Source organism: Marinomonas aquiplantarum (assembly GCF_003314975.1).
Taxonomy (GTDB): Bacteria; Pseudomonadota; Gammaproteobacteria; order Pseudomonadales; family Marinomonadaceae; genus Marinomonas; species Marinomonas aquiplantarum.
This window is the reverse complement of record NZ_QNRF01000009.1, coordinates 54,595-112,265: the sequence shown is the minus strand read 5'-3', so window position 1 is coordinate 112,265 and position 57,671 is coordinate 54,595. Positions and strand designations below refer to the sequence as shown.

General features: G+C 44.3%; 45 protein-coding genes and 8 tRNA genes (1 of these 53 running past the window's edge). 32 read left to right on the top strand and 21 right to left on the bottom strand.

Translation table 11 applies throughout. The features are described 5' to 3' along the window. The 4 genes from radA to glnK form a co-directional block, all read right to left on the bottom strand. Positions 1–940, bottom strand: partial view of a DNA repair protein RadA gene (radA, locus tag DFP76_RS15210; protein WP_113875458.1) — the 5' portion only. The gene continues 446 nt to the left of window position 1, outside the view; 940 of the gene's 1,386 nt are visible here — the first part of the coding sequence; it begins with the start codon at positions 938–940; its stop codon lies off the left edge, out of view. A gap of 80 nt (positions 941–1,020) precedes the next feature. After that, on the bottom strand, positions 1,021–2,553 hold the full coding sequence (locus DFP76_RS15205) for a GNAT family N-acetyltransferase (RefSeq protein WP_113875457.1): 1,533 nt from the start codon (positions 2,551–2,553) through the stop codon (positions 1,021–1,023). Between the two features lie 173 nt (positions 2,554–2,726). Beyond that, positions 2,727–3,989: an ammonium transporter gene (locus DFP76_RS15200; RefSeq protein ID WP_113875456.1), complete on the bottom strand. Its 1,263-nt coding sequence runs from the start codon at positions 3,987–3,989 to the stop codon at positions 2,727–2,729. Positions 3,990–4,026: 37 nt separating this feature from the next. Then, positions 4,027–4,365, bottom strand: a complete 339-nt coding sequence (glnK, locus tag DFP76_RS15195; RefSeq protein WP_013795072.1) for a P-II family nitrogen regulator — start codon at positions 4,363–4,365, stop codon at positions 4,027–4,029. A 476-nt stretch (positions 4,366–4,841) separates the two neighbouring features. On the opposite strand from glnK, the gene DFP76_RS15190 reads away from it, so the two are divergent. Next, entirely contained in the window at positions 4,842–5,081 is a 240-nt protein-coding gene (locus tag DFP76_RS15190) for an accessory factor UbiK family protein (protein ID WP_113875455.1), read from the top strand. A 2-nt stretch (positions 5,082–5,083) separates the two neighbouring features. Here DFP76_RS15190 and DFP76_RS15185 read toward each other — a convergent pair whose 3' ends face one another. Continuing rightward, complete coding sequence (locus DFP76_RS15185) at positions 5,084–5,305, bottom strand: TIGR02450 family Trp-rich protein (protein WP_113875454.1); 222 nt, start codon at positions 5,303–5,305, stop codon at positions 5,084–5,086. Positions 5,306–5,433: 128 nt separating this feature from the next. On the opposite strand from DFP76_RS15185, the gene DFP76_RS15180 reads away from it, so the two are divergent. The 3 genes from DFP76_RS15180 (at position 5,434) to DFP76_RS15170 (ending at position 8,926) form a co-directional block, all read left to right on the top strand. After that, a complete protein-coding gene (locus DFP76_RS15180) occupies positions 5,434–6,951 on the top strand; it encodes a YifB family Mg chelatase-like AAA ATPase (RefSeq protein WP_113875453.1) in 1,518 nt (505 codons plus the stop codon). Between the two features lie 73 nt (positions 6,952–7,024). Beyond that, complete coding sequence (locus DFP76_RS15175; RefSeq protein WP_113875452.1) at positions 7,025–7,795, top strand: hypothetical protein; 771 nt, start codon at positions 7,025–7,027, stop codon at positions 7,793–7,795. A gap of 216 nt (positions 7,796–8,011) precedes the next feature. Then, positions 8,012–8,926: a bile acid:sodium symporter family protein gene (locus DFP76_RS15170; RefSeq protein ID WP_113875485.1), complete on the top strand. Its 915-nt coding sequence runs from the start codon at positions 8,012–8,014 to the stop codon at positions 8,924–8,926. A gap of 56 nt (positions 8,927–8,982) precedes the next feature. On the opposite strand, the gene DFP76_RS15165 is transcribed toward DFP76_RS15170, so the two are convergent. Then, on the bottom strand, positions 8,983–10,176 hold the full coding sequence (locus DFP76_RS15165) for a TsoY family (seleno)protein (RefSeq protein WP_113875451.1): 1,194 nt from the start codon (positions 10,174–10,176) through the stop codon (positions 8,983–8,985). 201 nt (positions 10,177–10,377) lie between these two features. Here DFP76_RS15165 and rep point away from each other — a divergent pair, with 201 nt between their 5' ends. Next, on the top strand, positions 10,378–12,426 hold the full coding sequence (rep, locus tag DFP76_RS15160; RefSeq protein ID WP_113875450.1) for a DNA helicase Rep: 2,049 nt from the start codon (positions 10,378–10,380) through the stop codon (positions 12,424–12,426). Here the strand turns inward: rep and DFP76_RS15155 are convergent. Beyond that, positions 12,423–12,698: a c-type cytochrome gene (locus tag DFP76_RS15155; protein ID WP_245931953.1), complete on the bottom strand. Its 276-nt coding sequence runs from the start codon at positions 12,696–12,698 to the stop codon at positions 12,423–12,425. The two genes, rep and DFP76_RS15155, sit on opposite strands and share 4 nt — an antisense overlap. 278 nt (positions 12,699–12,976) lie before the next feature. Here DFP76_RS15155 and DFP76_RS15150 point away from each other — a divergent pair. Then, positions 12,977–13,053 (top strand) — tRNA-Arg (locus DFP76_RS15150). Positions 13,054–13,548: 495 nt separating this feature from the next. Here DFP76_RS15150 and DFP76_RS15145 read toward each other — a convergent pair. From DFP76_RS15145 to DFP76_RS15120, 6 genes are all read right to left on the bottom strand, one after another. Beyond that, a complete protein-coding gene (locus DFP76_RS15145; protein ID WP_113875448.1) occupies positions 13,549–14,322 on the bottom strand; it encodes a 3-hydroxybutyrate dehydrogenase in 774 nt (257 codons plus the stop codon). 30 nt (positions 14,323–14,352) lie between these two features. Beyond that, on the bottom strand, positions 14,353–15,714 hold the full coding sequence (locus DFP76_RS15140; RefSeq protein WP_113875447.1) for a TRAP transporter large permease: 1,362 nt from the start codon (positions 15,712–15,714) through the stop codon (positions 14,353–14,355). 15 nt (positions 15,715–15,729) lie between these two features. Continuing rightward, entirely contained in the window at positions 15,730–16,332 is a 603-nt protein-coding gene (locus tag DFP76_RS15135) for a TRAP transporter small permease subunit (RefSeq protein WP_113875446.1), read from the bottom strand. A 90-nt stretch (positions 16,333–16,422) separates the two neighbouring features. Continuing rightward, on the bottom strand, positions 16,423–17,481 hold the full coding sequence (locus tag DFP76_RS15130; protein WP_113875445.1) for a TRAP transporter substrate-binding protein: 1,059 nt from the start codon (positions 17,479–17,481) through the stop codon (positions 16,423–16,425). 280 nt (positions 17,482–17,761) lie between these two features. After that, positions 17,762–19,177, bottom strand: a complete 1,416-nt coding sequence (locus tag DFP76_RS15125; RefSeq protein WP_113875444.1) for a sigma-54 interaction domain-containing protein — start codon at positions 19,175–19,177, stop codon at positions 17,762–17,764. A gap of 483 nt (positions 19,178–19,660) precedes the next feature. Beyond that, the gene (locus DFP76_RS15120) at positions 19,661–20,548 is read right to left on the bottom strand and encodes a helix-turn-helix domain-containing protein (protein ID WP_181799862.1); all 888 of its coding nucleotides are present in this window, start codon (positions 20,546–20,548) and stop codon (positions 19,661–19,663) included. A 152-nt stretch (positions 20,549–20,700) separates the two neighbouring features. Between DFP76_RS15120 and DFP76_RS15115 the strand changes: the two genes are divergently transcribed. From DFP76_RS15115 to DFP76_RS15080, 8 genes are read left to right on the top strand one after another with little or no spacing between them, the layout of a single operon-like run. Beyond that, entirely contained in the window at positions 20,701–22,155 is a 1,455-nt protein-coding gene (locus DFP76_RS15115) for an aldehyde dehydrogenase (protein ID WP_113875442.1), read from the top strand. Positions 22,156–22,202: 47 nt separating this feature from the next. Continuing rightward, positions 22,203–23,501, top strand: a complete 1,299-nt coding sequence (locus tag DFP76_RS15110; protein WP_113875441.1) for an ABC transporter substrate-binding protein — start codon at positions 22,203–22,205, stop codon at positions 23,499–23,501. A 9-nt stretch (positions 23,502–23,510) separates the two neighbouring features. Further along, positions 23,511–24,260, top strand: a complete 750-nt coding sequence (locus DFP76_RS15105) for an ABC transporter ATP-binding protein (RefSeq protein WP_113875440.1) — start codon at positions 23,511–23,513, stop codon at positions 24,258–24,260. Continuing rightward, complete coding sequence (locus DFP76_RS15100; protein ID WP_113875439.1) at positions 24,244–24,963, top strand: ABC transporter ATP-binding protein; 720 nt, start codon at positions 24,244–24,246, stop codon at positions 24,961–24,963. The genes DFP76_RS15105 and DFP76_RS15100 overlap by 17 nt, the downstream gene beginning before the upstream one ends. Beyond that, positions 24,963–25,868 (top strand): branched-chain amino acid ABC transporter permease, encoded by a 906-nt coding sequence (locus tag DFP76_RS15095; RefSeq protein ID WP_113875438.1) that lies wholly within the window; start codon positions 24,963–24,965, stop codon positions 25,866–25,868. Before DFP76_RS15100 ends, DFP76_RS15095 begins: the two co-directional genes overlap by 1 nt. Beyond that, positions 25,865–26,869: a branched-chain amino acid ABC transporter permease gene (locus tag DFP76_RS15090; protein ID WP_113875437.1), complete on the top strand. Its 1,005-nt coding sequence runs from the start codon at positions 25,865–25,867 to the stop codon at positions 26,867–26,869. Before DFP76_RS15095 ends, DFP76_RS15090 begins: the two co-directional genes overlap by 4 nt. A 10-nt stretch (positions 26,870–26,879) precedes the next feature. Next, positions 26,880–27,665 (top strand): coniferyl-alcohol dehydrogenase, encoded by a 786-nt coding sequence (locus DFP76_RS15085; protein WP_113875436.1) that lies wholly within the window; start codon positions 26,880–26,882, stop codon positions 27,663–27,665. A 13-nt stretch (positions 27,666–27,678) separates the two neighbouring features. Beyond that, positions 27,679–29,124 carry an aldehyde dehydrogenase gene (locus tag DFP76_RS15080; protein ID WP_113875435.1) on the top strand — a complete coding sequence of 482 codons (1,446 nt, stop codon included), beginning with the start codon at positions 27,679–27,681 and terminating at the stop codon, positions 29,122–29,124. Positions 29,125–29,342: 218 nt separating this feature from the next. On the opposite strand, the gene DFP76_RS15075 is transcribed toward DFP76_RS15080, so the two are convergent. The 4 genes from DFP76_RS15075 to DFP76_RS15060 form a co-directional block, all read right to left on the bottom strand. Next, entirely contained in the window at positions 29,343–31,409 is a 2,067-nt protein-coding gene (locus tag DFP76_RS15075; protein ID WP_113875434.1) for a TonB-dependent siderophore receptor, read from the bottom strand. A 208-nt stretch (positions 31,410–31,617) separates the two neighbouring features. Then, entirely contained in the window at positions 31,618–32,361 is a 744-nt protein-coding gene (locus DFP76_RS15070; RefSeq protein ID WP_113875433.1) for a helix-turn-helix domain-containing protein, read from the bottom strand. 138 nt (positions 32,362–32,499) lie between these two features. Further along, a complete protein-coding gene (locus DFP76_RS15065; RefSeq protein WP_113875432.1) occupies positions 32,500–33,987 on the bottom strand; it encodes a mannitol dehydrogenase family protein in 1,488 nt (495 codons plus the stop codon). A 20-nt stretch (positions 33,988–34,007) separates the two neighbouring features. Then, on the bottom strand, positions 34,008–35,711 hold the full coding sequence (locus DFP76_RS15060) for a purine-cytosine permease family protein (RefSeq protein ID WP_113875431.1): 1,704 nt from the start codon (positions 35,709–35,711) through the stop codon (positions 34,008–34,010). A 779-nt stretch (positions 35,712–36,490) separates the two neighbouring features. On the opposite strand from DFP76_RS15060, the gene DFP76_RS15055 reads away from it, so the two are divergent. From DFP76_RS15055 to ppnN, 10 genes are all read left to right on the top strand, one after another. Then, on the top strand, positions 36,491–38,281 hold the full coding sequence (locus tag DFP76_RS15055; protein ID WP_113875430.1) for a CHASE domain-containing protein: 1,791 nt from the start codon (positions 36,491–36,493) through the stop codon (positions 38,279–38,281). After that, positions 38,282–38,698 (top strand): response regulator, encoded by a 417-nt coding sequence (locus DFP76_RS15050; RefSeq protein WP_113875429.1) that lies wholly within the window; start codon positions 38,282–38,284, stop codon positions 38,696–38,698. An 18-nt stretch (positions 38,699–38,716) separates the two neighbouring features. Next, positions 38,717–40,432 carry a two-component system response regulator gene (locus DFP76_RS15045; protein ID WP_113875428.1) on the top strand — a complete coding sequence of 572 codons (1,716 nt, stop codon included), beginning with the start codon at positions 38,717–38,719 and terminating at the stop codon, positions 40,430–40,432. 123 nt (positions 40,433–40,555) lie between these two features. Continuing rightward, positions 40,556–41,221, top strand: coding sequence for a glutathione S-transferase (locus DFP76_RS15040; RefSeq protein ID WP_113875427.1), 666 nt, complete (start codon positions 40,556–40,558; stop codon positions 41,219–41,221). A 78-nt stretch (positions 41,222–41,299) separates the two neighbouring features. After that, positions 41,300–41,818: a sigma-70 family RNA polymerase sigma factor gene (locus DFP76_RS15035; protein ID WP_113875426.1), complete on the top strand. Its 519-nt coding sequence runs from the start codon at positions 41,300–41,302 to the stop codon at positions 41,816–41,818. Further along, complete coding sequence (locus DFP76_RS15030) at positions 41,785–42,807, top strand: FecR family protein (RefSeq protein WP_113875425.1); 1,023 nt, start codon at positions 41,785–41,787, stop codon at positions 42,805–42,807. Before DFP76_RS15035 ends, DFP76_RS15030 begins: the two co-directional genes overlap by 34 nt. A 102-nt stretch (positions 42,808–42,909) precedes the next feature. Continuing rightward, on the top strand, positions 42,910–45,669 hold the full coding sequence (locus DFP76_RS15025) for a TonB-dependent receptor (protein ID WP_113875424.1): 2,760 nt from the start codon (positions 42,910–42,912) through the stop codon (positions 45,667–45,669). A gap of 83 nt (positions 45,670–45,752) precedes the next feature. Then, positions 45,753–48,587: a M16 family metallopeptidase gene (locus DFP76_RS15020; RefSeq protein WP_113875423.1), complete on the top strand. Its 2,835-nt coding sequence runs from the start codon at positions 45,753–45,755 to the stop codon at positions 48,585–48,587. Positions 48,588–48,734: 147 nt separating this feature from the next. Continuing rightward, positions 48,735–49,961, top strand: a complete 1,227-nt coding sequence (locus DFP76_RS15015) for an MFS transporter (protein WP_113875422.1) — start codon at positions 48,735–48,737, stop codon at positions 49,959–49,961. 125 nt (positions 49,962–50,086) lie between these two features. Next, positions 50,087–51,460, top strand: a complete 1,374-nt coding sequence (ppnN, locus tag DFP76_RS15010; RefSeq protein WP_113875421.1) for a nucleotide 5'-monophosphate nucleosidase PpnN — start codon at positions 50,087–50,089, stop codon at positions 51,458–51,460. An 84-nt stretch (positions 51,461–51,544) separates the two neighbouring features. Here ppnN and glsB read toward each other — a convergent pair whose 3' ends face one another. From glsB to DFP76_RS14990, 4 genes are all read right to left on the bottom strand, one after another. Beyond that, positions 51,545–52,456, bottom strand: coding sequence for a glutaminase B (gene glsB, locus DFP76_RS15005; RefSeq protein ID WP_113875420.1), 912 nt, complete (start codon positions 52,454–52,456; stop codon positions 51,545–51,547). A gap of 99 nt (positions 52,457–52,555) precedes the next feature. Then, a complete protein-coding gene (gene nudC / locus DFP76_RS15000) occupies positions 52,556–53,422 on the bottom strand; it encodes an NAD(+) diphosphatase (RefSeq protein ID WP_245931952.1) in 867 nt (288 codons plus the stop codon). 11 nt (positions 53,423–53,433) lie between these two features. After that, positions 53,434–54,459 carry an L-threonine 3-dehydrogenase gene (tdh, locus tag DFP76_RS14995; RefSeq protein ID WP_113875419.1) on the bottom strand — a complete coding sequence of 342 codons (1,026 nt, stop codon included), beginning with the start codon at positions 54,457–54,459 and terminating at the stop codon, positions 53,434–53,436. Then, positions 54,456–55,667, bottom strand: a complete 1,212-nt coding sequence (locus tag DFP76_RS14990; protein WP_113875418.1) for a glycine C-acetyltransferase — start codon at positions 55,665–55,667, stop codon at positions 54,456–54,458. Before DFP76_RS14990 ends, tdh begins: the two co-directional genes overlap by 4 nt. 195 nt (positions 55,668–55,862) lie before the next feature. Here DFP76_RS14990 and DFP76_RS14985 point away from each other — a divergent pair, with 195 nt between their 5' ends. From DFP76_RS14985 to DFP76_RS14950, 8 genes are all read left to right on the top strand, one after another. Next, complete coding sequence (locus tag DFP76_RS14985) at positions 55,863–56,942, top strand: polysaccharide deacetylase family protein (protein ID WP_113875417.1); 1,080 nt, start codon at positions 55,863–55,865, stop codon at positions 56,940–56,942. Between the two features lie 62 nt (positions 56,943–57,004). Then, positions 57,005–57,095: transfer RNA gene (locus DFP76_RS14980), tRNA-Ser, on the top strand. A 39-nt stretch (positions 57,096–57,134) separates the two neighbouring features. Next, positions 57,135–57,210 (top strand) — tRNA-Asn (locus tag DFP76_RS14975). A gap of 1 nt (position 57,211) precedes the next feature. Further along, positions 57,212–57,288, top strand: a tRNA-Pro gene (locus DFP76_RS14970). A gap of 22 nt (positions 57,289–57,310) precedes the next feature. Then, a tRNA-His gene (locus tag DFP76_RS14965) sits at positions 57,311–57,386 on the top strand. A 14-nt stretch (positions 57,387–57,400) separates the two neighbouring features. Then, a tRNA-Lys gene (locus tag DFP76_RS14960) sits at positions 57,401–57,476 on the top strand. A 39-nt stretch (positions 57,477–57,515) separates the two neighbouring features. Then, positions 57,516–57,591 (top strand) — tRNA-Asn (locus tag DFP76_RS14955). Between the two features lies 1 nt (position 57,592). Then, positions 57,593–57,669, top strand: a tRNA-Pro gene (locus tag DFP76_RS14950). The last annotated feature ends 2 nt before the right edge of the window (positions 57,670–57,671 follow it).

Genomic DNA, 57,671 nt, shown 5'->3' with positions numbered 1-57,671 from the left:
CTAGCAAAGGACGTGTGCCTTCCCACACCACCATCACTAAACTGCCAGCGGCAGGTTGATTGCTGCGGTTTAAAAAGATGGAGCTGGGGTTTTTGACTTCCTTTAAACCGTTTTCCATCATCGCAAACACGCCTAGTTCATTGATCGCGCCAAAACGGTTCTTCATACCACGTAGAGTACGAAAGCGTGAATCCTCTGAGCCTTCCAGTAGCACGGAGCAATCCACCATGTGCTCTAAGACTTTAGGGCCAGCTAGAGTGCCGTCTTTGGTAACGTGCCCAACTAACAGGACAGCAGTTTGAGTTTGTTTGGCAAAACGCGTTAATACCGCAGCACTTTCGCGAACTTGTGACACACTGCCAGGTGCAGACTCAATGCCATCAAGGTGCATGACTTGGATCGAGTCAATGACAATGACTTTTGGGTTAACCTGCTGCGCTACGGTCATAATGGCTTCTACATTGGTTTCCGATAGCATCTTTAGGTTTTGCGTTGGTAAACCAAGACGATTGGCCCGCATGGCGACTTGTTGTAAGGATTCTTCCCCCGTGACATACAGCGCCGTTTGTTGTTGCGCTAGCCAACACATGGTTTGCAGCAATAAGGTACTTTTCCCTGCGCCTGGATGGCCGCCAATCAAGACCACACCGCCAGGGACTAAACCGCCACCTAAAACGCGATCAAATTCACTGGCACCGGAACTAAAGCGAGGCACGTCACCGAGATCCACATCAGATAAATTTTGAATGCCAGTTGTAGCACCAGCATAACCTAATGTTCGTGCGTCTTGGCTTGCGGCCACTCGAGCGGAGGTTTTACCAGAGGTTAGGCGAATTTCAGAGAGCGAATTCCACGCGCCACACGCTTGGCACTGCCCTTGCCATTTCGCGTAATCTGCGCCGCATTCATTACACACAAAGGCGGTTTTTGCTTTAGCCATTAGATTCTCTTTGTCATAATTCCGCTGGGTTTATTCCCCAGCTTATTGAAAATAACGTCCATGTTATCACAGCTGAAACCTTACTTAGTATGCTTCCAATTCAGCGAATACAAGTCTGTTCGGCGGTCTTTCAAATTGTTCACAGAGCCTTCGCTGCGTGTCAGTTTGAGTTTATCTAGGTCCAAATCCGAGAACATGATCATCTCTGTATTGGGAGTGGTTTCCGCCATCACAGCATCGTGTGGATAGGAGAAGTCAGACGGTGAAAACACTGAACTTTGGGCATACTGGATGTCTAGGTTTTCTACCTGAGGCAGGTTGCCACAGCTACCACAAATGACCACATAACATTCGTTTTCAATGGCACGTGCTTGCGCACAGCGGCGAACACGAAGGTAACCATTCTTGGTGTCCGTCCAGAAAGGAACGAATAGAATGTCCATGTCTTGTGATGCCAGTAAGCGGCCTAATTCAGGGAATTCCACGTCATAACAAATCAAAATACCCACTCGACCTGCGTCAGTATCAAAGACTTTGAGGTCGTTACCCCCTTCAATAATCCAGTCACGACGTTCATGGGGGGTGATGTGGATTTTCTTTTGTTCTTCGACAGTACCATCTCGACGGCATAGATAACTGACGTTGTAGAGAATGTCATCTTCCATCAAGGGCATGGAGCCAGTAATCACGTTAATGTTGTAACTCACCGCCAGTTGTGACATTTCATTTTTAAAACGTTCTGTGAAGCTGGCAAGAAAACGGATCGCTTCCGTTTGGTTACTTTGATCTGGACTCAAGCCAATTAAAGGGGCGTTGAAAAATTCCGGAAACAGGACAAAGTCACTCTTATAGTCGGATACAGCATCGACAAAATATTCTACTTGTGTGAGCAGTTCATCGACACTTTCTACTTCACGCATTTGCCATTGAATCGCACCGATTCGAACCTGTGTCTTTCTGGATTTTATGACGGTGGTTTCCGGTGCAAAAAAGATGTTTTTCCATTCTAGAAGAGTGGCGTAACCTTGGGACTTTTCATCTTCTGGCAAATAACGCTTCATTAAGCGAGTTACTTGGAAATCGTTGGAAAGCTGGAAGGTGAGAATGGGGTCATAAATCTTACGTTCACGCACCGCTTCTAGGTATTCGGCCGGTGTCATTTCATGGGCATGTTCATGGTAACTTGGAATGCGGCCACCAGCTAGAATGGCACGTAAGTTGTGCTGACGGCACAGTTCTTTTCGTGCTTCGTATAAACGACGACCGAGACGATAACCTCGGTATTCTGGTGCGATTAAAACATCTAGGCCGTACATGGCATCACCAAGACGATCGTTAAGAATGTTTTCTTTTTGGTCCACTAAATCATCGTATGTATGTGGGTTACTGAAACGCTGATAGTTGACTTGCACTGAGAGGGCAATGCCGACAATTTCACCGTGATCTTCTAAACAGATCTGGCCTTCGGGAAAGTCTTTAATCAGTTTGTGAATAGTGTGCTCAGGCCAAGCGCCACCAATGTCGTGGTAGACCTTATCCATTAGGGTTTTGACTTGGGTGTAATCTTGATTGGTGATGTTGCGAATTTTTAAATGTAAATCTTCACGCATGATAGCTAAGCCCCTTTGAGCTTTGTCCTCGATAAAATCTGATAATAACGTGTATTAAGTGATAAGGCGTTAAAATTTCTTTTCAATCCCTCGGTTTTAATTTCCCAAAATAGAAAACCCCCGCCGAAGCGAGGGTTTTGATCTTACTGAGTTAAGTAAGAGATAGTTTAAAGGTCTTATTTCTTGAATTCTGGGTACGCTTCCATACCACATTCAGATAGATCAACACCTTCGTATTCTTCTTCTTCGCTGACACGAACACCCATGATAGCTTTGATGATTAACCAAACTACCAAGCTTGTTACGAATACCCAGACGAAGATAGTTAATGCACCGATGATTTGACCGCTGAAGCTTGCACCGTCATTGGTTAGTGGCACAGCTAGTAGACCCCAAATACCCACAACACCGTGAACAGAGATAGCACCAACTGGATCATCAATTTTTAGCTTATCAAGTGTTAGGATAGACATCACAACGATCAGACCACCAACAACACCGATTAACGTCGCACCTAGAGCAGAAGGCGTAGAAGGCTCTGCCGTGATCGCAACCAAACCTGCTAGTGCACCGTTAAGTAGCATTGTAAGGTCCGCTTTACCGAATAGGATGCGAGCTAGAAGAAGAGCACCAATCGCACCACCAGCTGCAGCGGCGTTTGTGTTTAGGAAGACCATTGCAACAGAGTTAGCGTTAGCGATGTCGCCTAGTTTCAGTACAGAACCACCGTTGAAACCGAACCAACCCATCCAAAGGATGAAAGTACCTAGTGTTGCTAGTGGTAGGTTAGCACCAGGAATGGCACGTACTTCACCGTTAGGACCGTATTTGCCTTTACGAGCACCAAGTACAAGCACACCAGCAAGCGCTGCTGCAGCACCGGCCATGTGAACGATACCAGAACCTGCAAAGTCAGAGAAACCTAAGTCGCCTAGGTTGAACATACCGAATACATCGTTGCCACCCCAAGTCCAAGAACCTTCCATTGGGTAGATGAACGCTGTCATAACCACGGCGAAGATTAGGAAAGACCACAGTTTCATACGCTCAGCAACAGCACCAGAAACGATAGACATAGCGGTTGCTACGAATACCACTTGGAAGAAGAAGTCAGAAGCGCCAGAGTAAATAGAACCGCCTTCAAAACCGCCATCACGGCCAGCAAAGTCAGTTAAAGTAGAAGCAACGTCTACATCTTGAATACCTGTTAGGAACCAAGTACCGCCGTACATGATTGAGTAACCGCAAACTAGGTACATAATACAAGAGATCGCAAATAGCGCGACGTTCTTTGTTAGGATTTCAGTGGTGTTTTTAGCACGTACTAAACCTGCTTCCAACATGGCAAATCCCGCTGCCATCCACATAACCAGTGCACCACACACCAAGAAGTAGAAGGTGTCCATGGCATATTGTAAGTGAAAAATTTGATCTTGCATGTTTCGCCCCCCTAAAGGCTAAAATATTCGAACCGTATTAAACGGCTTCTACGCCAGTTTCGCCGGTACGAATACGAACCGCTTGCTCAAGGTTAACGATAAAGATTTTACCGTCGCCGATTTTGCCAGTATTTGCAGCACCACTAATGGCTTCAACCACTTGGTCAGTCATATCGTCTGCAATGGCTAGCTCGATTTTTACCTTAGGTAGAAAGTCCACAACGTATTCCGCACCGCGGTATAGTTCTGTGTGGCCTTTTTGACGTCCGAACCCTTTCACTTCTGTTACCGTGATGCCTTGAACACCGATTTCAGAAAGCGCTTCTCGAACATCATCGAGTTTAAATGGCTTGATGATGGCAGTAATAAGCTTCATACCCACTGTCTCCTTTAAAAGTCAGTTTTATTGTCGTATCGCAGGTAGATGTCTTTATTCAATATGCGTGCCATCTCTTGAACAGCCCAAGGGATAAGGGCTTTGTAAGGATTTTGTCGGCTTATTGAAATTAAAAAGGGCAGGAAATGATTGCAAATAGTGCGGCATATTGGGGTGCGTTAAACGAGAGGTGCTTTAAGTTGGTGCAAAATCGCATCTATAAAATAGCCTTATCTCACCTTTTTGCTCTATCTGCTTGCTCCTAATACAAAAATAGGCATGGCAGTGGACGATCTAAAAATGACGGGAAATGCCATATGATGATAACTAAATGGTCAAGCTGCATTTTTTATTGCACAAAAAGAAGGCGTGAATGAGTTTGTTACTGAGCTTGTTTGTACCTTTGCTCGACCACTATACTAGACAAAGGATTCGTATTATTTAAATAAGCCCTATCAGGAAGCATTGAGAGTAAAATGATTGATCAATTTATTAAACAGTTAGGCACTGGTTTGGAGCAGGCAGCGGAAACCTTAGGGAAGCTGCCAAAAGAAGAGATTCAAGCTCAGTTGCATCAAGTGGCGCAGACCACGTTAAGCAAAATGGACCTAGTGACTCGCGAAGAGTTTGAAGTGCAGGCGGCGATGTTGGCTAAATACCGAGAGAAACTGGCCGCTTTGGAAGCGCGTCTGGCAGAGTTGGAAACCGATCAATAAGCTCATTTCCAGCCTTGCTGCCACAGGGCCTTTGAGCTGAGGGATTGCCAAGGTAATCTATATTGTTGGTGATTGATGACAGCCTCCAATACACACTCGATTACCTTGTCGTCCTCATCACGGATGAGTTCAGTCACAATAAAATGTTTTTCCTTTTGTTGTGGTGAATGGGATGTCCATTTAGAGAGTAATAATTTATTCGGGTTAATTTGATGCTTTGACATGGTTCATCCTGTTATCCGGCGTTGTTAACTTGTTGTTCCAAAAGTAAGACGTAAGTCGTTATGAATACGTGACAAACGCTAAGTTAGATGACCTAGCGAGAATATTACCAAACGATCAAGGAGTGATCATGAGTTTAGCTACTATCTACAGTCGTGCCCGTGTGGGTGTGGCGTCCCCTCTTGTTACTGTCGAAACTCACATTTCCAATGGTTTGCCTTCTCTTAATATTGTGGGTTTACCTGAAGCAGCCGTTCGAGAATCCAAAGATAGAGTACGCAGTGCCATTATCAACAGTCATTTTGAGTTCCCTACTCGCCGAGTCACGATTAACCTCGCGCCAGCTGACTTGCCTAAAGAAGGTGGACGCTATGATTTAGCGATTGCTATTAGTGTGCTGGTAGCATCTGGACAGCTCGGAGAGTTAAATCTAGGTGATACGGAGTTCATTGGTGAGTTGGCGTTATCTGGTGATATTCGGGGAGTTTCCGGTTTATTACCATCAGCGATCGCTTGTCACCAATCGAATCGACAACTGATTCTTCCGGCAGATAATCAAGCGGAAGCTGCACTGGTAGAAGGTCACTCCGTGTTTGCTAAACATTTAACGCAAGTGACGGCACATTTACTTCAGCAAACGGCCTTGCCTCTTTGTCAGGGGCGTCCTGAAACGGATCTTTCTGTACGCCAAGTGTTTAAAGATATGCGCGATGTGAAAGGACAATATCAAGCAAGACGAGCGTTAGAAGTGGCAGCTGCTGGTGGTCATAATCTGTTGTTTATCGGTCCTGCAGGCACTGGGAAAACCATGTTGGCCTCTCGGTTGCCGAGTATCATGCCACAAATGACCGAAGCGGAAGCCTTGTCTGTAGCGTCGGTGCAATCTGTGGCGGGTCGTAAAATGGGACAAGATTGGCATTGGTCTGAGCGACCGTTCCGTTCGCCTCATCATTCCTGTTCGGCGGCGGCTTTGGTGGGCGGTGGCTCAATCCCCAAACCTGGCGAAGCGTCGCTCGCACATTGTGGCGTATTATTTTTAGATGAACTACCTGAGTTTGATCGTAAAGTGTTGGAAGTGTTACGTGAGCCTTTAGAGAATGGCGAAGTGCATATTTCTCGGGCTCGTGGGCAGGTGACTTTTCCTGCTAGATTCCAATTGGTCGCCGCGATGAATGCCAGTAACGAGGCGTATCGTGGAGAGCAAGATTATTATCAATCCAGTGCCAGTCAAAAGTATTTAAAGAAGCTTTCAGCGCCTTTTTTGGACCGTATTGATTTGCATGTGGAAGTGCCGCCATTGCCGTCTGATGTGTTGGTGAATGCGCAGGAAGAGGGCGAGTCAAGCGACAGTATTCGCTTGAGGGTAGAGCAGGCGGTGGCGCGACAAAGGGCTCGACAAGGAGTCCAAAATGCCTTGTTAAGTGGTCGTCAACTAGAAGCCATTTGCGCCCTAAGTGAAGAGGATAAACGCTTCATGCAACAAGCCTTAGACACACTAAAACTGTCTGCACGAGCGTATCATCGAGTATTAAAAGTCGCCTTAACCTTGGCGGACTTAAATGACACCTCTGTGACGAGAGCGCATTTAATGGAATCCCTCAGTTACCGTAAAATGGAGAAGACATTGACTTCTGCTTTATCGAGCTGATGGTTTTATGAGCCATTTAATAATGGTATATAGTGACACGGTATAAGAGGAATTAAACAAGCGAGATCTCATTATGGTGAAGCTCAGTTTCACATTGCTAAGTCTTTTCGCCTGCTCATCCGTTGTCGCGAATGATCGAGGCTTTGATCTTGAGATGGGGCCTTATATGTCCTACATGGACTATAGCGAGCACGGTGATGTCAGCCAATATGGGGTGTTGACGGGTGTGTTGGCTCGCTATTCTTCTTATTATAATTTTTCTGTTTTATTCCTTGATGTGTCTTATGCCAGTGATGATATTAATCAAAAAGGTGCGGGCAAAATTAAGTCAGTGAAGAATGAAGTATATGACTTAAGAAGTATGATTGGCCGGGCTTTGTATGTGAATAACCGCTATCGAATTACACCCTATTTGGGGTTGGGTTACCGGCGCTCTCTTGTGGATTCTCGAGGCAAGCTATCCAGTTCTTCTATTGAAGGTTATAAGAGCCAACAAACCTATCTTTACAACCCTATTGGTATTGAATTTCAAGAACTGGTGGACGAAGCCGGTTGGGCGTTAGGTGCGCGTATTGAATACGATACCGTGTTGTTGGCGAGAAATGAAACGCGACTCTCTGCCGCTGAGGGGTATCGAGCCATAGAAACGGATTTAACCAAAGCGCGTGGCTACCATTTTTATCTTCAGTTACAACGTTTATTGAACCCAGATGGTGGAGGGATTGTGATTGAACCCTTCTACAAATACTGGCAAGCAAACGATGCCGAGAAAACAGGTTTAGCAGCGAATACGGCGAATCATTCTTCTAATGAGTGGGGTGTCTCTCTTTTATTGTCTTTTTAATCTTCGCTATTTTTGAGTTCTCTATTCTTCAACATCTCATTTGGTTACAATTCCGCTCCCAGTTCTGTTTTCTCCTTTGTAGAACAATTACTTTCGTCTTTGGAAAGCGCTTTTTTCCGATACAAATAATGGGTTGGAAGGAGTGTATTGGGCATCAATAATAATGAATGGCAGCCATGTGGTGGACATGATGTTGTCAAAATGGAGTATAAAAATATGGTAATTCAGTTATTCCCTCTTTGGGCTATTTTGCTTTCAGTATTGGCTTTTTTCCAACCTGATATGTTTGTTGGTTTGAAGTCTCAAATTGTCCCTCTATTGACTGTGATCATGTTGGCAATGGGATTAACCCTGAGCCCTAGTGATTTTAAACAGGTGCTAAAAAACGGTAAAGCTGTGGGTGTGGGCGTATTGCTGCAGTTTTTAGTCATGCCCATTGCGGCTTTCGGTGTGGCATTTGCGTTTGGTTTCGATAGTGAGCTGACCGTTGGTATGTTGCTGGTTGGTAGTGTGGCTGGCGGCACCTCGTCCAATGTCATGTGTTACTTAGCAAAAGGCGATACAGCACTGTCAATTTCTATGACTGCGATTTCGACTTTGTTAGGCGTCGTTTTAACGCCTTTACTGGTCTCTTTGATGATAGGTCAAAGTGTCGATGTCCCCGTTGCTTCCATGTTGTGGAGCTTGTTTAAGATCGTTTTGTTGCCGGTTGCCGCTGGGGTTTTGATTAACACTTTCTTCGCTCAATATGTGCGTAAAGCTGAAGTTGTGTTTCCTTATATTTCCATGTTCGCCATTGTGTTAATCATTGCAATTGTGGTGGCATTGAGCGCATCGAAAATAGTTCAGGTCGGATTAATTGTCGCAGCAGCCGTGATTATTCATAACAGCATAGGTTTGCTATTAGGTTATTGGGTCACCAAAGCTTTGGGATTTGATGCTCGCGTGTGTCGTACCATTGCGTTTGAGGTTGGCCTACAAAACTCAGGTTTGGCCGCAGCGTTGGCTGTGAAATTCTTTACGCCGATGGCGGCATTGCCAGGTACTATCTTCAGTGTTTGGCATAATATTTCTGGTTCCCTATTAGCCAGTTATTGGAGCCGTCGCTCTGTGGATAAAACTGACGCCTAATCGTGTCTGTTTCAGTTAATAAAAACGGGTAGCTTGGCTACCCGTTTTTGTTGGTATTAAGCCTGCGCTAGCGGCTGACGAAGCGGATGCATTAATAGCTTTTTAGTGAGTTTAATAAGTGACAAAATAGTGATGATTTGAACGCTCAATAACACCACAATCCCCAACCAATATATTGCACTGAATTGATCAATTATCCCAGTCTTTACCCAACCAATATGCCACCAGAACATGCCCATGACAAAGAGTGCGACACCAGGACAAATCAAGCCAAAGCTTACGGGGCTTTCCTTATCGCCATGCAAGTAATAGGTTAGATAACCATTTTTCTTCATTACTTTGTAGCCCAAGGCTAGTACGCCAATTTGCAGTGTAAACAGTAAGCTTAAAGGTACAAAGAGTTGTCCAGCATGACTTTCTACTTTGAAGTGATGGCTAAGTCCATGTGACAGCCTGACCCAAGTAATGGCTAGAAGAGTAAGGATTGGAATCAGCATCCAGATACTTGGCGATGCCGGTTCTGATAAACCATGTTGCATCATCGCGGTGATGCCTTTTACTAAAAAAAGTATGCCTAGCAAAATAGCAAAGATCATAAACGCCAAGCTAAAGCTTGTTGCAATGGCAACAGTAGCGGCAACATGAGACATAGCTGCCGCGGCGGCAAAGCCAACCGCTAGCATAGCAAAGGTGAAGACGCTGATGAGACCAGATAAATGATTGTGCTCTTGGCTGCGGTAACCGCCGTCACTGATCATATGACTCATGTAGCGAGTAAACTGTTGGCTAGCAACATAGGCGATGATGGCAAAAGCGAATATTGCGCCAGGAAAAAGGTACTCAACCACGCTCCATAGACCAGGCACAAACAAAGCCCCCAGTATGAAAAAGACATTCACTGTCATGGCTAAGGTAAGTGGTATCGCCATTTTTTGTAATTCAGCTGGGGTGTTATCGAGCGTCTGCAAAGCAGCTTTATGTTGGCGACTTTCGGCAATGTTCCAAATTAATAAGAGTACATGCAACAGAGCAAAAATAATGACCCCGATGAGAGCGAATAAGGTAATGGCGGCAAGTAGATCTCCTTTTATCAGCTGTGTATGCCAATCAGCATAGGTTGGTATAGGGGTTGCTGGATGAGGAATTAGCCACATCAGGTACATAAAAAAGCTGACAGATGTACCACCCGCGCCTAGGGCTGCTAGCCAGTAACTAGGGTGATATTGAATATTTGGGTTCTTGCGAAGCATGATTCGCCTCCTAAATACATTAAATTAGATATTTCTAATATAGTGTATTATATGCTGATTCGCTTATTTAAAATGCCTATAGTTGACAAAGATCAATTTTATTAGGATTTTCTAATGTATTGGCTGGTCTTGTCTTTGTATCGAACCTTGGCTCCTCTCTGGTGTAGAATGTGTTTTTTATCCGTTCAGCTGTGAGCCCATATGAGTGAATCCTTACCTTCCATATCACAACGCATGCGCAATCTAAATGATCGTCAACTTGAGGCGGTAAAGCAGATTGATGGGCCTCTGCTTGTATTAGCGGGCGCAGGGTCGGGTAAAACCAGTGTAATTACCACGAAAATTGCCTATCTGATTCAAACCTGCGGTTTTAAGGCCAACAGCATTATTGCTGTCACCTTTACCAACAAAGCAGCGCGAGAAATGAAAGAGCGTGTTGTGGGCATGCTGAGTAAAGAGGAAAGTCGAGGTCTGAGTATTTCGACTTTCCACAATTTGGGGTTGCGCATTTTACGTCGTGAATACCGCCGAGTGGGTCTAAAAGAAGGTTTTACCTTATTCGATTCACAAGACTCCTTGTCGTTAATTAAAGAAATCTTAGACAAAGAGTTTAATGGTCAAACGGATTCCGCTGCCCATTGTCAGCACACCATTTCCAATTGGAAGAATGATCTGACCACGCCGCAAGAGGCCATGACTAATGCAGACACAGAAGAATACCTGCTTGCGGCACAAGTTTATGCGCAATATCAGCGCTATCTTCGAGCTTACAATGCCGTGGATTTTGATGATTTGATTCTGTTGCCGGTGAGTCTGTTAATGTCGGATGAAGAGTTAAGAGATAAGTGGCAGAAGAAAGTTCGTTATCTCTTGGTGGATGAGTGTCAGGATACCAATGCCAGTCAGTACGAGTTGATTCGCCTTTTAGCAGGCTTTCGTCGTTGTTTCACCTTGGTGGGTGACGATGACCAATCCATTTATGCATGGCGTGGTGCTCGACCCGAAAACCTTGAGCGCTTGTCGGTAGACTATCCGAATTTGAAGTTGGTCAAACTGGAACAAAATTACCGTTCCACTAAAACCATTCTGAAAGCCGCCAACACCTTAATAGCCAATAACCCACACGTATACGATAAGTCTCTGTGGAGTGATTTGGGGTTAGGGGACCCAATTCGGGTGATGGTGACGCGCAATGAAGACGCCGAATCTGAGCGTGTCGCAGCCGAAATCCAGTCTCGCCACTTGCGCCATGACATTCCTTATCGGGATTTTGCCATTCTCTATCGTGGCAACCACCAAGCACGATTACTGGAAATTAAACTGCAGGCCTATCGCATCCCCTACAAGATGAACGGCGGCACTTCCTTCTTCTCGCGCGCTGAAATCAAGGATCTGATGGGGTATTTACGCCTGTTGGTAAACCCAGCGGACGATAATGCCTTTTTGCGAGTGGTGAATTTACCGCGTCGTGAGATCGGCCCAGCGACCTTGGAAAAAGTGGGTAATCTTGCCTATGAGCGTCAAGTTAGCTTATTTGAGGCCTCTGGTTATAAAGAGTTGGAAGACACTGTGACGGGGCGTTCTCTAAAAAGTCTGCAAGATTTTGAGCGCTGGATGTCAACCTTGCGCCAACGCTTGCAAGGGGCTTCGCCGGTGCCTGTAATAGAACAAATGATCCATGACATGGATTATTACGGCTGGATTCAAGAGCAAAGCTCTTCAACCAAAGCCGCTGAGCGACGCATTGAAAATGTCCGCTTTTTACTGGACTCCATTCAGCGCATGATGGAATCTGCCTGGGAAGAAGACGACAGTGCTGAGTTGGATCAGGCCATCAGCAAGCTTTTGTTAATCGATATGTTAGAGCGACAAGAAGAAGAGGAAGACGAAGATAAGGTGCAGTTATTAACCTTACATGCTTCCAAAGGCTTGGAGTACCCGCATGTGTTCTTGATTGGTTGTGAAGAGGAATTACTGCCGCATCGCAACAGCATTGAAAACGATGATATAGAAGAAGAGCGACGTTTGGCTTATGTGGGAATTACTCGAGCGAAGCGAACCTTATGCATTACTTTGGCGGCAAAGCGCCGACAATACGGCGAAGAAATTGACTGTCTCCCAAGTCGTTTTCTGGATGAACTACCAGAAGAGGATTTGGTCTGGGAAGGACGTGGTGATGAAGGCGAAAGTGCGAAAAAAGAACGTGGACAAGCCTCGTTGTCCGCATTAAAAGCCATGCTAAACGATTAGCTGTTATCTAACATGAATTGAATCGCGGCTTGGATTTCGTCATCGCTACAGTTGGAGCACATGCCTTTTGGTGGCATGGCGTTTAAACCTTCAATGGCATGCTTCAACAAGGTTGGCATGCCTTTTTCCTTTCTAGGTAGCCAATCTGCTGAGTTTCCCAGTTTTGGCGCGCCTGCCACACCGTGCAAATGGCATGCTACGCAAAATGAATTGAAGACTTTACCACCAGACCTTTCAGTGGTGCCGCTTGCGTTCAAGGTCGAGGCACTCATCGTGAGCCCAATGATTAAGGTAAAAAATTTTATGATTCGAATAGAGGCGGAATGCCGCTTAACGCTTTGGTAAAGCATGAAGATGGTTTTCCTATAAAATCCAGCGTAAGAGAACAGGGATGAATTATCTGCCACTTTTACGATGGGGTAAATGCAATGGATCAAACCGCTTTGATGAATCCACTATTTTTCTGTGATTAAGCACTGGTATCCTGCGTGATTTCCTTTAGAATACGCACTCCAATTTACTTCTGATCGGTCGATCAAAAGTGTCTAATGCGCCCGTAGCTCAGCTGGATAGAGCGTCGCCCTCCGGAGGCGAAGGTCGAAGGTTCAAATCCTTTCGGGCGTGCCATTTTGATAATGGAAAATAACTCTGTAACCCTCGTACTCACTGGCTTTATAAGAAGATAGATTGCCATTTTGATAGCGCGGTTAAATCTCTATAGCCCCTTATTATTTTCTCAAAACGTCTTCTCAAACAGAGAGTATCCTGTTGAAAGTTCAGAGAGACAATGTGCAGCACATGTTTGATAGAAATGCGGGAGAGGATCCAATTGGAGCAGAGTATCAATTCAAGAAAGGTACAGTAATCTCTGATTAGTTAAAAATATTTTCTACTATTACAAAATAAGTATCTGATGTGACTAAATAACGGCTCATGATCAGTATGATTGAGCCGTAAGTTTAGTTCTTAAAAATTCTGAGCTCGTTAGAGATATTAAATAGCAGTAATTAGAAAGTTATAGTCCTTTTTTATGTACCTGACTAATTACTGCTAGTTTCCATGTAAAGATTCGAATCTTCTTGAGGAGCAGTTTATAAATACTTATGCATTTAGAAACTGTGTCTACTGTGTGGTATACCCACCGTCGATGACGATAGCTTGTCCAGTCACTCCTTTTGCCGAAGGGCTGCTGAGAAACAAACAGTAGTCTGAAATTTCATCTACCGTGAGGAAGCGGCGTTGTGGCACCAGAGGCCAAATGACCTCCTCCAACACACGATCAAGTGAGACATCGCGTGTTTTGGCCAAATCCTCCAGCTGATTTCTCACCAATGGCGTGTCCACATAGCCGGGACACAGCGCATTGATGGTCACACCAAAAGGCGCGGCTTCCAGCGCAGCTACTTTTGTTAGGCCAATTACGCCGTGTTTGGCAGAATTGTAGCCAGCTTTGCCTGCAAAGCCGATTAAGCCATTAATCGACGCCATGTTAATGATTCGCCCATCCCCTTTTTCTTTCATCAAAGGCAGGATTTTTTTGATCGCCAAAAAGGGCGCGATCAACATAATGTCGATTAAACGTCGGTAGGTGTCTGAGGGGAATTCTTCTATCGGCGCGATATGTTGAACCCCCGCGTTGTTGACCAGAATATCGATGTGGCCAAATTGCGCAATGGCGGCGTCTATCGCATCCATAAATTGCGGTTCCTTAGTCACATCGCAGGCGAAAAAAGTGCATTGCTGATGGAATGCTGAAAGCTGTGTTTTTGCCTCTTCTATCGCCGTTTGGCTGAAATCTAAAATGGCGACATTCATGTCCGCTTTCAGAAATGCTTGAGCAATTTCCAAGCCGATTCCACTTGCTGCCCCCGTAATTAATACTGTTTTATTGTTCATTTTTATTCTCCAAACAGGAAAGCAAACGGGTTAACCGTAAATCACTTCGGGCAACCACAACACCAGGTCTGGGAATAAAAACACCAGAAGCACAGCTAATAATTGCAGAAGGACGAAAGGAATAACGCCTTTGTAGATGTGTAATGTGGTCACCCCAGCTGGTGCGACGCCTTTTAAATAGAAGAGCGAAAAGCCAACAGGTGGTGTTAAAAAAGAGGTTTGTAGCGCCAAAGCAAACAGCACGACAAACCACACCAAATTGAACTCCAACGCGACCACAACAGGCCCGACGAGAGGGAGTAAAATCAAGCTGATTTCTAGCCAGTCTAAGAAGAAACCCGCTACGAAGGCGATGAGCAGAATAACCACCACAATGCCTGCTGGCGACAAAGGAATACCTTGCAGCAAATCACTGATGAATTCATCGCCCCCCAGCGTTCGTAACACCACGGCGAAAGCCGTCGCGCCCAAGAAAATACCAAAAACAAACGACGTCGTAATGGTGGTTTTACGGCACACTTCAGCCAACATTTTCATATTGAAGCGCTTGTTTAAAATCGCTAAAAGAGTGGCGCCAAACGCCCCAACACCGGCGGCTTCTGTTGGCGAAACAATCCCCATGAAGATAGAGCCCAATACAGACAAAATAAGTGCCAGCGGAGGAAAAACGGCTTTCAATGTTGACCAGATTAATCCCATCGTAACCGGTGGTAAATTCAGTGGTGGTTGGCAGACTTTCGGATTGAAAATAGCAGAAAGAATGACATACACGATGTACAAACCGCCCAGTAACAAACCGGGAACCAGCGCGCCCATGAATAAGCTGCCCACGGAAAGAGAAAGCTGATCCGCCATAATAATTAGCATGATGCTTGGCGGAATCAAAATGCCCAAGGTACCAGAAGACGCAACAATACCGCTGGCAAACGAAGGCGAATATTTTTGTTCTAACATGACAGGCATAGACAGCATGGCGAGTAGTACAACTGACGCACCCACGATGCCTGTTGACGCCGCAAACAAGATGCCGATTAAGATTACAGCAACACCGAGTCCACCTCGAAATCGCCCAAACAAATTAACAAAGTTCACCATCAAGCGTTCAGCTACGCCAGAGCGTTCTAGCATCAATCCCATAAAAATAAACATGGGTAAGGCGACAAGCACCCAGTTGCTCATTTGGGCATAAATCCGTTGGATTATGGTGCCGTAAATGCGCCAATCGTTCATATAGTAAGTGTCCCAATCCAAAAACTGGGAGGACAAAACGCCAACAACGCTGAAGATGATCGCCAAACCAGCGAGCACCCATGCGACAGGAAACCCTGAAAAAATCAATAAGATAAAACTGCCAAGCATGGCAATGACTAATAATTCGTATGTTTCGAACATAATCTTCCCTTGAAACTAGCCTTTTGTGTGGCTTTGATGAATAGAAACGCCACGTAGAAAAGCGACACAGCGAAGCCAGCGAGAACTGGCCGCCATGACCAATAATGCCAGTGCAATTAAAATGAATGACTTGAGAATCCAGCGAAAAGGTAAGCCATCAAATGATGGTGAGACTTCATTCATTCGATAAGATCGTTCAACAAAAGGAAGGGCATAGTTAAACATGACAAAACAAAAAGGCAGCAGTAGGAGCGAGATACCAAAGACTTCGATCCATACGCGTTTTCTCATCGACCAATGTTCCGCCAGCGCATCAACACGAACATGACCGTCGTGGATAAAGCAGTAAGACAGCCCCAGCATGAAGCCAACTGCATACAAGTGCCACTGTAACTCTTCTAACGCCACAAAGGTGGTATTGAAAAAATAACGCATTAAGGCATTGCTGACGATCAAAAGCATCAACACTAACCAAATCCAAGAAATGTACTGCCCTATCTTTTCGATGGCACTTTCAAGCCATTGCGAGACTGGCGTGTGAGGCAGCTGGTTGATGTTGGAGTGCGATAATTTTGCCTCGATTTCAGCTAAATTTAACTCAGTTGATGGATCGGACATGTATTTCTCCTTTGATTTCGGATGATGTACATCCAGTGAAAAACGTCGGCATCGTGTGATGCCGACTCACTTAATAGAACTCAAATAGAGTTATTTCGTGTTCCAATCGCGAGGCAAATAGCCGAATTTTTTCCACGTGCTGTGCTCTTCTTGAAAGTCTTTCATCGACGAATAGATTTTGGCGAATTCCGCATTCTCAGCAGAGTGACGGGCCATCACTTCATCCGTAGCGTCTTGGAAGGCGCTGAGAATCTCGGGTGAATACTGGTGAAGCTCGACACCTTTCTCTTTGAACTTAGACAATATGCCACCTTGTAGCGCTTCAGATTTGGCCAACGACATGGTGTTGGCGGCCACACAGGTATTTTCTATCAAAGATTGCGTTTGCTTGTTGAGCTTATTCCAGTCATTTAGGTTGATGTAAAGGAACTGGTTAGTGGAAGGTTGATGCCAGCCGGGAAGGTAATAGTGCTTGGCGACTTGATAAAACCCAAGTTGCTCATCCACGGTTGGAATAGAGAACTCGGTGCCATCCAATACGCCGGTTTCGAGCGCTTGATAAAGCTCGCCACCTGGAAAAACGTTAATCGACATGCCGAATTCAGACATGATTTCACCGCCAAGACCCGCCGCGCGGAATTTAAGGCCATTTAGGTCATCAACAGATTTGATCTCTTTGCGAAACCAACCCGCGGCTTCTGGGCTGATGGTGCCACACAGAATAGGATAAACATCGTAAGGCTTGAACAGTTCTTTAAGCATTTTATCGCCGTCATGGTAATACATCCAAGCCGTGAATTCGTTCGACTCAAGGCCGAATGGTGTTGCTCCGAATAACGCTGCCGCAGGGATTTGGCCCCACTCATACCCCATCCAAGAATAACCTGCCGAGACATTACCAGAGCTGACGTTGTCGAAAATACTCAATGCTGGCACCAGTGAACCGGGTTCAAAGACTTGCAGTTTTACTTTATTGCCACTGGCATCACTGAGCATTTTAGACACTTCAGGCATGGTGTCGCCAAGCGCTGTTAAAGAGGACGAGAAGGCCATAGGGACTTGCCAGCGGACTTTGTCGAAGTCGGCATAAGATGGCATCGCGAAGCTTAACGTGGTTAAACAAGTCGCTGTTATCAAAGCATTTTTCATGTTTTCAATCCTTTTATTTTTATTGTGTGTTCTTTTCAAACTGTAGAAAGCTGTCATGTATTTTATGCACGCCATAGAGTGCTATGGTGCTGCAGAATGCTAAATCAAGAAAAGTGCCAAATTGATAATATCTATATTTTTCATATAGTTAGTCTAATTTTGCTTTTTTTGATGCGTAAAAATGATGTGGTTTTCCGAAAGATCGGACGGTTTGAGTCTAATTAAAGCACTAGTGGTTTAAGTATAGTCCGAAAAAATAGACACCATCCGAAAAATCGGACTAAATGCCGTGTTTATCGAGCTTTTCGTAAAAAGTGGATTTACTGATGCCCAACTTTTTTGCGGCTTTGGTACGGTTATCGCCACATTCAATCAAAGCGGCGTTAATGATATTTTTTTCTGCTAGGTTCAGTTGTTCTTTTAAGCTGCCTGTGGATTGAATGATCTCTTGTGACGTCTGATTTTTAGGTGTGTTGTGATCTGTTTGGGACAGTTGCACTGGCAATAATGACAGCGGGATTTTTCGATCATGGCTTGTGTAAAACGCTGCTTCCATGACATTTTCGAGTTCGCGAATATTACCCGGCCAGTTGTACGCTAGCATGGCTGTCAAAGCTTGAACGGTGAGCTTTGGTGCACGTCGTCCAGTTCTTCTCGACAGTTTTTGCAGGAAAAAATCAGCCAGTTTTGCAATGTCTTCGCGACGCTCACGAAGTGGAGGTAAATCAATCGCCACAACGTTAATACGATAATAAAGGTCTTCTCGGAAGGTGCCACTTTCTATCAGGCTTTCTAATGGACGATGCGTGGCGGTAATCAGCCGAATGTTTAAGGGCGTGGGGTGCGTGCCACCAACGGATTCGACTTCACGATCTTGTAATACACGCAATAGCTTGGCTTGCATTAATAATGGTAAATCGCCAATTTCGTCGAGAAACAAGGTGCCGCCATTGGCCAATTGAAATTTACCCGGCTTGCCACCTTTTTTGGCCCCTGTAAACGCGCCTTCTTCATAGCCAAATAATTCACTTTCTAGCAAACTTTCTGGTATCGCGGCGCAATTAACTTTGATAAATGGATATTCCGCTCGATCTGACAGCTGGTGGATGGCGTGGGCGTATAATTCTTTGCCGGTTCCTGATTCGCCACGAATTAATACTGTTACATCACCAGAAGCCACTTGTGTGACCTTAGCGCTCAAAGACTTCATCACCTGACTGTCACCGATGATGTCATTTAGGTGAAAATTAGCCCCTGTGTTGAGCTTGTCGGAAGCGATGCTTTTTTGGTACTGAAAGTCTTGTTCAGCTAGCAGTGCTTTTATGTGGCTGTTAATTTGTTTCCATTCATGAGTATCATGAAAAATCACCGTACCAACGGCACCAATGACCTCGCCTTGGTCAACGATAGGGAGGCGGCTAGCAATCATTTTACTGCCTAAAATCTTCTGAAAAGAAAATCGTTCCGCTTGGCCTGTCTGCACAGTAATGTGCATCCGAGTGTTTTCAATGACGTCGGTGACTTTTTTCCCCTTTACATCCTCCGCCTTCACTCCAAGAAAGCGTGCATAAGGTCGGTTGATGAAGAAAATCTTTGATTGATGGTCGACAATAACGACCCATTCTTCCATCGCATTCAAAATAGCTTTATAAGTGTTGGCTGCCTGCGAGAGTTTTTCCAGTTTTTTTAATGACATTTGAACTCGGCTTTTTTGTTATTGGTTTTATTTAAGCAAACATGCTTATTTAAATAAGCCATTTTATCTTAACTAAGAAAACTAGAATTAAGAAGTTGTAAAACAGTCAATTTCTTCTGTTCGGTTAAAGCGCGCGAACCCCGACCTATATTGGCACTTTTCATCTCTAAATACTTTTTTTGGCCTCTATAGAAAGTTTTAGAAGAATTTAAATAGGGTTTCTGCTTGTATCAAATGATCGTGTTTAATGCATCACAAGGATGCAGGAATAGCGATATATCACATCAGCGTGCTGATGTATGTTGGCTCAAGTTTCGTTATGGTGATGTCCCGATCTGAGTTGGGAAAGTTGGCCGTCCTTCCCCCTGCAACTTATTCTTTGCCATAGAGTAGGGCATTTAAATCACTTGCTGAAAAAATGATCTAAATACTTAATTAATAGAATGTATTGAGCCTATGATAATTTTGGTGCCTCGCTTTGCCTTAAGGCCAATCCGAAAAATCAGGCGTGTTTGCGTCTCTATTAACGACACCTTTTTCTGTGTAATAACGCTTAAATTGACTGGGCGACATTCCTGTTTCTTTTTTAAAGAAATGACTGAACTGACTTCCGTCGTTGTAGCCCAAATCATTTGCGATGGCTTGTATGGCCCCAGTGGACTTTTTTAATCTTGATGTGGCTTCAATTAAAACGCGGTTATTAATCAGCTGTAGCGGAGATTTTTTCAGATTGCGTTGGCAGATGGCATGCAGTCGATCGTAGGTCATAATCAACTCCTGACAATAATATGAAACTGCTCTTCTATTACGATACTCTACTTCTACGAGTTGTCGAAATTGTTGTAATACTAATTCATCGGGGGAGTGCGTTAGCCGAATAGACTCGATATTACTGAGGCGATATATACTAATCAGTAAAATACGAATGATTGAGCAGATCACGGTTCGAGAACGTTTAGTCGAGGTAGATATTTCCGTCTTCAATAAGCGTAAAAGCGGTAAGAATTCGTTGTCGATGTCATCTTTTGAGCAAGCGGTGATGGTAAACTGCCGCATCAAAGTTTCTAATTTTGCACTGTCTAGGTCAGAGCCAGTGACTAAAGAAATAAGCTCATCTCGATAGCCTAATAGCCAAACCTGACTCCCAGCAGGAACCAATACTTTAGCCTGTTTTTTGTGGGGAATACAAAAAATAGACGACTCTGTAATCTGGTGCATTTCTTCCATTGATACCGTGGCGTCACCACGCTGAATGATACCAATTAAGTTAAAGTCGGAAAAATTGTCGTTCCCCGTACTAAATACTCGAGATTGTAGACCGGGCTGAATAGACTCAAATCGAACCATTGAGCCTATGATATTCGTCAACATTGCCTTTCCTTTAAAATCGTCAAATAAACCATTTTTTAACAACTTTAAGCCATTATTTAACATGTTGATAGAGGAAATAGCTGTTAATCTTTTAAACGTTACTCATCGACCGATAACAAAACTAATAACGGCAGGGTGAAATTTTGAGCATCATGTACAACGATATCGACCTATCTACTATACCCGAGGTGGACTTGTTCATTGACGGTCAACATACACCAGCGATTGCGGGTGACTATTTTGAAAGGTTAGACCCAAGTACTGATTTGGTGGCGTCTCGTGCCGCCTCCGGTCGCTTAGAAGATGCGGAACACATGGCGGCTATCGCAGCAGCTAATTTTTCAAAATGGTCTACCACCGAAGTTACAGAACGAGCCGAAATTTTACGCCGTGCGAAACGATTGATGCCCAAATACCGCAATCGTTTGGCTCAGTTGATGCTTAAAGAGATTGGCGCTGTGGGTGACTGGGTGGATTTCAATATTAAAGTAGCAGGAGAGGCTATTGAAGCTGCGGTTGCTCTAGCACTGAAATACCCATCTAACTCGCCCATAGATGAAGCATCTAATTCCTATACTGTTCGTCAACCGGTTGGAGTGTGTCTTGCCATTGCGCCTTGGAATGCCCCCATTGTGTTGGCCATGCGCTCCGTGGTCTTTCCGCTGGCTTTTGGCAACAGCGTTATTCTGAAAGCGTCTGAACTCTCACCAGCAACACATTCTCTAATAGCGGAAGTGCTTCACGAAGCAGGCGTTCCAAAAGGCGTCATTTCTGTCATGACGAATGCGCCAGAACATGCTGAAGAAGTCATCGCTAGCTTCATTGCGAACCCGTCAATACGACGGGTTAATTTCACTGGCTCGACACGTGTTGGGAAGATTATTGCGAGTCTTTCGGCGCAGCATCTCAAGCGCTGTCTTTTGGAGTTAGGCGGTAAATCTCCATTAATTGTTTTAAAAGACGCTGATTTACAGCTGGCCGCACGTGAAGCGGTTTACGGCGCTTTTTTAAATCAAGGCCAAATCTGTATGGCGACGGATCGAATTATTGTTGAGCAAGTTATTGCAGACGAGTTTATTGGCATACTAAAAGAGATGGTTGCTGACCTGGTATCAGGAGACCCTCGTCGAAAAGGCGTTAAACTCGGGCCTGTAGCAAGTCCTTCTATCGCTTCACGGTTATCCGCACTTATTGAAGATGCTCTCGATAAGGGGGCAACGCTTATATCAGGTACACAGCGCAGAGGCCAATTTATTGATGCGACTTTGCTAGACCACATTACTCCTATGATGCGAATTTATTCAGAAGAGTGCTTTGGACCTATTGCCGGAATTTATCGGGTAGATTCTCCAGAAGAGGCCATTACCGTTGCCAATAATTGCGAATACGGTCTTGCTTCTGCCATTTTCACCCGTGACTTAACACTCGCTAGAAGCCTAGCTAATCAGCTGGAATCTGGTATGTGTCATATCAACTCATCCACAGTAAAAGACGACCCAGCGATGCCTTTTGGCGGATTAAAGTCTAGTGGCTATGGTCGCTTTGGTAGCGACGCTTGCGTTGATGAATTTACCGAAGTTCGCTGGATCACTGTCGCACCACCCTAGTACTCAACTCCTACCATTGAAAACCACAAAAATAACAAGAGGTTCTTATGAAAGTAAGTCTACTAGCTCCGTTCGCGCCAAATTTGGCCAAATTAGTGTTTTGTACGGCCATTGCAGGTGGCGTCATGATGTCTGGTCAGGTCTATGCGGCCGCAGATGATGACACTATTCGCATTGGTTTCATCAGTCCTAGAACTGGCCCATTAGCCAGCTTTGGTAAAACGGACGGCTTTGTTTTAACGCAAGCTCGTCAAGCCTTAGCAAATGGCATGACCGTAGGGGGCAAACATTATCAAGTTGAAATTATTGACCGTGATAGCCAATCTGATCCAGCCCGCGCCTCGCAATTAGCAAAGGAATTAATTAACCAAGATGTCGATTTAATGTTGGCAATCTCGACTCCTGAAGTCATCAACCCTGTTGCTGATGCCAGTGAAGCCGCAGGCATTCCATTTATGTCCACCGTTATGCCTTGGGAAGCTTGGTACTATGGTCGAGGAGCAAAACCAGGTGAAGAAAGTCCATTCAAATGGACGTACCACTTTGGTTTTGGCGCTGGCGAGTTTTATAAAACGTATATTTCTCAGTGGTCTCTCATCGATACCAATAAAAAAGTGGGCGTAATGTATCCTAATGATGCAGATGGCAATGCCATTCGTGCTGTTCTTGCCCCACGCCTTGCAAAAGCAGGATACACCGTCATCGACCCAGGCGCTTATGAAACAGGCACCTCTGACTTTTCTAGCCAAATAGCTTTATTTAAACGAGAAGGCGTTGATATTATTAACTCTTTTCCGATTCCACCTGACTTTGCGGCGTTTTGGCGACAATCCGCGCAGCAAGGTTTACATCGCCAAATCAAAATCATTCAAATCGCTAAAACAGGCTTATTCCCCTCTGATATTGAAGTGTTAGGTTCGCTGGGGCCGAAAATTGCGTCAGCCGCTTATTGGCATAAAACCTTTCCATACACATCCCCATTAACAGGGTTAAGCGGTGAGCAATTAGCAGACATGTGGGAAACGGAAACCGGCGAGCAATGGACGCAACAACTGGGGGCTACATTATCGCTGCTTGACGCGGGAACCGAAGCATTAAAACAGGCTAATGATCCACTTTCTCGTACTGCCGTTCGTGATGCCATCAGTCAACTCAATGTCACAACGATTGGTGGTCAAGTGGATTTCACCTCTGGTCCTGTTCCGAACGTCGCCTCTGGCCCAATTATTGGCGCGCAATGGGTCAAAGGCACAGGGCAATTCAAGCTTGATTATGTGATCACCGAAAACGTCACTGATCCAAACGTTCCTGTCACGCACAAGTTGCTTCAATACAACACTAAATAGGAGCAAAACGTGATACTAACGCCATATTCACAACTACAGGCAACGGGGATTCATAAGTCTTTCGGAAGCGTGCAAGTGTTGAATGGGATTGATTTTTCTATGGATACCAACGATGCCATAGGCATCGTTGGACCCAATGGCGCAGGAAAATCGACCTTACTCAGTGTGTTATCTGGTGCTCAGGCTCCAACCAGCGGCCAGATTACACTCAATAATAAAGACATTACCCGAATACCCGCTCGTGAAAGAGCAAAACAAGGACTGGTGAGAACACACCAAATTCCAAAACCCTTTTCTGGAATCACTGTCTTTGAAAATGTCTTTGTGGCGGCGATTCATTCGGCCACAAGTAGCCGTGAGACGGCCTATGACATTGCACTCGAATCCATAAAACTGTGCGGTATGTTGCCATTAGCCAACCGCGAAGCCGACAGTATTGGTTTGCTAGACCGCAAACGACTAGAGCTCGCTCGAGCGTTAGCCACACAACCAAAGTTACTTTTTCTTGATGAAATTGGTGGCGGTTTAACCGATGCCGAAGCCTTGCAGCTCGTTGATACCATTTTAACGTTACGTGAGCGCGGCATTGGCATTGTCTGGATAGAGCACATTGTTCACATTTTACTTCGGGTTGTGAAGACGCTCATCTGTATGGACAGTGGCCAGATCATTGCACAAGGCCACCCTGATGACGTGATGTCCAATAAACAGGTAATGAAAGCCTATATGGGAGGAACAGATCATGCTGTCGGTGAGTAATCTAGATGTGCGCTATGGGCAGTTTCGCGCCGTGCAAGGCGTGTCTATGGAGATTGCTAAAGGGGATGTTGTGTCACTTATCGGTGCCAATGGTGCTGGAAAATCCACCTTGCTAAGAGCCATCGCAGGCGCGTTGCCGATTCACTCTGGCCGTTTGCTCTTCAAGCAACAAGAGATTACGAATACCTCATCCAGTAGCCGTGTACAACAAGGCTTGTCATTGGTACCAGAAGGGCGTCGTTTGTTTTCCGATATGACGGTGGAAGAAAATTTGTTACTGGGTTCCACGGTTAAACGCTCAGGCGATTGGAATATCGAGCGTATCTTTTCGACGTTTCCAAATTTGGTCAAGCGTCGCCATGCCAAAACAGGGAATTTATCGGGTGGTGAACAACAAGCCACAGCCATTGGGCGAGCACTCATGTCAAACCCTGACTTTCTGATTTTGGACGAAGTCAGCCTGGGGTTATCTCCTCTGGTGGTGAATCAGGTCTACGACTCGATGGAAAGCCTCAAAGACGCCGGCACAACCATTTTACTTGTCGAGCAAGATTTAGAGCGAGCCATGCGTTTTTCGAAGCGGACGATTTGCATGCTAGAAGGCCGAGTCGTTCTCGACAAACTCACCAGCGATACAAATAAAGAAGAAATTACTCAAGCTTATTTTGGGCTGCATCAATCAAGCAAACAGGAGGTGTCATAATGATGAATAGTCTTGTTCAAGCCATTTTACTCGGAGGCTATTATGCTTTGGTCGCTTGTGGGCTTGCGTTTATGTTCCAAGTAATGCGCATCATCAATTTAGCGCATGGATCCTTGGCTATTTTGAGTGCTTACCTAGTGTGGGAAATCACTGATGCATTGGCTCTTTCTCCCTTTGTTAGCGTACTGATGATTCTTCCTATCATGGCAATCATCGGACTTTTGCTACAACGCGTAATTTTGGAGCGAGCGACAAAAGGCGGTGAGCTATTGCCTGTATTAACCACGTTTGGTCTGGCTATTGTGATTGATAACCTGTTGTTCCAACAATTTGGTGCCAATACTCGCTCTTTGTCTCCTTACCTTGGGGATTTAAGCTGGGAATCCTACGAAATATTCGGTTTATGGATCGGTAAACTGCCCGTTATTGTCTTGATAACCGCTATTGTCGTCATTGGTGGCCTAGACCTTATCCTGAGATTTACACCACTTGGCCGTCAAATAAGAGCCACAGCGTTTGACCCAGATACAGCTGGGCTGGTGGGCATTGATGCGCGAAAAATCGCAGGTATTTCTGCCGCCATCGCGATGATGACGGTAGCGATCTCAGGAACGGCACTTGGGTTGAGAGGCACCTTTGATGCTTACGCTGGCGGCCCGCAACTCTTGTTTGCCTTTGAAGCCACCATCATTGGCGGAGCAAGCTCACTATGGGGCGTGTTTTTAGGTGGGATTATTCTTGCGATCGCACAAAGTATCGGTGCCCTTATCCATCCTCAGGGCTTTTTGCTGGGGGGGCATTTTATGTTCTTGATCTTTTTGTTTGCTCGCATTTATTTCAATCGTGATGTTTTTACTCTCAAGCACTGGTTCGCGAAACGCAACAAAGGGGAAATAACAGCATGAAGATAAAACGTTCTAACGCTTATTCAAAGGTGACGCTTTATGTAGTGGCCGCCGTTTTCATTGCGCTCATTCTATTGCCATCATTTGCTTCCAATAATGTCATGGAGCGCCTGACTGTGCTGTTCATTTACATCATTATGGCGGCTATGTGGAATACGTTAGCTGGATTTGGTGGTTTGATATCGATTGGTCAACAGCTGTTTTTTGGTTTAGGTGCGTATGCCACGATCCGCATCACCAACATGGCCATATCCCCTTTTGTTGCTCTGCTAATCGCCGCGTGTCTGGTTGGTTTACTAAGCTGGCCCATTTCGACCTTTATGCTACGCCTTAAAGCCGGTGAATTTGCAATAGGCATGTGGGTGCTCGCTTCCATTGGGCATCTATTAGTGAATCTCGATCCGTTAATTCAAGGCGAAACGGGCATTTCATTGATTGCACTCAATCAGTACGCCATCGAAAGCCGTCGCCTTCTTATTTACTTCGCGGCATTGGTGAGTATGTCTGGCCTATTGCTGGGCTTGTTTTACTTGTTGCGTTCAAAAGCCGGTATTGCAATGCAAGCCATACGAGACAATGAAGAAGCGGCTGACTCAATCGGTGTTGATGCAGAAAAGGTAAAAAAATGGTTCTTCATTTTTGCCGCATTTGGCACTGCATTGGCAGGTGCTTTATGGCTAGCACAAGCTTCATCCTTTCAACCTAAAACCTATTTCTCAGTGCAATGGACAGCTTACATGATCTTTATGGTGTTGGTTGGTGGGTTAGGCCGATTTGAAGGCGCTATTTTAGGGGCGCTCCTGTTTTTCGTGGTGGAAACATGGTTTGCCGCCACTGGGGTTTGGTACCTCGTTGGCTTAGGCGCGGTGGCTATGCTGTGCTCGCTATTTTTTCCTAAAGGCATTTGGGGAGTCATTGAAACTCGTTTAAGTATCACCTTGATTCCAGTGGGTTATCAAGTGACTGGCTTGAAACCTGATTCCCATTCTAAAAACAAATAAGGAGATCGTTATGTTATTAGGTAAAACCATCGTAGTGACTGGTGTCGCCAGTGGAATCGGTCAACGTACTGCAGAGCTGGCCGCCCAAATGGGCGCAGACGTTATCGGCATTGATGTTGTGAAACCTACTCACAACATAGGGACTTTTTTACAAGGCGATATTTCAAACCAAGCCGGTGTCGACCAAATTATCAGTGCGCTGCCTGACAGCATAGACGCGCTTTGTAATGTAGCAGGTGTTTCTGGAACAGGTGGCGCAGCGATTACACTCGCGATTAATTTTTTTGGTTTGAAAGCCTTATCAGAAGGTCTGGCAACCAAAATTCGCAGTGGAGGAAGTATTATTAACGTTGCTTCAATGGCCGGATTTGGTTGGAGACAAAACACCCAGCGGGCATCTGCAATCGCCAAGTTAGATGGCTTCCCAGATTCAACACAATTGTTACAAGATTTTTCTATTCCAAATGAGCTTGGCTACCCGATTTCCAAGGAAATACTCTTGGTTTGGACCATGCTGGCAGCGCACCAAGCTATTTTTAAATCTCGCCATATTCGTGTTAATGCCGTGTCACCAGGCCCTGTAGAAACGCCTATTTTGACACAGTTCCGTCAGGTACTCGGTGATCAACGTGTTAATTCTGACGTAGATCGGGTTGGTCGTGCTGGTACAGCGGCGGATATCGCACCGGTTATCTTGTTCCTTTGCTCAGATGCCGCTCGTTGGGTAAATGGAAATAACATTGCTACTGATGGAGGGTTAGAAGCCTCCGTTACCATTGAAGAATTGAACTTATAAAAAGGAAAAGACTATGACTGTTTTATTAAGCATTGGCGGTAATGATCAAGCATCCAGTGACCACAAAGAATATAACCGTTTAGACCCAGTGACGGGAGAGATCGCTTCAACCGCCGCCGCCGCGACGATTGATGATGTCAATACGATTACCAATGCTGCCAATAAGGCTTTCCCTACCTGGGCGCAAACAGGACCTACAGAACGCCGTAATCTATTGAATAAAGCCGCCGATATTATGGAGGCTAAGCAAGATGAATTTATTGCTGCTATGATCACCGAAACGGGAGCGACAGGGCCTTGGGCTGGTTTTAACGTAATGTTAGCTGCAGGGCACATTCGTGAAGCCGCCGCCTTGACCACACAAATGGGAGGCGAAGTCATCCCATCTAACAAACCTGGTACGTTAGCTATGTCGGTAAATAAACCCAAAGGTGTTTGCTTGGCCATCGCTCCATGGAATGCCCCTATTATTCTAGGGGCTAGAGCCATTGCAACTCCTTTGGCATGCGGAAATACAGTCATTCTAAAAAGTTCAGAATTTTGTCCTCTTACCCATCGTTTGATTATCGACTGCTTCTTAGAAGCTGGATTTCCTGCCGGTGTTGTCAATCTTCTTTCGAATGATCCAAGTGAGGCGGCAAGCATTGTTAAAGCGTTAATTGAGGCACCAGAAGTACGCCATGTTAATTTCACTGGGTCGAGTCCGGTTGGTCGTATTATTGGCCGTCTTGCTGGTGAAAACTTGAAACCCGCTTTGTTAGAGCTCGGTGGTAAAGCGCCTCTTGTTGTCTTATCGGATGCGGACATAGAGGGAGCGGTTAATGCCGCTATTTTTGGTGCGTTCATGAACCAAGGGCAAATCTGTATGTCCACTGAGCGTGTTATTGTCGATGCCAGTATTGCTGACGATTTTGTCGCGAAATTAGTGGCTCGTGCATCGACATTACCATGGGGAAACCCCAGAGAAGCTGTGGTGTTAGGTTCTCTCGTCAATCCGGAAGTGTCTGATAAAATGCAGGCATTAATCGACGATGCGGTTTCAAAAGGGGCTAAGTTGGTATGTGGCGGTGAAAACGATGGTGCCATGTTCTCTGCAACTCTATTGGATGGTGTTAATCAATCGATGCGCATCTATACAGAAGAAAGTTTTGGGCCGGTGAAATCCATCATTCGCGTCAATGGGGATGAAGAAGCGATTAAGGTCGCCAATGACAGTGAGTATGGATTATCAGCGGCGCTATTTTCACAGGATATCAACCGTGCGCTCGCCTGTGCGAATGCCATAAACAGTGGTATTTGTCATATCAATGGACCCACCGTAGGCGATGAGCCTCAGATGCCATTTGGTGGCGTTAGTGATTCTGGGTATGGTCGTTTTGGTGGGAGAGCGGGGATAGCAGAATTTACCGATTCACGTTGGATTACAGTAGAAGATCCAAAACAGCATTACCCCTTCTAAAAGCTATCAATACCTTCCATTCATGTTGTATCAGCCCATTAATAAATGGGCTGATACATTATGATAGTCGAAAGATTAGATGACCGTGTTTAACATTATTTGGTGCATGAGATGAGAAATGAATGAGGGTTTCTTTAATCGCTTTATTTGCTGTAAAAAAAGCCAGAACAGGGCCTGTTCTGGCTTAAAGGGGATGTGTTTTCGATTAAGGCTCGTGTTTACCAAGCGTGGTTTAAAGTCATGGTGATGTCACGGCCTCGATTGTAAAAATCTGCAGTACCAGATCCAACAACGTGTTGATCATCCAATAGGTTGCTGATGTTCATGGCAAGTTGTGTCACTGGAGTGATGTCGTAGTTTAACGATGCATCAAAGGTCACCGCCGCCTCACTTTTTTTGCTATTAGCAGCGTTAAAGTAGTATGAGCCAACATAGCGTGCGCCCAATCCGATGGACATATCTTGACGTGGTAAGATGTAATGTCCCCACAGGGAAGCGGAATGCTGCGGTGTGGTTGCGAAATCGTTGCCTTCATAAGAGTCGTCTTCGGTGACTTTAGAATCCATATAAGAATAGCCTCCAGAAAGACTCACGCTATCTGTCAGTTCTGCTCTCATTTCTAAATCAACACCTTTGACGCGATTTTTGCCGATCACTTCACGGTCAATTGAACCATCGTCTTGCGCAACCGCGATGTTGACATTACTTTTTTGAAGGTCATAAATTGCCACAGAAAAAATGGCGTTGATATCGCTAGGTGAAAATTTTGCGCCTATTTCAGTTTGGTCACCACGCACTATTTCTGTGCCTACAGATGGTGGCGAAACGGATTCTACTTGACTTATGTAGGCTGAAACTTGGTCGCTGAATCTGTAGGTTAAGGCCGAACGGAAGGTGTTTTCAGAAAAGTCACTCTTGGTGTCAGTATTATTATGATAATCGTCTTCTGAAACCTCAATGTCATCGTGTCGAGCGCCGATGGAAAGGATGTATTTATCATCCCAGGCCAAATTTTGCTGTAATAGAGCGGCTTGTGTCTGATAGTCGGTTTTTTTATCGGCGTAAGGGGTTAGAACGCTTGGTGCGCCAGAATAGACAATATTATTGACATCGATACTGGTCGCGGTCCCCCAAGCGCTGTTCTCCGTCTTGCTAGAATTTTGGTATTCAATACCAAATACTGTGCTGCTGTCGAGACGATCAAAGGTGATGTCGTATTGACCTAACAAGTTACCGCTAAATTGCTTTATTGCCGTGTCTGTTGCAATGAAACCACGACTTACTGTATCGCCTACTCGATCATTGGAATCCGAGATGTATGTGTAACCATATCGGTTTGTTGAATCTGTGTATCTGAGGTTGGAAGATACTTTAAGGCCATTATCCAGGCTATGATTGATCTGTGCACTGATGTTAGTGCGTTCTACATCTTGATAGTTAAAGTCTGGTTCTCCAAAGAACGTGCTTCTGTCGTACTCTTTATCAAACGGTGCGCCGCTACTATTGGCGCTGGCATCTGTATTTAGGTAATCAACTAGGAGCGTTGCACTGGTTTTGTTGTTTGGTTGCCAAGTTAAGCCGCCCATAACAAACTGAGAATCGTCTTTTGAGTAGTCGTACTCTCGGTCACTGTCTTTTACCTTAGCTGTTAAGCGATAAGCTAGGGTGTCACTCTCGTCCAAAGCTCTGTTCACATCAAGCCCAACTTCTTTATGGTCATGAGAACCATAGGTTAGATAGACGCTGGAAAATTCATCAAATTTTGGTGTTTTACTGACGAAATTGATGGAGCCACCCGGTTCTGCAGGGCCGAATAAGGTTGAGTTGGCACCGCGGATCACTTCAACTCGTTCATATGCAAAGGGCTCTTCGCGTACATCGAACAGAGAACCAAGATATAAACCGTCACGATAAGTGGAAGCGTTAAAGCCTCGAATTTGATAGAAATCGGTACGATCGTCTGCCCCATAGTAGCCTGTTACGGTTCCTGGCGTATATTGCAGAACTTCTTCTGTCGTTGACGCGCCGCGCTGCTGAATTTCTTTTTCTGTGATGACGGAGACCGACGCTGGTGTGTCTTGAATGCTGGTGGCGACTTTGCCGCCAACCCAAAGCTCTGTCGCGACTACGGACTCGCTGTCATCATCAGCCTCTTCGGCTTGGCTATTGATGAGTATGGGGGAAAGACGGAATACGTCTTCATTTGCTTCGGCTAAAGCGGCGCTGGGTAGTATGACTGAGCAGCAGAGTAGGGAGCTGGTATATGGGAATAATTTTATTTTCATCGTTTTCTCCAGTAGCGTTTCTCCCTAAGAAATTAATCACAATGCTAGTGTTAATGATTATCAATAGTAATCTGTGATTTTGACACATTCTAACACGTTTAAAAGGGAGGTTTGTGAGATGCGTGCAGTCTGAAGGTGGTGGCTTTCATCCTTTGTTTGAACGCATCTCGTTATATTTGATACAAGCAAAAAGATGATAAGAGGCTTGCTAAGAAGATAATTGTATAAATCGGTCACTTTTATCATGAGCAAGTTGTTTGGGAGTAAGACTGGCGTATTTACGAGTAAATCGAATGTAGTGGGATTGATCATTAAAGCCTCTGTCTGGAAAAAGTTCTCCGGCTTTTAATGAGTCAAAACTGTGTCGAAAGCGTAATATGTCACAATAGTTTTTAAGGGGTAGTCCTAGCCATTTATTGAAATAGCGGTTGATTTGACGGCTGCTCCAATTGGCTGATTGAGCGATCTCGTTAACGGTGATAGAGCCATTTGTCTGATAGATTAAATCAGACATGATGCGCTTTCGGGAGTCTATTGCATGATCTAGCTGTGAGGTGAAGTAGTGTCCCAGCTTGCCACAAAAATCATTAAAATCCTCAAGGTCTTCTTGCTCTATGCCAGCGTAACCCGGAGTTAAGCTGGTGCGATCATTGAGAATGTCAGCAACGGATCTTTTTAATAAATATTCCACCGCTAATAGGTTCAGTCGGACTCCCATTAATACTGACTGTTTTGGCATGATGCCTTGTTGCTTCTGTGTTTCCAGTCCTACTAAAGAAACATGCAAAGGAAACTCATTGTTACTGAAAAAATAGACATCAATACCGCCATCAGGAAAGGTGACCAGTTCTTCATCCTGATCACTGGGGTTGCGAATCATCCAATAGCTTTCGATGAAGGGAGACAAAGCTTCATTGGGGGCTAATGAGGTTACCTGAATAGTTTCTTTCATTGTGACAGTAGAATGACTCTATAAATTTATGAATGAGACTCATTCTACTTTCTGTGGGGGATAAGAGCCACAGTTACTTTTCGTAAAGCTATGGCTCTCGATTTATCGACATTTAATGCTGGTATTCACTAGCTTGTTTTAATGCTCTGCCATAAGGCTTTGCATTTGTGTGGCGATATTAGACGTTTGATATAAAGTCTCTAGCATCTCTTTATATTCAGCTGTAAAAGAGGACTCTTTTACTAAATCACCAAACACATCATGTAGCTTTAAAAAAGCCAATGGGTCTGTTTTCGAGTTGGTTGCGGCTTGATGAAGCTCTTCTTTCATCTCGTCAATAATGTCTAGTACTTGTCCTGTTTGGTCCGTGCCTTTGTCAGAATAATAACACCATGCTGCGATGACCAAGGTGGCGTAGCGGATACTGCCACCATTGGCTAAGTTTTCATTGATCGTTGAAATCAAAAACTTGGGCAATTTAGAAGAACTTTCTAGGCAAATACGAGATAAGTGATCTTTCACATTTGGATTGCTAAAGCGCTGAATTAGGGTGTCTTTGTAGTCTTCAAGGTCAATACCCTCTACTGGGTCTAATACAGGAGTCGCTTCAATATCCATGAATCGTCTTAGGTAGCTTGCAAAAAGAGGGTCCGCAACACAACCATCAATGGTTTGGTGACCATGAATCGAACCTAGTAGTCCCAAAACCGAATGCCCTGCGTTTAAGAGACGAATCTTCATGGTTTCATAGGGAGTTACATCACTGACAAAATGTGCACCAGTGTGCTCCCATGCAGGGCGCCCATTAGAGAATTCATCCTCAATCACCCATTGATGGAATGACTCACATACTACCGGCCACGCGTCTGTAACACCTGCATTTGAAAGTTCGTCAATGTCTTCACGAGTAGTGACAGGCGTGATTCTATCAACCATTGCATTGGGGAATTTGACCTCTTGCTCAATCCAGTCTGCTAGATCGGCGTCTTGCTGCTGAACAAACGCCAGCAGCATTTTTTTGGTCATGTCGCCATTGTGTTGAATATTGTCACAGGACTGAATTGTAAACGCTGGAAGCCCTGCAGAGCGTCTTTTTCTCAAAGCAGCGGTTAAAAAGCCGAATACCATTTTGGGGGCGTTTGGATTATTTAGATCGTGTTGCACATCTGGATGAGACAGATCAAATTCATTACTTGCTAGATTGAAATAATAGCCCCCTTCAGTAATGGTTAATGACACAATTTTGGTGTCTTCATGCGCCATTTTATCAATCGCAGCAGGAGCATCATCAATGGCTAAAATAAAGTCAATAATGGCACCAATAACACGATGTTTTACTTCGCCATTAGAGTGCTTTTCTATTAGGGTGTAGAGGTAGTCTTGCTGGGCTAAGGCTGTAGCGATTTGACGATCTGCCTCTCTAAGTCCAATGCCGCAAATTCCCCAATCTAACGTCTGGCTTTGATTAAGTAGCTGGTCGGTATAAAAAGCTTCATGAGAGCGGTGAAAACCACCTACTCCAATGTGAACAATGCCGGCCTTTAATTGTGCTCTGTCGTAGTTAGGAAGAGCAATAGCGTCAGGCAAAGACGAAAGAGTTTGTTGATTTAGTGGTACGTTTGTCATTAATACATCTCGATATAGGGTTAAGCTTGCAGCGCTTTACGACGGCGTAATGACCAATATGCCGTGACAAAGTAAATGACGGTGCAGGTGAAGCCGTAGAAAAAGAAGGCATCTCGGTTTTGTTGATAGGTGTTCACATCAGGACTGGAAAACATGGTAATGCAGGCCAGTATTAACGTGATGGCAAGACTGATCCAAGAGATGGCGGTTAAGGCTTTGGAAAGCGTACGTTGATCTTCTACCGAAGGACTCTCTTGTTGCGCTTGTTTGGCTTGGTAATCTTCGACTAAAGCGTCGTATTTTTCCATTTCAGCTTGCTCTACAGGGTAGGTTTTATCAGCACCATGACGCTTTGCCAGTAATGTATAAATGACAATAGTGACGCACCAAGTGGGTAAAAAGAGATAGTAGAACGACATGATGTTTAGTGAATTTAAGCCAAACCCAAATATCAAACCGACTCCCCATGCAGTCACGGCAGGGCGACTGTGAGTCAATTTTTGGTAACTTGCCCAATAGCGGCTGTAGCCTATTTTGGGGAAGATAATGTGTTCTGCGAACACGATAGCACCGACAGGTACCACTAGCAGTCCTGCGTAAGTCAGTAGAGGGAGCATTTTACTGAACACAAAAGGAAAACAAGCAACGAGAATAGTAACTAGACCAACCGCGAGCGTTGTTTGTTTTCGAGAGCGTTGTTTAAAAATAGCTTGAGCAGCTAATCCAGCACGATATAGGTTTGCATTAGCCGTAGTCCAACCTGCGATAATGACAATCACAAACCCGGATAACCCAAGTGCTTGAAAGGCCACATCACCAGGGTCAAGTTCGGTAATTGACTTTTTAACAAGTACGGCCGTACCTGCGCCCATGATGCCAGCCGATACCCAAGCAACAAAATGCCCAAATAGCATGCCTGAACTGGTGGCTAAGCCGTAAATAGGTTTTTTGGCGTAGCGTAATAATGCCATATCAATCAAGCCAAAATGTGTAATGGTGTTGGCTGCCCAAGCAAAGCCAATAACTTCGACTAGACCGATACCTGGCTCACCTTGGGCATTGATGCCCGTCCAGATAGATTGATCCCCTATGGTAATAAAGTCTGTAAAGCTGGATAGGCTGGTTGTACCTAATACAGAGTCGGCCAGAGCTGGCATGATGACAAGAGCGCCGGATATGAACATGACAAATAGCCAAGGGCCGCAAATGCTGGAAAATTCAGATACGGCTTTAAAACCGTACATAGCAACAAATACAACTACTATGCCGACAAACAACACCACACAGACAAACCAGAGATTTGTTGGATACCAATTGAGTTGCGCGGGAATGTTAAATAAATAACGAACAGCAGTACTTGAAACCGTTATCATGGCGGCGGAAATGACGGTGAAAATAATGACATTAGCCCAGTTATAGAGCTTAGTCATCGAGTCACCGGCAATTTTATGTAGGTAGGTGTACAAGCTCAAGCGGGTTTGGGTTGCGATTGGTGCGGTAATTAAAGTCCAGCTTAAGATTGCTAATAAATTACCAATGAGTAGACCTAGCAAAATATCCATTGTTTTAGCACCAAGTGCGACAAACGTGGCACCAATGACAAACTCGGTAGCTGCAACGTGTTCACCTGCGTATAAGCCTAAAAAGTGTTTCCAACCGTGTCGCTTATGTTTTGCTATAGGCAGTTGTTCTTCACTGACATTATCCAGTTGCTTGAAATTCATATTTTTATCTCTTTAATTTTCAAGGATTAATCGTGGTTGTCTGTTTGCTCATAGGTTTTGTTTACTGGGCCAGGTCGACAGTGGGTCAATATCGTTTTAAAAACGGACCTTTCTCTGAATTGAGCTTGTGTGGTTTCAAAAAGGGTCAAATTAAAGCAATTTGCAGAACATGAGTATCGCTGAAGATGCTAAGTCAGGAATGCTAGTGTTCGTGTTTTATGAAATTCGCTCTTTTTTTAAAACGTTAGAGCGTAAACAAGACCGCAGGAAAGTATCTATATAGATACTATATTAATAGTTAAAAGCTTTTATCTTTGTTCTATTAATAACTTTAATTGTCGTCAATGAGCAGCGACGAACTATAGCAGCCCTTTTTTTCCATAGGTAGCGTGATGTAATACAAATTACACTCATAATTGTGCAAAAAAATAGGAAGCTTGTTGTTAGTGTATTGACTTGACTTGAAGTGATACTTTTTTGCTGTTTTTTGTTAAATGAAATTCATACCCCAACAGTAAGCTGGATCCGTGTAATGAAGTGGGAGCTTCAAATTTGCACAGCAAAGCTCATCTTTGTTTTTGTTTGTATCTAGAATGCGCTCTGCGAGCAGGAATAGTGACAAAAATAAACATGATTTGACTCTCAATAAAATGCCTTTTCGCTATGCTATTTAAGAAAGGTTATCACTTCTAAGCTTAGGCGTTGGGTTGAGATGTTGTCGCCAATAATGTGTATAAGCGAAGTGTGGGAAAATTAAATTTTAGGAAGAAAACATTATTATGCAAGATCAAAAGGGAAGCTCCTTTAACGGATTTCACTGGAGTCATTGGGCCGTTATTAGCTTGTCATTATTGCTGACATTGGGCGCTTGGTATTTTAGTCATCAGCAAGCAGAACAAAAGACTAAGGCGCAATTTGAGTTTCAGGCGGAGCAAATTGTGAGTTTGGTGCAAGAGCGCATGGAGAAATATGAAGAGGCCTTGTGGGCTGGCGTTGCAGCGCTTCATACCATGCCACATCACATGACGCGTTCAGATTGGCGAATTTTTGCAAATAGCTTAAATGTAGAAAGTCGCTTTCCTGGTATTAACGGCATTGGTGTTATTCATTATTTAGAGCCAGACAAACTTGATTCCTATCTTGCTTGGCAACGTGAAACCACGCCTGATTATGCTTTACATCCTGCACATACCCAAAACGAATATTGGCCGATTACCTATATTGAACCACAGATGAGTAATCAGGCCGCGGTCGGTTTGGACATGGCACATGAGATCAACCGTTACAGTGCTGCTAAAAAAGCCAGAGATACCGGCAAAGCCAGTATTACGGGTCCAATCACTCTCGTCCAAGATGCGAAGAAAACGCCAGGGTTTTTATTCTACGCTCCTTGGTATGGCGATCGTCAGAGCAATCATTTATATGGCGATCAAGAAGGAGACTTTCTTGGTTTGGTTTACTCGCCTTTTATCATGAAAAAATTGATGGGAGGCGTGCTGGAGAACAGTAATCGTCAGGTGAATTTTAGTATCCATGATGGCGGTGAAGTACTATACAGCGAACTGAATCAAAGCTCAGAAAATTATGATGATGCTCCGCTGTTTTCTAAGCAAATAGAAATCAATATGTATGGCAGAGATTGGTTGTTTACGGTGCAATCATCGAGCCTATTTCGAGCGCAAAACACTCAGAATCAACCCTGGATCATTCTTGCTGGTGGGATTGTAATTGATTCTCTCTTATTAATTATTTTTATCCTACTTTCTCGGGCAAATCATCGTGCTGTGTCTTATGCTGATAAAGTAACACAGGACTTAAAACTGCAAAAAGAAGAGTTGGAAATCGCTCATGAAGACTTGCAGTTGCGCAATCAAGAGTTAGAGGAAGCCAATAAAGATTTAGATCAGTTTGCGTTTGTGGCATCACATGATTTGAAAGCGCCATTACGCGGGATTAGCCAATTAGCCCAGTGGATTGAAGAAGATCTAAGAGAAAACTTCTCCAGTCAAACTCGTGAGTTTATGGATTTATTGCAAGGGCGAATTCAGCGCTTAGAAAAGCTGCTTGATGCCTTGTTAAGTTACTCTCGAATTGGTCGTGAAAAGAATACTTTTGAACAGTTTCATTTGGGAACACGGGTAACAGAGTTGTTTTCTTTGATTAATGCCAATGAGGCGTTTGCTTTTGACTGTGAAGATAATGTCGGTGAATTGAATACCTTAGCGGTACCGCTTGAACTGGTGTTAAGAAATTTATTGTCGAATGCAATAAAGCATCATGATAAAGGCCAAGGTAACATACAGTTTAAAGCGCAAAAACAGTCTGATCATTATCAAATTTGTGTGATCGATGATGGCCCAGGTATTCCAACACAGTTCCAAGAGCAAGTGTTTGAATTGTTCAAAACGTTAAAGCCTAGAGACGAAGTGGAAAGCAGCGGTTTAGGCTTGTCGATGGTGAAGAAAATACTCGACCGCTACGACTGTCATTATCAGATTTCATCGAATGGTGATAGAGGAACCTGTTTTGAGTTTGAGTGGCCATTTGAAGCCGCGCTAAGAGAGAAATAAATGAATCAAGCTGAGTTTAATGTGTTATTGATTGAAGACGATGATGTGGATGCTATGGTCGTTGAAAGAGCGCTTTGTCAGCTTGAATGTAGCTACTCACTACACCGAGTGAAAGATGGCATTGAGGCGTTGGAGTGGCTCTATGCAAATAAGTCGAAACGTCCTTTTATCACCTTATTAGATTTAAACATGCCTCGAATGGGAGGCCTTGAAATGTTAGAAAGAGTAAGGCAAGACGAGTCGTTACAAGATCTCCCAGTGTTTGTTCTAACCACGTCAAATAGACCAAGTGAAGTGGCCGCTTCTTATCGTCTTAACGTGGCCGGTTATTTTAGTAAAACCAGTTTAGGACAAGGTTTCCAGTCTTTGTCAGATCTATTAGTGAAATATTGGCAGTTAGTAGAATTGCCAAGATAAATTGAATCAGAGGGAAGTATGAATCTATTGATTATTGATGATGACGCTGTTGATCGAATGGCGGCGATTAGAACATTAAGACGTTCAGATTTGCCTTTAAGCAGCGTCGATCAAGCTCATTCTGCCGGTGAGGGAATTCATTTCGCTAATAAAAAGTATTACGACATTATTTTGTTGGATTATCAGTTGCCATCGCAAAATGGTATTGAAGTATTACGAGAGCTAAGAGGTACTGAAAATTTTTCGTCCGCTATTGTTATGTTAAGTCACAGTAGCGATGAAGAACTTGCTCTGCAGTGTGTGGAAGCTGGCGCACAAGACTTCATTATGAAGAGTGAAATTAATGCTTCAAGGCTGAAACGCGCCATTCTCATCGCAGCGGAGCGGAGTAATTTAGAAAGGCAGGTTAGAGAAAGTCACGAGCAACTGAGAAATCTGGCAGAGCAAGATAGTTTAACTGGTTTAAGTAATCGCTATTTTTTTGATGCCGCGTTAAAAGACCTCATTACCCAAGCGCAGCTTGATGGTCGCAAGATTGCCTTGTTGTTAATGGACTTAGATAAATTTAAACACATTAATGATTCACTTGGGCATGTCGTTGGTGATGAGGTGCTGAAAAAAGTGGCGTCTCGGTTGCGAGGTGTTTTGGGTATCGGAGATAAAATATGTCGCCTTGGTGGAGATGAATTCGCGATTTTACTCAATCATTTTGAACACCTTAATCATGTTCGCTGCTTAGTTGATGAGGTCATGTTTGAGCTGTCTCAACCTGTTCAATACAGTGGTCGAACCATTGATATCTCAGGCAGTGTTGGGGTGGCTACTTATCCTGAATGTGCGGTAACGGCGATTGATCTAATGAAGTGTGCGGATGTGGCCATGTATCGCTCAAAAGGCTTGGGTGGTAAGCAGGCACAATATTATTCAAAGCAATTCCATCAAAAAATTGAAAGCCGTATTCGAATTGAACATGATTTGAAGCGAGCCATTGAGCGAGATGAATTTGTGCTTTATTACCAGCCACAAGTGGATTCACAAAGCTTTGATTTAGTCGGTGTGGAAGCCTTAATACGCTGGCAACATCCAGAGATGGGGTTAGTGCCACCGGATGAGTTTATTCCCATTGCCGAAGAAAGCCATTTCATCAATGAATTGGGGCGTTGGGTTATGGATGAAGCCTGCAAACAATTCCAAATTTGGTTAAATAAGCCAGGTATGAAAGACCTAAATTTCACGATTTCTGTGAATCTATCGGCACGCCAATTAAAAGATGCGGGGTTGAGTGAATTTCTTTTAGAGTGTTTGGAACGCTATCATATTCCGGCGGATCGTATTGAATTAGAGTTAACAGAAAGCAGTTTGGAAAGCAGTCTCGTTGCCCTCGATATGTTAAATAAAATGTCGGCTTTAGGTGTAAAGCTCGCTTTGGATGACTTTGGTACCGGTTACTCCTCGCTGTCTCATTTGAATGAGTACCCTTTTAATATCCTTAAAATTGACAAGTCTTTTGTGCGTTTCATTGAGCACGAAGATGAAGCGAGTTTGTTGAAAGCCATTAGCTCGTTTGCCCATTCCCTTGGTTTTGATACGGTTGCAGAAGGTGTGGAAACCAGTTTTCAAAGAGACCTTTGTGCTAGGTTAGGGGTTAAACGTTTGCAGGGGTATTTCTTTTCACCACCAATTCCGGCTAATGAAATTGAAATAATGTGGCAACCTAAACCCGCTATACAATAATGCTACGGCTGGACAGATTGAAATGACAACATAAGGTCAACACTGTTGTCATTTCTACTTTCTGACTATTGGTCCTCCTGTGCCTGTGGTACGTTTGCAGTATCGACATGTAAGGAGGCCGTTATGATTCAAGTTCATCATCTAGAAAATTCCCGTTCACAACGTATTTTATGGTTGCTCGAAGAGCTCAATTTAGCTTATGAGATCATTGAATATAAGCGTGACCCGAACACCGCTTCAGCACCTGATTCTCTTAAAGAAATACACCCTTTGGGGAAAGCGCCGATTTTGACCGATGGCGATAATACCATTGCTGAGTCGGGCGCTATCATTGAATATTTATTGGATCAATACGATGAGGGTAACCGCCTCCGACCAACTGAAGGGCAAGCGTTACTAGACTATCGATATTGGTTGCACTTTGCTGAAGGTTCGTTAATGCCGTTGCTGGTCATGAAGTTGGTGATGACCAAAGTGCCAAAAAATCCCATGCCTTTTTTTATAAAGCCGATTGCCAAAGCACTGACAGATAAAGTCATTCAGAAATTTATTCAGCCTCGTCTACAGCCACAGATAGAGCTAATCGAAGCGACACTTGCTGATCGAACCTGGTTTGCTGGAGAGGGACTAACGGCGGCGGATATTCAAATGAGCTTTCCATTACAAGCTTCCAGTACTCGAATGGACTTATCTTCTTACCCTAACATCCGCAAATTTTTGTCTGAGGTGGAAAAGCAACCGAGTTACCAAAGGGCTTTGGCAAAAGGTGGAGCTTTTACGACGCTTTAAATTAATTGATATTGATTCTCATTTTTGCTATTTTGCGCGCTCTTCATACAGTGATATAAGGCGAGGTGCTCCCAAGCTATGAGTCCTGAACAAGAAAATGCTCAAAGGGTTGGAGACATTTATATTGAGCATCATCAATGGTTAAAAGGATGGATTCGTAAAAAACTGGGTTGCAATGAGTTAGCGGCTGACCTAACTCAAGACACTTTTGTGCGCCTGCTGAAAAAGTCAAATGCTTCATGGAATAGCAGGGAGCCAAAAGGGCTGCTTGCTACGATTGCTCGAGGGTTATTTATTGACCATTGGCGTCGTAAACAAATTGAGCAGGCTTGGCTAGAATCGCTCGCAAACTTGGAAGAAGACTTTCAACCGTCAGCCGAGCATTCCGCAGAGATGATCGAGGTCTTGTGTCAGCTTGATGCGGTGATTGCGAAGATGCCGATGAAAGTAGCAAATACTCTTATTTTATCGCAATTACATGGATTAACGTATCGAGAGATTGCCGAACACCTGTCTGTTTCTGAGCGAATGGTAAAACGTTATATGGCTCAGGCGATGCTTCAATGCGTGATGTTGCAGTCGGAACTTTCTCTATGATGAATTCAAAATCGAATCACTTTAAACAATTAGAAGCGGCATCAGAGTGGTTTGCCATATTGTCAGATGAAGCGGCATCGGAACAAGATAAACAAGCGTGGCTAAAATGGTTAGAGGCTGATATTGAGCATCAACGTGCTTGGTCAAAAGTCGAATCAGTTGGTGCCATGTTTGACTCTTTTCAGCAGCAGGGACTTAACACTCCCGTTAAGCAGGTTCTCGACAACAGTCATGCAAGACAAGTATCTCGTCGACAATTTTCTAAAGGCTTACTCGGTGTCACGGCTGCGTTAGGTATTGGTTGGATAGGTTGGGAGAAAGCCAGCTTGCCCAGTATGGTAGCGGTTTGGAACGCTGATTTTCATACCTCGACTGGTGAGTTGAAGCGTGTCGCTCTAGCAGATGGTTCTGATGTCTGGTTAAACACATATACAGGCTTAAACGATGAGTTTGATGACAATGTGCGGGCCATCTCCTTGATTTCAGGAGAGGCATTCTTCGATTTAAATGAAACACAAGATGAACGGCCTTTCTTAGTTAGTTGCCCTCATGCGGTAATAAAGCTGACGTCTCAAAAAGCTCGTTTTTGTTTGCGCCATTTATCTGATCAGCAGGCTGTGCTTGCTGTCTATCATGGACAACTGTCTTTTTCTTCATTGCACTCAAAACAATCTATGCTGATTAATGCTGGAAAAGAGGTGCATTTACATAAAAATGCGTCGATGAAACCTCAACCAGTAATGGCTATGTATGAGTCTTGGACTCGTGGTCAATTAATCGTCGATGATATGTCCTTAAAAGATTTTATCAATGAAATTGGTCGTTATCAGCATGGTCATATCAACCTCGATTCAAGTCTAGAAAGTTGGCGTGTGGTTGGTACCTATCCAACCCAAGATATTGATACCGTTTTGACTATGTTAGAAACAGCTTTCCCTATTAAGGTGGAAAAAATCATGCCTTGGTGGATTAATATTTCAGCCGCATAAGATTTTCAGCAATGCTTTAAAAAGTTAACCTTTCTTATGTCCCTTTTTCGTAACTGTGTTCGGTAATAGAAATAAGAAGTATTACTATTACTGGAGTATCACATGTTAACCTGCCATTCTTTTCGTTGTGTCAAGCAACGAACAACTCCCACGTTATTAGCTTTGAGTATAGGCTTGGTAACGGGAAGTTTTTCTTTTATTGTGCCAAATAGTGCGTTTGCGGCATCCGTTATTAATGAGCATACATTTTATCGCATTCCAGAAGGTTCATTAGAAAAAGCGTTAAACCAATTTGCAGTAACATCAGGTTGGTTTATCGGTGGAAATGCTCAATTAACACGTGGCAAACGAACAAATGGTATAGAAGGGCAATACTCTCATAGTCAAGCGCTAGATCTTTTGTTGTCAGGTACAGGGCTATCTTATCAAGAGGGCACGGGTAACAGCCTTGTGTTGGTTGATGCGAACAGTGTTACCCAAACCTCAGATGGTATTGAATTATCACCTATCCTAATTAACGACACGAAAGATACGACTAAGATAGGTGAGAAAACCATTCGTTCTACTGAGATAGAGAGTATGGCTGGTGAGAGCACAAATTTAACTGATTTGTTGAAAGGCAATGCGGCGGCGCGCTTCAGTTTATCTTCCAGTAACTCTGCCAGTAGTGCCAGCATGCGCCCAGATGAAGTCTCTATTCACGGCCAAGCTCATTACCAGAATGCTTATATCATTGATGGTATTTCAGCGAATAATGATTTGAATCCTGGTGATTCGGAAGACACTTATTCAAACCCAATTAATCCTGCCAATCTCAGTATGCTATCTGGGAGTTCATCACAAAGCTTCTATGTGGATCCTGCGATTTTAGAGTCGGTGACCATTTACGACTCCAATGTTCCTGCCGCTTTTGGTGGTTTTCTTGGTGGTGTGATTAGCTCAGAAATTAAACGTTATGACGGCGAAGATTATTTCTCATGGAAATATAAACTGTCTCGTGATGAATTTGACGAAATGCACTTCGATGAGTCGTTAGAAGAAGATATGGCGGAAGGGGATTCCATAGAAGGTGAATACACTCCAGATTACCTAAAGCAGCGTTACACCCTCTCGGGCGCACAAGGGTTGGGTGAAAAAGCCGGTATGACTTACAGCTTTTCTCGTGGTGTCTCTCGTTTTGCTCAGAGCTATGTCAAAAACATTGGTAATACTGTTTATGATAAACAAGGGGTGGAATACGATGATACCGTGGATAATTTGGCGGCGCGTTTAGATGTTAAAGCGACTTCTGATCTGAATTTCGGAGCCTCAGTAATTTATTCGAACCGCTACCATGATGGAGTAACGAATGCCTCTTATGATTCCGCTTTTGTGAAGTCGCACAAGGCCACTGGGGTGTCTTTGGATGCAGTTTATCAAGCTGAAAAGGGCGTCCTTACCAGTTTATTGAGTTATAGCAAGGCGCAAGATACCTTAGCATCTGATGACTCAAGTTATGTTTATCATCCTGCGGATAGAACCAATGGTGATTGGCCTTATTCCGGTGGTTACGGTGACATTAATCAGCAACAAGATACCACAGCAGTAGGGTTAGACTGGTTACAGAAGGCATTTGTTGTTGGGGATTTTCAGCACACTCTTCATCTTGGGGTTGAGCTGAGCCATATTAAGCAGTTCTATGAAGTGGAAGGTGACATTATTAGTCAAACCTACCGCTGTATTAGTGGTTCAAGTTCTTGTGCCGATGCAAACTCTGATGGTGTGGTGGATTACGATGATGAATATCTGTTTATTCAAAGTGAAACGGCTGCTAACAAATTAGAAAAAAGCTATTTGGCTTATGGTGCTTTTGTTGAGGACACCATCGAACACAAGGATTGGACTTACTACTTGGGGTTGAGAGCCGACTACAATACTTCGCTTGAAAACTTGGATATTTCTCCCCGGGCCAGTGCCACTTGGGATATTTTCAGTAACCAGCAAACCTATTTGATTACCGGCGCCAATCGATACTATGGCCGTGATTTCTTCCGTTACGAGGTGAACAGCCAGTTACGCTCATGGCGTACCATGTATCGATACAATTCCGATGGTAGTTTAAATCGTGTGACGAATTATTCCGATGATTCTTTCTACCAGTATGACTTAGACACGCCTTATTCCGATGAGTTAGTGTTGGGAGTGTCGCAAAAATTGGGTAACGTCAATGCTACCCTCAAGTGGGTACGTCGAGACTCTCAGGACTTAGTGACGCGTACTGAAAACGACACTGGTGATTACTACACTAATGAAGGGGAAAGTCTTACTGAAACCCTTTCTTTGAGTTTTGAAACATTGAAGCCTTTTGAGTTTGCGGGCACACAAACTTACGGTGGCTTCTCCATCAGTTATCAAGAAAGCGAAACCAACGTGTTGAGTGACGTGTCTTACGAAGATGAGATTTCGTCTGACTCCATCTACTATCACGGTCATGTAATCTATGAAACCCAACTGCCTAAAACCGATTTCAATATTCCCTTTACCGTTAAGTTCTCTACTGAGACTTATATTCCAATATGGAATTTGACTTGGTCAAATCGTATCAATGTGAAAGCCGGTGGTACTGTTGCAAGAGACACCGGAGATAACTATACCGATATTACTGGCACCTATGACATCTATGAAGACCTAGATTTTGATCAATTGATTACCTTAGACACCACGTTTGAGTGGCAACCAGAGCTGTTTAAGGACGTGGACGGTTACTTAAAGTTAAAGGTTAATAATATCTTTGATGACTATATTGATGCTTCTACTAACTCCAATACTTACTCCTACACCTTAGGACGCTCAAGCACTATTGAAGTGGGTATGCGTTTCTAGTGGTTGTTAATGATTAGATTGAATCTTTTTATAATTAGCAGTGATGCATTTTGTCACTGCATTTCTCTTTTTTTGGGATATGAATGATGTTTTATCAGCGGGTTTTGAGTGTCTTGTTTTGTTTACTAGTTCAGCCAATATTGGCCAATGAACAGGGAGAGATGTCTTGGGATAAACGGATTGTTCGCGGCACTTTGGACAATGGTTTTCAATATTATATTTTTGATTCACGACAAGAGGCTGACTATCCAAAGCAATTAACCATGGCTACCTTATTAGTCAAAGCGGGTGCCATGGATGAAGAGCAGGACCAGTTGGGTGTCGCACATATGGTTGAACATATGGTGTTCCACGAAAGTGGTGATTACCCGCAGGGTGTAAGAAGTGCATTAACTGAGCTTGGGCTTAAGCAAGGTCGGGATTTTAATGCCATGACCAACAGCGAAAATACGCGCTATATGATCAATCTAAAAAAGACGAACGATAAAAGCCTCTCAGCCATGCTGAAAATTTATCAACAAATGGCGTTTTATGCACAAATAAAGGATGACTCCTTGAGTAAAGAGCGTTTGGTGATAGAAGAAGAATGGCGTAAAAAATTGTCACCTAGAACGCGCATTAATGAAGAGAAAAAAGCCTTGTTGCGAGTGGGGTCCCTGTATCCTGAACGCCCTGTTATTGGAACACAAACGTCCATAAAGAATACCCCAGTGGAACGGCTTCAAGCCTTTTATAAGGGGTGGTATCAGCCCAGTAACATGGCATTAATTCTCTATACGCCAAGTAACCCAGAGCTGATTGCTGAACAAATAGAGCGATTGTTTGGGCAAACAGAAAGCCTACCTTTGCCGCCACGTCATGAAAAAGATCCACGTCTAGGTGATGAACTAAAGATAGGGGAACTAACGGATGCTGGCAGTAAAATTAATCGTGTGGCGTACTTGCTTCGCTATGAGAACCGCTATGAAAACTCGCTACAAGGGCGACGTAATGGTTTGATTGGCTACATGGCACGTAGCTTGTTAACGCAACAAGTACGTCGCCAAAGCGTCCAGCTTAAAGACAAGGTTAGAAGCTTTTCAAGTACTAAAGGCAGTGTGTCACCTAATGTGGATATTTTTGGCTTCTCTGTGAATGTGGACGCCGGTTTTCATGCGCAGGGGGTATCTGTGCTGGCGTCAGAGCTGGCCGCCATTCAGCAGCAAGGTTTTTACCAAGCTGATTTTGATGCAATACGACAAAAAGTTATGAAGACGGTTGAAACGAATAAGCAGGCTTCGCAACAACGAGGCAGTTTATGGAGCATGAAGATTTTAGATGCGGTTGCCACTGATAAGGTATTGGCCGACCCTGAAATATCGAATAATCAAGTACTCGACCTATTACCAACGATTCACTTAGAGGATGTGAATCAACGCATGCGCGACTGGCTGAATTCAGCGGATCGTATTCTTTATACTCAAGCGGTTGGTGGGGGAAAAGTAGATCTTGGTAATGCCGAAACAATAGAAAAACTATTTTCAAAAGCCTTGCAGATTACTCATAAACCGTTGCAAAAAGCCGTTCAAGTAGCGGATAAAGCGCTACCGGAAAATGTTTCTCGCGGAGAGTATCGTTTAGTGTCTCGTGATACTCAATTGGGCTTATCTGAGTGGCAGTTATTGAATGGTGATCTGTTAACTTTACTGGATCCGACTGTCTTAGCTGAGCGCTACGCAGATATGTATCAGCCTGCTGAAGAGTCCATCAGTTATTTCTCTGCCTATTCCAAAGCTGGCTATCAGGTATTAGGTGGTAATCACTGGGCGGAGCAAATTGCATTACAGCTCTCAGAGGCAACAGGTGTTTACGGCTGGACACAAGAAGAGTTAACTAAATGGCGGCAGGCGAACAAAATAAATCTTTCCGTCAAACAAAAAGCGCAAAGTGTTTTTTACCGAGGCAACAGCACAGATATAAATTTCGATACCTTATTGGCTTATTATCATGAGTCACAAAGCTTGCCAAACATTGATCAGTCGGTTTATCAGGATGCAATGAAAGGACTGTTACGCAATGCAAAAGTCGATGTGGTGAGAGTGAGTGAGGCTTTTGCAAGGGAGGTTGCCAAAACGCGTTTTGGCGATGAGCAAGAGTTACTACCTAGTGTGGCGGCTCTTGAGCAGCTTAGTTTTGCAACCTTGAATCAAGCTCGTGAACAACAGATTGCGCTACCGGTGAGATATTTCATTGTTTCCAGTTTAGAGGAACAAGTGCTTCTCCAGTCAGTGGCCAAGCATTTGGCGAGCATTCCTCGTGCGGCGACAAAGGCCGCTACTCATAAACGACGCACTCATCCAGTGCTGCAAACAGCCGGTGAAAGAAGATTGGATTTGTCTATTAATGAAACACCGAAAGCGGAGTTTCGTTTGTACGCCTACCAAGACATGACTTGGTCACCCACATTAGCACTGCAATTACTGTACTTAGGCGAACGCATGGAAGAAGTGTTGAAACGCCAATTGCGAGATAAAGTGCAAGGTGTTTACAGTGTTCGAGTGGGACTGGAGCTGAATCGTGAATCAAATCGTGCCGAGCTGTCAGTACAATTCTCCAGCGACCCGCAGCGAGTCGACGCTTTGGCGGCACAAACGGAGCAGATATTGGCGAATTTACCTGCTTTAATCACGCGACAATGGGTGTCCGAGACTCAGCTGGCTTTTGCTGATGTGGAAATAAATCGTTTAAAAAACTCTTTCCGTTCAACCCTAGTGCACAGACTGGAATTGAGTTATGTGAAGTTTGATGATGCGCGCTATTTAGAAGATATGGCGACATTGGATGAGTCTTTGACTTTGAGTCGCTTCCAACAGTTGGTGGATTCGTTGCAATTTGAGAATAAGGTGGTGGCGTTTTTACGACCCAAGGCAGATAAATAAACAAACGACAACATAATATCTTCCTCAAAAGAAAAGGCCCAGTCAATGAACTGGGCCTTTTCTTTTCGCTTTTGGCTTGCTCTTGATCTGCGCTTAGCTCTATGATTCGGAGCTTATCTTTAGCTATGGACGATGCAGGGGATCAGCATGTCACAACCCGTTCGGTTATTCAGTTTAGCCATTGCCTTGGTGTGTATTCTATTGGCACTAAACTTTGGTTTACGTTCGTCTATGGGTTTCTTTATGGCACCTATTTCTCAAGAGTTTGGTTATGGGCGTGAAGTGTTTGCTTTCGCTTTGGCATTGCAGAACTTATATTGGGGGTTGTTTCAGCCTTTAGCTGGTGCTTTTTCTGATCGCTTTGGTACCTTGAAAACCTTATTTATTGGTGCGGCTTTATACGCATTAGGTCTTTATGTTACTGCAGAAGCCAGTACCATTTTTGGCCTTAATATTGGTGCTGGAGTCTTGATGGGGATGGGCATTGCGGCAACGGGTTTTGGTGTTGTGTTGCCTGCTATGGCAAGAATGGTGTCTCCTGAAAAACGATCTTTTGCATTGGGGTTAGGCAGTGCGGCAGGTTCGGCTGGACAGCTTCTGGTGATACCTGTGGCACAAGGTTTTATTTCAGCTTATGGCTGGAGTAACGCGTTGCTTTTGTTAGCAGGTGGCGCTTTGATGATGGTATTGCTGTCGAGCCCATTTCGCAATGAGAAGCAAGCGAAACTGGCCCAGACCGAAAGCGCCGAAAAGACGCAAACCATGACTCAGGCATTAAAAGAAGCAGGTGTGTATTCCCATTATTGGTTGCTGGTGGTGGGCTTTTTTGTTTGTGGTTTTCAGTTAGCTTTCATTACAGTGCATATGCCGGCTTTCTTGTCGGATGAGGGCTTTTCATCCGACGTGGCGGTGGCCAGTTTATCCTTGATTGGTTTGTTTAATATCTTTGGTTGTTTATTGTCGGGTAGCTGGGCAGGGATTTATTCGAAAAAGAAATTACTGACCATCATCTATGCGTTACGTGCTGTGGCCATCGCACTCTTTATGGTGTTTCCAATGACAGATTGGTCTGTGTATCTGTTCTCGATTGTGACAGGGTTGCTTTGGTTAGCCACGGTTCCACCGACCTCAGGTTTGGTCGCACAAATGTTTGGTTTGCGATACATGGGCATGTTGTATGGTATTGTTTTTCTTGGCCACCAACTTGGCTCATTCAGTGGCGTTTGGTTAGGTGGTTATTTGTATGATCACACTGGCTCTTATGATGTTGTTTGGTGGGCCGCTTGCATCATTGCTCTGATTACGGCCTTGATTCACATTGTGATTGATGAGCGTCCGGTTGTGCGGTTACGAGCTCAAATGGCGACTAACTGATTGATCTTTAAATAGGGATATTTTGTTAACTTTGTTAAGTCTGCTTGATAAAACTGTCCATCACTACCAATATAAAGTAATGATAAAACAGATGAAAAGTAAGATAAAAAAAGAGGAGGGCGATCATGCAGTATGAAGATCGCGTAGATGCGTTAGTGGCGCCAAAAGGCGCTTTAGAAATGTTGTCACAAGATGAAATGGCGCGTTTGTCTGAGGAATCAGGGCCACTTCATGATTTATTCCACCGTTGTGCGTTGGCCATTTTGAACTGCGGCAGTGATTCAGATGATCCGCAGGCGATTATGGACGAATATCGTGATTTTGATATTACAATTATTCAACAAGAGCGTGGTGTTAAGTTACAGCTGAAAAACGCACCTGGTAGTGCGTTTGTTGACGGTAAAATGATCAGCAGTGTTCGTGAAATGCTATTTAGTGTGCTGCGTGACATTATTTTTACCCATCATGAATACGATTTAGAAAATGGCTTAAAAACCGCTAGTTCAGAAAAACTGACGAATGTGGTGTTTGAGTTGTTACGTAATGCCGATGTGTTTCGCCGTATTCAAAACCCAGACCTGATTGTGTGTTGGGGTGGCCACTCTATTGCTCGTCATGAGTACGATTACACCAAGCGGGTTGGTCATGAATTGGGCTTGCGTGATCTTAATATCTGTACTGGCTGTGGGCCTGGTGCGATGAAAGGGCCGATGAAAGGCGCGGCGATCGCTCATGCTAAGCAACGTGTTAAAGACGGTGTGTATTTGGGGTTAACTGAGCCTGGTATTATTGCCGCTGAATCGCCCAATCCAATCGTCAATCAATTAGTGATTATGCCGGACATTGAAAAACGTCTTGAGGCCTTCGTGCGAGCTGGGCACGGCATTGTTGTCTTCCCTGGTGGCGCTGGCACTGCGGAAGAGATCCTCTATATTTTGGGGATTTTGTTGCACCCTAAAAATGCCAATATTCCTTTCCCATTGGTGTTCACTGGGCCAAAAGAAAGTGCGGATTATTTTGAACAAATACACGCTTTTATTGGGGATGTGCTAGGGAAAGAGGCGCAAAACAAATACCAAATTGTCATTGATGATGAGGTAGCTGTTGCGCGTATCATGAAACAAGGTATGGAAGAGGTTCGTGATTATCGTAAAGCGCATCAAGATGCGTTTTATTACAACTGGAAATTACATATTCCAGAAGAATTTCAGCATCCTTTTGAACCCACTCATGACAATGTTCGCGGCTTGAACCTGCATTTCGGACAAGAATTACATTTACTTGCTGCCGACTTACGTCGTGCTTTTTCTTCTATTGTGGCGGGTAATGTGAAGGCACAAGGTGTGGCGCACATTAAAGAGTTTGGACCGTTTGAAATTCATGGTGATAAGGCCCTGTTAGCCAAATTGGATGTGCTGTTACAAGCCTTTGTTGATCAACAGCGCATGAAATTACCTGGTTCGGCTTATGTGCCTTGCTACAAAGTGATCACTGATTAGTTATTTGTATCTAGCTAGGTAATAAATAAAAAGGCGCTCAACATGGTTGAGCGCCTTTTTTGATGCTTGATTGGATCAATATGATTAGCCGAAAACTGACCAGCCAATGCTTTCGGATAGCGCTTCTAGTGCCGCCATACCAGCAAGTGAGTTGCCTGACTTGTTTAGTTCAGGAGACCAGACGCACACAGAAAACTGATTTGGCACAATGGCGATGATGCCCCCGCCAACACCACTTTTTCCAGGCAAGCCAACACGATAGGCAAAGTTTCCAGCCTCGTCGTACAAGCCGCTGGTGGCCAGTAAACCATTGATTTGTGTGGTTTCTCTCGGACTTAAAATTTGCTCATTAGAATGTTGTGAAAACCCTTTGTTCGCTAAAAAGCTGAAGGCTTTGGCGAGATCGATGCAATTCATGCGCACAGCACAGTTATCAAAGTAGCTGTGCAGTACGTCTTCTACATCATTATCAAAATTGCCAAAGGCTTTCATTAAATAGGCCATGGAAGCATTGCGAGCACGAAATTCGTATTCGGAATCAGACACCACTTTATCTGATTGTATGTGAGGGTTATCAGCCAAACGACGGATGAACTCGCGCATGGCGTAATGCGGTGAAGCAAAACGCGACTGGTTCATATCACTGACTACTAAGGCGCCAGCATTGATGAAAGGGTTTCTTGGCACGCCAGCTTCGTATTCTAGCTGCACTAAGGAATTAAATGGGTTACCAGAAGGTTCTCGACCGACTCGCTGCCACATGCTTTCACCATAATGCTTAATGGCCAATGTGAGGCTGAATACTTTGGAGATGCTTTGTATGGAAAATTCAGTGTCTGCTTGTCCGGCTTGATAAAGGGTGCCATCGTTACTGTAAATGGCGATACCAAACTGATTAGGGTCAACTTCTGCTAGGGCAGGGATATAATCAGCCACGTTACCTTGACCAATTAAAGGGCGAACTTTCTTTTCAATGGATTGAAGTAAGGCTTCCACGTTTTTCTCAATCTTATTATTAATAGGGAGTGAACATACGACTAAAAGGGAAGGCTAGTATAGAGAGTTGGCACTGGAATACCAGTGCCAACCGGCGCTTTAATCCTGTTCCGTTTTGATCCAGTCAACATGCTGCAATATCAGTTGACCAGAGATAGTGGCAGCGTTTGGTATCATGGGTAAATCGTCTATGTGCCACCAGTCAGCTTCTTCGATTTCCCCTGGCGCAGGTGTTAACTCGCCAGACTGGTAATCCGCGAAGAAACCCGCCATCAATTGATGGGGAAATGACCAAGGTTGGCTGCTGATGTAGCGAATATTGTTGATCTCAATGCCCACTTCTTCTTTCACTTCTCGGGCGACAGCCTGCTCTAACGTTTCGCCTGCCTCAACAAAACCGGCAATGTTACTGTAGCGATCCTTTGGGGCCTGTGGACCACGAGCGAGTAGAATGCGGTTGTCATATCGAATGGAGACAATGATGCAAGGCGAAATGCGTGGATAATGTCTTAGATGGCATTTTGGGCAAATTTTCGTATGTTCTTTGTGGTGCTTTTCTTGCAAGCTTGTACCGCAGCGACCACAAAACTGATGATCTCTGTCCCAAGTGGACAATTGATGAGCGCGACTGAGTAAGATGTAGTGCTCTTGATCCTGCTGGAACAAGAGTTCGCGCAAACCTATTTCCGTAAAGCCTTTTGGTACTGTATCAAAACGGCAAACAAACACGTCTTGACCGTGCCATTGACCGCAGTAGACAGCTCCCATATTCGCGTTAGGTTGAAAATGGTGAAAGGGAATTAAAAACTGCTGGTCAGCTTCGACCAGTACTTGTTGACGATGTAACAGAATATAGAGCGCATCTTGGTGTGGACGCGGATGCGCTTGAGTGCCAATTTCTAACATGTTACCGCTCAGTTTTGCGTCGAAAAGAATTACGCTAACGCGATCAAGTTTTTGACGCAAGTTTTAATCACCTAGCGCCAATCTAGGATGACTTTGCCTGACTGACCTGACCCCATAGTATCAAAGCCCTTTTGAAACTCATCAACTGAGAATTGATGGGTAATAATAGGGCTGATGTCTAAACCAGACTGCAGCATGGCTACCATTTTGTACCAGGTTTCAAACATTTCACGACCATAAATGCCTTTGATGACTAGGCCTTTAAAAATTACCTGGTTCCAGTCAATTAGGGTGTTTTTGTCTGGAATGCCAAGCATGGCAACTTTGCCGCCATGATTCATGTTTTCTAGCATAGAGCGAAATGCTTGATCGTTTCCAGACATTTCCAGACCCACATCGAAGCCTTCACTCATGCCCAAGTCTGCCATAACATCGGTAAGTGATTCGTTTGTCACATTGACCGTGCGAGTGGCTCCCAATTTTTTAGCCAAGTCTAAACGGAAGTCGTTGACGTCGGTGATGACTACATTACGTGCACCCACATGTTTGGCGATAGCGGCGGCCATCGCGCCAATTGGCCCTGCGCCAGTAATTAGTACGTCTTCACCTATTAAATCAAAAGACAGGGCGGTGTGGACTGCGTTGCCAAAAGGATCAAAAATAGCCGCCAGATCATCACTGATATTGTCTGGTATTTTAAAAGCGTTGCTGGCTGGAATAGCCAGATACTCAGCAAACGCCCCAGTGCGATTAACGCCCACACCTAGAGTCTTACGACAAAGATGACGGCGCCCAGCACGACAGTTGCGACAGTGACCACAGGTGATGTGACCTTCTCCTGACACGCGATCCCCTATATTGAAACCACTTACTTCAGGGCCAACCTCAACAATTTCACCAACAAATTCATGGCCTATTGTCATGGGAACGGGAATGGTCTTTTGTGACCATTCATCCCAATGACAAATATGCATGTCAGTACCGCAAATCGCCGTTTTACGAATTTTAATAATCACATCATTGTGACCGCATTCCGGTGTGTCCGTATGGGTTAACCAGATGCCTTGCTCTGGGTGCAGTTTGGCTAATGTTTTCATCGCACTTCTCCTTTAATAATACCCATTTCTCGACCTACTTTTGCGAAGGCTTGAATGGCTTGATCGAGTTGCTCCTTGGTATGTGCTGCTGACATTTGCGTACGAATTCTGGCTTTGTCCATCGGTACCACAGGAAACGCAAAGCCAGTAACGAAAATGCCTTCTTTGTATAGCGCATTTGCCATGGTTTGTGCCAGCTTTGCATCACCTAACATGATAGGAATGATGGGGTGGTCGCCTGCAACTAGTTCGAAGCCCAGTGCTGTCATTTCCGTTCTGAAATATTGGCTGTTGGCTTTTAATTGTTGTCGTGCCTGGCTATTGTCTTTTAGTTTTGTCAGAATGCTTAGGCTAGTAGCGGTAATCACAGGAGCCAAAGCGTTGGAAAAAAGGTAAGGGCGAGAACGTTGGCGCAACCATTCGACAATACCTTTAGAGGCACTGGTATAGCCTCCTGACGCGCCACCTAAGGCTTTTCCAAGTGTGCCTGTGATGATATCAATACGCCCCATCACATCGCAGTATTCGTGACTGCCACGGCCATGCTCACCAAGGAAGCCCACGGCATGGGAGTCGTCTACCATTACCAGTGCATCATATGTATCCGCGAGGTCGCAGATACTTTTTAGGTCTGCAATGATGCCGTCCATCGAGAATACACCGTCGGTGACAATGAGTTTGGTTTTAGCCCCATTGTTATTAGCCTCTTGTAAAGCCGCTTCGAGTTCAGCCATATCATTATTAGCATAGCGATAGCGCTGAGCTTTACAGAGGCGAATCCCATCGATAATGCTGGCATGATTAAGTGCATCACTGATAATGGCGTCGTCTTGATTTAATAGGGTTTCGAATAGACCGCCATTGGCATCAAAACAAGAAGAATAAAGGATGGTGTCTTCCATACCTAAAAATTGGCTAATGCTTTGTTCAAGTTCTGTATGTATGCTTTGAGTGCCGCAAATAAAGCGTACTGAAGCCATACCATAGCCAAACTCATCTAATGCCTGATGAGCCGCTTGTGTCACGTCAGAGTCATTGGCTAGCCCTAAATAGTTGTTAGCGCATAGATTGATCATAGGTTGTTGGTCTGCCGTGGTAATTTGGCTGGCCTGTGGCGTAATCATGGGACGCTCTTGTTTATATAAGCCTTGATCTTTTAATTGCTCTAGTTGGGTGGCGAGGTTTTGGTAAAAATCAGCTTTTGACATAATGCACTCCAAAGTGTCATCTAATTAGGCTCAAGATCATTTGAGTGTAGAGTTCTAATGACGATAAAAGTAGATGCAGTGGCATAGCAAAACGACCATAACAGTTTACTCACATTAGACGTTCTGCTGTGCTGGTCATTTTGCCCATGGGTCGCGTAGAATGGGGCAAATTTTAAACAAAGAGGAAGAAGTGACATGTTGTCAAAGTTTCGCTATGGAGTGATGCGTTGTGGTTTGTTGGTTGGTGCGTTAGGAGTAAGTGTGATGACGCAAGCGCAGGATTTTATTCCTGTTTTGCAGTATCACCATGTGAGCAGTACGTCACCGAAATCCACCTCAGTGACTCCTGAGCAATTCACTGAGCATATGGACTATCTTCAAACGGCAGGATTTAAGGTGATTGATCTTAAAACCGCACTAGAGGATTTGAAGGCCAATAAACCTTTACCAGAAAAAGCCGTCGCCATTACTTTTGATGATGCCTACCGTAATATCTACAAAGCGGGCTTTCCTATTTTAAAAGAGCGCGATTTTCCCTTCACGGTTTTCATTAATACTGAACCAGTTGAGCGTAACAGTCGTAGCTTCTTAACATGGCAACAAATGAAAGAGATGGAAGAATTCGGTGGTGTGTTTGCCAATCATACTATCAGCCATCCTTATATGTTGCGTAAGCTGGAAGGTGAAACCGATGTCGCTTGGCTTAAGCGCATGGAAAACGAAGTCGATACCGTCGAAGCCTTGTTGAATGAGCACCTAGGTCATTCGCCTAAAATGTTGGCTTATCCTTATGGCGAGTCTGACCATACGATTCGTGACATGATGGCTGAAAAGGGCATTATGGCATTTGGTCAGCAATCAGGTGTGGTCAGTGCGGATTCCGATTTTGAGAATTTACCGCGTTTTCCTGCGTCTGGTGCCTATGCTAAGTTGACGACCTTGAAGACCAAGCTAAATTCACAGCCTATGCCACTATCGAACGTAGAAGCTGGAGGAGATTTTGCTGGTGCCGACCCTGTTTCGATTCGTTTGACCTTTAAAGAAGGCAAATATCGTTTCAAAGATTTAGCTTGCTATGTTTCTGGCCAGGGGAAAGCTGTTCTAGAATGGGCTTCAGACCATGAAGTAGTGGCGACAGCGCCGAAAGCATTTGGTACAGGACGTGGTCGTATTAACTGTACTATGCCGGATAGAACTGGGCGCAGTTACTATTGGTATTCCAATGTTTGGATTCGTGCAGCAGCGGATCAAAACTATGTGAGCGAAAAAAGTTAAATTTTTTTCAAAAAAATGTTGCACTGAAATTTCAAATCAGTAATATACACCTCGCTCGCAACGGAGGGGTGGCAGAGTGGTTTAATGCACCGGTCTTGAAAACCGGCGTAGGTTAGTAGCCTACCGAGAGTTCGAATCTCTCCTCCTCCGCCATCTTTAAAGATGGCGTGTTGTAGCAAAGATAAAATTAGTTCCTCGATAGCTCAGTTGGTAGAGCAAATGACTGTTAATCATTGGGTCACTGGTTCGAGTCCAGTTCGAGGAGCCATCGGAGTATAGCGCAGTCTGGTAGCGCGCCTGCTTTGGGAGCAGGATGTCGGGGGTTCGAATCCCTCTACTCCGACCATTTTATCATCCATTTAGTAATGGTGGGCGTAGCTCAGTTGGTAGAGCTATGGATTGTGATTCCATCGGTCGTGGGTTCGAGCCCCATCGTCCACCCCATTACTATGATAGTTGGGTCGTTAGCTCAGTTGGTAGAGCAGTTGACTTTTAATCAATTGGTCACTGGTTCGAATCCAGTACGACCCACCAACTATCTCTGATGCAAAATTCTGCACTAATCTGATTAATTCCTCGATAGCTCAGTTGGTAGAGCAAATGACTGTTAATCATTGGGTCACTGGTTCGAGTCCAGTTCGAGGAGCCATCGGAGTATAGCGCAGTCTGGTAGCGCGCCTGCTTTGGGAGCAGGATGTCGGGGGTTCGAATCCCTCTACTCCGACCATC

What these genes read in the sequence shown, in the direction of transcription:
- DFP76_RS15200 (WP_113875456.1), bottom strand. Translation starts at nt 3,989, where the DNA reads ATGCAAGATCAAATTTTTCACTTACAATATGCCATGGACACCTTCTAC.
- glnK (WP_013795072.1), bottom strand. Translation starts at nt 4,365, where the DNA reads ATGAAGCTTATTACTGCCATCATCAAGCCATTTAAACTCGATGATGTT.
- DFP76_RS15190 (WP_113875455.1), top strand. Translation starts at nt 4,842, where the DNA reads ATGATTGATCAATTTATTAAACAGTTAGGCACTGGTTTGGAGCAGGCA.
- DFP76_RS15185 (WP_113875454.1), bottom strand. Translation starts at nt 5,305, where the DNA reads ATGTCAAAGCATCAAATTAACCCGAATAAATTATTACTCTCTAAATGG.
- DFP76_RS15180 (WP_113875453.1), top strand. Translation starts at nt 5,434, where the DNA reads ATGAGTTTAGCTACTATCTACAGTCGTGCCCGTGTGGGTGTGGCGTCC.
- DFP76_RS15175 (WP_113875452.1), top strand. Translation starts at nt 7,025, where the DNA reads ATGGTGAAGCTCAGTTTCACATTGCTAAGTCTTTTCGCCTGCTCATCC.
- DFP76_RS15170 (WP_113875485.1), top strand. Translation starts at nt 8,012, where the DNA reads ATGGTAATTCAGTTATTCCCTCTTTGGGCTATTTTGCTTTCAGTATTG.
- DFP76_RS15165 (WP_113875451.1), bottom strand. Translation starts at nt 10,176, where the DNA reads ATGCTTCGCAAGAACCCAAATATTCAATATCACCCTAGTTACTGGCTA.
- rep (WP_113875450.1), top strand. Translation starts at nt 10,378, where the DNA reads ATGAGTGAATCCTTACCTTCCATATCACAACGCATGCGCAATCTAAAT.
- DFP76_RS15155 (WP_245931953.1), bottom strand. Translation starts at nt 12,698, where the DNA reads ATGAGTGCCTCGACCTTGAACGCAAGCGGCACCACTGAAAGGTCTGGT.
- DFP76_RS15145 (WP_113875448.1), bottom strand. Translation starts at nt 14,322, where the DNA reads ATGAACAATAAAACAGTATTAATTACGGGGGCAGCAAGTGGAATCGGC.
- DFP76_RS15140 (WP_113875447.1), bottom strand. Translation starts at nt 15,714, where the DNA reads ATGTTCGAAACATACGAATTATTAGTCATTGCCATGCTTGGCAGTTTT.
- DFP76_RS15135 (WP_113875446.1), bottom strand. Translation starts at nt 16,332, where the DNA reads ATGTCCGATCCATCAACTGAGTTAAATTTAGCTGAAATCGAGGCAAAA.
- DFP76_RS15130 (WP_113875445.1), bottom strand. Translation starts at nt 17,481, where the DNA reads ATGAAAAATGCTTTGATAACAGCGACTTGTTTAACCACGTTAAGCTTC.
- DFP76_RS15125 (WP_113875444.1), bottom strand. Translation starts at nt 19,177, where the DNA reads ATGTCATTAAAAAAACTGGAAAAACTCTCGCAGGCAGCCAACACTTAT.
- DFP76_RS15120 (WP_181799862.1), bottom strand. Translation starts at nt 20,548, where the DNA reads ATGTTGACGAATATCATAGGCTCAATGGTTCGATTTGAGTCTATTCAG.
- DFP76_RS15115 (WP_113875442.1), top strand. Translation starts at nt 20,701, where the DNA reads ATGTACAACGATATCGACCTATCTACTATACCCGAGGTGGACTTGTTC.
- DFP76_RS15110 (WP_113875441.1), top strand. Translation starts at nt 22,203, where the DNA reads ATGAAAGTAAGTCTACTAGCTCCGTTCGCGCCAAATTTGGCCAAATTA.
- DFP76_RS15100 (WP_113875439.1), top strand. Translation starts at nt 24,244, where the DNA reads ATGCTGTCGGTGAGTAATCTAGATGTGCGCTATGGGCAGTTTCGCGCC.
- DFP76_RS15095 (WP_113875438.1), top strand. Translation starts at nt 24,963, where the DNA reads ATGATGAATAGTCTTGTTCAAGCCATTTTACTCGGAGGCTATTATGCT.
- DFP76_RS15090 (WP_113875437.1), top strand. Translation starts at nt 25,865, where the DNA reads ATGAAGATAAAACGTTCTAACGCTTATTCAAAGGTGACGCTTTATGTA.
- DFP76_RS15085 (WP_113875436.1), top strand. Translation starts at nt 26,880, where the DNA reads ATGTTATTAGGTAAAACCATCGTAGTGACTGGTGTCGCCAGTGGAATC.
- DFP76_RS15080 (WP_113875435.1), top strand. Translation starts at nt 27,679, where the DNA reads ATGACTGTTTTATTAAGCATTGGCGGTAATGATCAAGCATCCAGTGAC.
- DFP76_RS15075 (WP_113875434.1), bottom strand. Translation starts at nt 31,409, where the DNA reads ATGAAAATAAAATTATTCCCATATACCAGCTCCCTACTCTGCTGCTCA.
- DFP76_RS15070 (WP_113875433.1), bottom strand. Translation starts at nt 32,361, where the DNA reads ATGAAAGAAACTATTCAGGTAACCTCATTAGCCCCCAATGAAGCTTTG.
- DFP76_RS15065 (WP_113875432.1), bottom strand. Translation starts at nt 33,987, where the DNA reads ATGACAAACGTACCACTAAATCAACAAACTCTTTCGTCTTTGCCTGAC.
- DFP76_RS15060 (WP_113875431.1), bottom strand. Translation starts at nt 35,711, where the DNA reads ATGAATTTCAAGCAACTGGATAATGTCAGTGAAGAACAACTGCCTATA.
- DFP76_RS15055 (WP_113875430.1), top strand. Translation starts at nt 36,491, where the DNA reads ATGCAAGATCAAAAGGGAAGCTCCTTTAACGGATTTCACTGGAGTCAT.
- DFP76_RS15050 (WP_113875429.1), top strand. Translation starts at nt 38,282, where the DNA reads ATGAATCAAGCTGAGTTTAATGTGTTATTGATTGAAGACGATGATGTG.
- DFP76_RS15045 (WP_113875428.1), top strand. Translation starts at nt 38,717, where the DNA reads ATGAATCTATTGATTATTGATGATGACGCTGTTGATCGAATGGCGGCG.
- DFP76_RS15040 (WP_113875427.1), top strand. Translation starts at nt 40,556, where the DNA reads ATGATTCAAGTTCATCATCTAGAAAATTCCCGTTCACAACGTATTTTA.
- DFP76_RS15035 (WP_113875426.1), top strand. Translation starts at nt 41,300, where the DNA reads ATGAGTCCTGAACAAGAAAATGCTCAAAGGGTTGGAGACATTTATATT.
- DFP76_RS15030 (WP_113875425.1), top strand. Translation starts at nt 41,785, where the DNA reads ATGCGTGATGTTGCAGTCGGAACTTTCTCTATGATGAATTCAAAATCG.
- DFP76_RS15025 (WP_113875424.1), top strand. Translation starts at nt 42,910, where the DNA reads ATGTTAACCTGCCATTCTTTTCGTTGTGTCAAGCAACGAACAACTCCC.
- DFP76_RS15020 (WP_113875423.1), top strand. Translation starts at nt 45,753, where the DNA reads ATGATGTTTTATCAGCGGGTTTTGAGTGTCTTGTTTTGTTTACTAGTT.
- DFP76_RS15015 (WP_113875422.1), top strand. Translation starts at nt 48,735, where the DNA reads ATGTCACAACCCGTTCGGTTATTCAGTTTAGCCATTGCCTTGGTGTGT.
- ppnN (WP_113875421.1), top strand. Translation starts at nt 50,087, where the DNA reads ATGCAGTATGAAGATCGCGTAGATGCGTTAGTGGCGCCAAAAGGCGCT.
- tdh (WP_113875419.1), bottom strand. Translation starts at nt 54,459, where the DNA reads ATGAAAACATTAGCCAAACTGCACCCAGAGCAAGGCATCTGGTTAACC.
- DFP76_RS14990 (WP_113875418.1), bottom strand. Translation starts at nt 55,667, where the DNA reads ATGTCAAAAGCTGATTTTTACCAAAACCTCGCCACCCAACTAGAGCAA.
- DFP76_RS14985 (WP_113875417.1), top strand. Translation starts at nt 55,863, where the DNA reads ATGTTGTCAAAGTTTCGCTATGGAGTGATGCGTTGTGGTTTGTTGGTT.